The 57671-nt window shown below is 41.7% G+C and carries 52 protein-coding genes, 1 tRNA gene and 1 pseudogene (1 of these 54 running past the window's edge); 23 read left to right on the forward strand and 31 right to left on the reverse strand.

Translation table 11 applies throughout. From position 1 onward, the window contains the following. Positions 1-139 (forward strand): annotated as a pseudogene (locus RMY16_RS19310) (flagellar assembly protein H); the annotation flags it as partial. Positions 140-236: 97 nt separating this feature from the next. Here the strand turns inward: RMY16_RS19310 and RMY16_RS19315 are convergent. The 4 genes from RMY16_RS19315 to RMY16_RS19330 form a co-directional block, all read right to left on the reverse strand. Then, positions 237-605 (reverse strand): type II toxin-antitoxin system PemK/MazF family toxin, encoded by a 369-nt coding sequence (locus RMY16_RS19315; RefSeq protein ID WP_322737776.1) that lies wholly within the window; start codon positions 603-605, stop codon positions 237-239. Continuing rightward, entirely contained in the window at positions 599-829 is a 231-nt protein-coding gene (locus tag RMY16_RS19320; protein WP_322737777.1) for a DUF2281 domain-containing protein, read from the reverse strand. Before RMY16_RS19320 ends, RMY16_RS19315 begins: the two co-directional genes overlap by 7 nt. An 81-nt stretch (positions 830-910) precedes the next feature. After that, on the reverse strand, positions 911-2302 hold the full coding sequence (asnS, locus tag RMY16_RS19325) for an asparagine--tRNA ligase (protein WP_322737778.1): 1392 nt from the start codon (positions 2300-2302) through the stop codon (positions 911-913). 2 nt (positions 2303-2304) lie between these two features. Next, positions 2305-2667: a hypothetical protein gene (locus RMY16_RS19330; RefSeq protein ID WP_322737779.1), complete on the reverse strand. Its 363-nt coding sequence runs from the start codon at positions 2665-2667 to the stop codon at positions 2305-2307. Positions 2668-2779: 112 nt separating this feature from the next. On the opposite strand from RMY16_RS19330, the gene RMY16_RS19335 reads away from it, so the two are divergent. Beyond that, a complete protein-coding gene (locus tag RMY16_RS19335) occupies positions 2780-3058 on the forward strand; it encodes a DUF6439 family protein (RefSeq protein WP_292730277.1) in 279 nt (92 codons plus the stop codon). A gap of 53 nt (positions 3059-3111) precedes the next feature. Here the strand turns inward: RMY16_RS19335 and RMY16_RS19340 are convergent, their stop codons facing one another. Then, positions 3112-3561 (reverse strand): anti-sigma regulatory factor, encoded by a 450-nt coding sequence (locus RMY16_RS19340; protein ID WP_322660494.1) that lies wholly within the window; start codon positions 3559-3561, stop codon positions 3112-3114. Between the two features lie 389 nt (positions 3562-3950). Next, entirely contained in the window at positions 3951-5357 is a 1407-nt protein-coding gene (rlmD, locus tag RMY16_RS19345) for a 23S rRNA (uracil(1939)-C(5))-methyltransferase RlmD (RefSeq protein ID WP_322737780.1), read from the reverse strand. Positions 5358-5545: 188 nt separating this feature from the next. On the opposite strand from rlmD, the gene RMY16_RS19350 reads away from it, so the two are divergent. Next, a complete protein-coding gene (locus RMY16_RS19350; protein ID WP_109007747.1) occupies positions 5546-6031 on the forward strand; it encodes an allophycocyanin subunit alpha-B in 486 nt (161 codons plus the stop codon). A gap of 857 nt (positions 6032-6888) precedes the next feature. Here the strand turns inward: RMY16_RS19350 and RMY16_RS19355 are convergent. Further along, on the reverse strand, positions 6889-7173 hold the full coding sequence (locus tag RMY16_RS19355) for a hypothetical protein (protein ID WP_322737781.1): 285 nt from the start codon (positions 7171-7173) through the stop codon (positions 6889-6891). A gap of 225 nt (positions 7174-7398) precedes the next feature. Here RMY16_RS19355 and RMY16_RS19360 point away from each other — a divergent pair, with 225 nt between their 5' ends. From RMY16_RS19360 to purF, 4 genes are all read left to right on the forward strand, one after another. Next, entirely contained in the window at positions 7399-7713 is a 315-nt protein-coding gene (locus RMY16_RS19360) for a hypothetical protein (RefSeq protein ID WP_322737782.1), read from the forward strand. After that, on the forward strand, positions 7700-8092 hold the full coding sequence (locus RMY16_RS19365; protein WP_322737783.1) for a type II toxin-antitoxin system death-on-curing family toxin: 393 nt from the start codon (positions 7700-7702) through the stop codon (positions 8090-8092). Before RMY16_RS19360 ends, RMY16_RS19365 begins: the two co-directional genes overlap by 14 nt. Positions 8093-8134: 42 nt before the next feature. Then, positions 8135-10510 carry a phosphoribosylformylglycinamidine synthase subunit PurL gene (gene purL / locus RMY16_RS19370; RefSeq protein ID WP_322737784.1) on the forward strand — a complete coding sequence of 792 codons (2376 nt, stop codon included), beginning with the start codon at positions 8135-8137 and terminating at the stop codon, positions 10508-10510. Positions 10511-10933: 423 nt separating this feature from the next. Further along, positions 10934-12433: an amidophosphoribosyltransferase gene (purF, locus tag RMY16_RS19375; RefSeq protein WP_322687677.1), complete on the forward strand. Its 1500-nt coding sequence runs from the start codon at positions 10934-10936 to the stop codon at positions 12431-12433. 218 nt (positions 12434-12651) lie between these two features. On the opposite strand, the gene lysS is transcribed toward purF, so the two are convergent. Further along, on the reverse strand, positions 12652-14175 hold the full coding sequence (lysS, locus tag RMY16_RS19380) for a lysine--tRNA ligase (protein ID WP_322737785.1): 1524 nt from the start codon (positions 14173-14175) through the stop codon (positions 12652-12654). A gap of 122 nt (positions 14176-14297) precedes the next feature. Between lysS and RMY16_RS19385 the strand changes: the two genes are divergently transcribed. Beyond that, positions 14298-14855, forward strand: a complete 558-nt coding sequence (locus RMY16_RS19385) for a Uma2 family endonuclease (protein ID WP_322737786.1) — start codon at positions 14298-14300, stop codon at positions 14853-14855. An 18-nt stretch (positions 14856-14873) separates the two neighbouring features. Here RMY16_RS19385 and RMY16_RS19390 read toward each other — a convergent pair whose 3' ends face one another. From RMY16_RS19390 to RMY16_RS19410, 5 genes are all read right to left on the reverse strand, one after another. Further along, positions 14874-15299 carry a hypothetical protein gene (locus tag RMY16_RS19390; RefSeq protein WP_322737787.1) on the reverse strand — a complete coding sequence of 142 codons (426 nt, stop codon included), beginning with the start codon at positions 15297-15299 and terminating at the stop codon, positions 14874-14876. 76 nt (positions 15300-15375) lie between these two features. Beyond that, positions 15376-16497, reverse strand: coding sequence for a geranylgeranyl reductase family protein (locus RMY16_RS19395; RefSeq protein ID WP_322737788.1), 1122 nt, complete (start codon positions 16495-16497; stop codon positions 15376-15378). Between the two features lie 194 nt (positions 16498-16691). Next, positions 16692-17240, reverse strand: a complete 549-nt coding sequence (frr, locus tag RMY16_RS19400; RefSeq protein WP_322660513.1) for a ribosome recycling factor — start codon at positions 17238-17240, stop codon at positions 16692-16694. Further along, positions 17227-17955, reverse strand: a complete 729-nt coding sequence (pyrH, locus tag RMY16_RS19405; RefSeq protein WP_094348577.1) for a UMP kinase — start codon at positions 17953-17955, stop codon at positions 17227-17229. The genes frr and pyrH overlap by 14 nt, the downstream gene beginning before the upstream one ends. A gap of 71 nt (positions 17956-18026) precedes the next feature. Next, positions 18027-18581 (reverse strand): thioredoxin family protein, encoded by a 555-nt coding sequence (locus tag RMY16_RS19410; RefSeq protein ID WP_322737789.1) that lies wholly within the window; start codon positions 18579-18581, stop codon positions 18027-18029. A gap of 469 nt (positions 18582-19050) precedes the next feature. On the opposite strand from RMY16_RS19410, the gene RMY16_RS19415 reads away from it, so the two are divergent. Further along, positions 19051-19953, forward strand: coding sequence for an alpha/beta fold hydrolase (locus tag RMY16_RS19415; RefSeq protein ID WP_322737790.1), 903 nt, complete (start codon positions 19051-19053; stop codon positions 19951-19953). 300 nt (positions 19954-20253) lie between these two features. Here RMY16_RS19415 and RMY16_RS19420 read toward each other — a convergent pair whose 3' ends face one another. Next, entirely contained in the window at positions 20254-20442 is a 189-nt protein-coding gene (locus RMY16_RS19420) for a hypothetical protein (RefSeq protein ID WP_322660809.1), read from the reverse strand. A gap of 129 nt (positions 20443-20571) precedes the next feature. Here RMY16_RS19420 and RMY16_RS19425 point away from each other — a divergent pair, with 129 nt between their 5' ends. Beyond that, positions 20572-20949, forward strand: coding sequence for a hypothetical protein (locus RMY16_RS19425; RefSeq protein ID WP_322737791.1), 378 nt, complete (start codon positions 20572-20574; stop codon positions 20947-20949). Between the two features lie 180 nt (positions 20950-21129). Here RMY16_RS19425 and RMY16_RS19430 read toward each other — a convergent pair whose 3' ends face one another. Continuing rightward, on the reverse strand, positions 21130-21852 hold the full coding sequence (locus RMY16_RS19430) for an SEC59/DGK1/VTE5 family protein (RefSeq protein WP_322737792.1): 723 nt from the start codon (positions 21850-21852) through the stop codon (positions 21130-21132). Positions 21853-21913: 61 nt separating this feature from the next. Here RMY16_RS19430 and yidD point away from each other — a divergent pair, with 61 nt between their 5' ends. From yidD to ychF, 3 genes are all read left to right on the forward strand, one after another. Continuing rightward, the gene (gene yidD / locus RMY16_RS19435; RefSeq protein WP_012412579.1) at positions 21914-22150 is read left to right on the forward strand and encodes a membrane protein insertion efficiency factor YidD; all 237 of its coding nucleotides are present in this window, start codon (positions 21914-21916) and stop codon (positions 22148-22150) included. 199 nt (positions 22151-22349) lie between these two features. Then, a complete protein-coding gene (locus tag RMY16_RS19440; protein ID WP_322737793.1) occupies positions 22350-22607 on the forward strand; it encodes a hypothetical protein in 258 nt (85 codons plus the stop codon). Between the two features lie 45 nt (positions 22608-22652). Then, positions 22653-23744 carry a redox-regulated ATPase YchF gene (gene ychF / locus RMY16_RS19445; protein WP_322737794.1) on the forward strand — a complete coding sequence of 364 codons (1092 nt, stop codon included), beginning with the start codon at positions 22653-22655 and terminating at the stop codon, positions 23742-23744. Positions 23745-23887: 143 nt separating this feature from the next. Here the strand turns inward: ychF and RMY16_RS19450 are convergent, their stop codons facing one another. The 4 genes from RMY16_RS19450 to RMY16_RS19465 all read right to left on the reverse strand — a co-directional run bounded on the left by RMY16_RS19450 (position 23888) and on the right by RMY16_RS19465 (position 30260). Then, positions 23888-24802, reverse strand: coding sequence for a hypothetical protein (locus RMY16_RS19450; protein WP_322737795.1), 915 nt, complete (start codon positions 24800-24802; stop codon positions 23888-23890). 141 nt (positions 24803-24943) lie between these two features. Continuing rightward, complete coding sequence (locus tag RMY16_RS19455; RefSeq protein WP_322737811.1) at positions 24944-27247, reverse strand: response regulator; 2304 nt, start codon at positions 27245-27247, stop codon at positions 24944-24946. Between the two features lie 5 nt (positions 27248-27252). Further along, on the reverse strand, positions 27253-27702 hold the full coding sequence (locus RMY16_RS19460) for a response regulator (RefSeq protein ID WP_292814634.1): 450 nt from the start codon (positions 27700-27702) through the stop codon (positions 27253-27255). Further along, positions 27696-30260, reverse strand: coding sequence for a GAF domain-containing protein (locus RMY16_RS19465; protein ID WP_322737796.1), 2565 nt, complete (start codon positions 30258-30260; stop codon positions 27696-27698). The genes RMY16_RS19460 and RMY16_RS19465 overlap by 7 nt, the downstream gene beginning before the upstream one ends. Positions 30261-31338: 1078 nt before the next feature. On the opposite strand from RMY16_RS19465, the gene RMY16_RS19470 reads away from it, so the two are divergent. Further along, entirely contained in the window at positions 31339-34263 is a 2925-nt protein-coding gene (locus tag RMY16_RS19470) for a hypothetical protein (RefSeq protein WP_322737797.1), read from the forward strand. A 221-nt stretch (positions 34264-34484) separates the two neighbouring features. On the opposite strand, the gene RMY16_RS19475 is transcribed toward RMY16_RS19470, so the two are convergent. Then, positions 34485-34928: a hypothetical protein gene (locus RMY16_RS19475; protein ID WP_322737798.1), complete on the reverse strand. Its 444-nt coding sequence runs from the start codon at positions 34926-34928 to the stop codon at positions 34485-34487. A 644-nt stretch (positions 34929-35572) separates the two neighbouring features. Further along, positions 35573-35989 (reverse strand): hypothetical protein, encoded by a 417-nt coding sequence (locus RMY16_RS19480; protein ID WP_322737799.1) that lies wholly within the window; start codon positions 35987-35989, stop codon positions 35573-35575. A gap of 858 nt (positions 35990-36847) precedes the next feature. On the opposite strand from RMY16_RS19480, the gene ppk1 reads away from it, so the two are divergent. Beyond that, entirely contained in the window at positions 36848-39019 is a 2172-nt protein-coding gene (gene ppk1 / locus RMY16_RS19485; RefSeq protein ID WP_416211685.1) for a polyphosphate kinase 1, read from the forward strand. Between the two features lie 196 nt (positions 39020-39215). Further along, entirely contained in the window at positions 39216-39632 is a 417-nt protein-coding gene (locus RMY16_RS19490) for a response regulator transcription factor (protein WP_322737800.1), read from the forward strand. A gap of 129 nt (positions 39633-39761) precedes the next feature. On the opposite strand, the gene RMY16_RS19495 is transcribed toward RMY16_RS19490, so the two are convergent. After that, on the reverse strand, positions 39762-39935 hold the full coding sequence (locus RMY16_RS19495) for a hypothetical protein (protein ID WP_322660540.1): 174 nt from the start codon (positions 39933-39935) through the stop codon (positions 39762-39764). Positions 39936-40351: 416 nt separating this feature from the next. On the opposite strand from RMY16_RS19495, the gene RMY16_RS19500 reads away from it, so the two are divergent. Next, positions 40352-40921, forward strand: coding sequence for a DUF2854 domain-containing protein (locus tag RMY16_RS19500; protein WP_322660542.1), 570 nt, complete (start codon positions 40352-40354; stop codon positions 40919-40921). A gap of 327 nt (positions 40922-41248) precedes the next feature. Here the strand turns inward: RMY16_RS19500 and RMY16_RS19505 are convergent, their stop codons facing one another. Beyond that, positions 41249-41509, reverse strand: a complete 261-nt coding sequence (locus tag RMY16_RS19505) for a chlororespiratory reduction protein 7 (RefSeq protein ID WP_322737801.1) — start codon at positions 41507-41509, stop codon at positions 41249-41251. 646 nt (positions 41510-42155) lie between these two features. On the opposite strand from RMY16_RS19505, the gene RMY16_RS19510 reads away from it, so the two are divergent. Continuing rightward, a complete protein-coding gene (locus tag RMY16_RS19510; protein WP_322737812.1) occupies positions 42156-43181 on the forward strand; it encodes a PleD family two-component system response regulator in 1026 nt (341 codons plus the stop codon). 17 nt (positions 43182-43198) lie between these two features. On the opposite strand, the gene RMY16_RS19515 is transcribed toward RMY16_RS19510, so the two are convergent. Continuing rightward, complete coding sequence (locus RMY16_RS19515) at positions 43199-44404, reverse strand: histidine kinase (RefSeq protein WP_322737802.1); 1206 nt, start codon at positions 44402-44404, stop codon at positions 43199-43201. 592 nt (positions 44405-44996) lie between these two features. On the opposite strand from RMY16_RS19515, the gene RMY16_RS19520 reads away from it, so the two are divergent. From RMY16_RS19520 to RMY16_RS19530, 3 genes are all read left to right on the forward strand, one after another. Beyond that, positions 44997-45206, forward strand: a complete 210-nt coding sequence (locus tag RMY16_RS19520; RefSeq protein WP_322737803.1) for a hypothetical protein — start codon at positions 44997-44999, stop codon at positions 45204-45206. Between the two features lie 813 nt (positions 45207-46019). Next, on the forward strand, positions 46020-47414 hold the full coding sequence (locus tag RMY16_RS19525; RefSeq protein ID WP_322737804.1) for an S-layer homology domain-containing protein: 1395 nt from the start codon (positions 46020-46022) through the stop codon (positions 47412-47414). Between the two features lie 278 nt (positions 47415-47692). Continuing rightward, complete coding sequence (locus RMY16_RS19530) at positions 47693-48730, forward strand: SGNH/GDSL hydrolase family protein (RefSeq protein ID WP_322737805.1); 1038 nt, start codon at positions 47693-47695, stop codon at positions 48728-48730. Between the two features lie 137 nt (positions 48731-48867). Here the strand turns inward: RMY16_RS19530 and RMY16_RS19535 are convergent. Continuing rightward, positions 48868-48939: transfer RNA gene (locus RMY16_RS19535), tRNA-Thr, on the reverse strand. A gap of 33 nt (positions 48940-48972) precedes the next feature. On the opposite strand from RMY16_RS19535, the gene RMY16_RS19540 reads away from it, so the two are divergent. Further along, positions 48973-49266 (forward strand): DUF3493 domain-containing protein, encoded by a 294-nt coding sequence (locus tag RMY16_RS19540; protein WP_322737806.1) that lies wholly within the window; start codon positions 48973-48975, stop codon positions 49264-49266. A 352-nt stretch (positions 49267-49618) separates the two neighbouring features. Here RMY16_RS19540 and RMY16_RS19545 read toward each other — a convergent pair whose 3' ends face one another. Continuing rightward, complete coding sequence (locus tag RMY16_RS19545; RefSeq protein ID WP_322737807.1) at positions 49619-51313, reverse strand: DUF1565 domain-containing protein; 1695 nt, start codon at positions 51311-51313, stop codon at positions 49619-49621. 376 nt (positions 51314-51689) lie between these two features. On the opposite strand from RMY16_RS19545, the gene RMY16_RS19550 reads away from it, so the two are divergent. Further along, positions 51690-52226 (forward strand): alpha/beta hydrolase, encoded by a 537-nt coding sequence (locus tag RMY16_RS19550; protein WP_322737808.1) that lies wholly within the window; start codon positions 51690-51692, stop codon positions 52224-52226. On the opposite strand, the gene RMY16_RS19555 is transcribed toward RMY16_RS19550, so the two are convergent. The 5 genes from RMY16_RS19555 to nusA form a co-directional block, all read right to left on the reverse strand. Next, positions 52223-52420 (reverse strand): hypothetical protein, encoded by a 198-nt coding sequence (locus tag RMY16_RS19555; protein ID WP_322660560.1) that lies wholly within the window; start codon positions 52418-52420, stop codon positions 52223-52225. The two genes, RMY16_RS19550 and RMY16_RS19555, sit on opposite strands and share 4 nt — an antisense overlap. 233 nt (positions 52421-52653) lie before the next feature. After that, positions 52654-53274: a low-complexity tail membrane protein gene (locus RMY16_RS19560; protein ID WP_289796855.1), complete on the reverse strand. Its 621-nt coding sequence runs from the start codon at positions 53272-53274 to the stop codon at positions 52654-52656. A gap of 103 nt (positions 53275-53377) precedes the next feature. Continuing rightward, complete coding sequence (gene infB / locus RMY16_RS19565; RefSeq protein WP_322660561.1) at positions 53378-56542, reverse strand: translation initiation factor IF-2; 3165 nt, start codon at positions 56540-56542, stop codon at positions 53378-53380. Positions 56543-57023: 481 nt separating this feature from the next. Then, on the reverse strand, positions 57024-57293 hold the full coding sequence (locus RMY16_RS19570) for a YlxR family protein (protein WP_094348539.1): 270 nt from the start codon (positions 57291-57293) through the stop codon (positions 57024-57026). Between the two features lie 149 nt (positions 57294-57442). Next, positions 57443-57671, reverse strand: the end of a protein-coding gene (gene nusA / locus RMY16_RS19575; RefSeq protein WP_322660564.1) for a transcription termination factor NusA. 1055 nt of this gene lie beyond the right edge of the window; 229 of the gene's 1284 nt are visible here — the last part of the coding sequence; the start codon falls outside the window, past its right edge; it ends in the stop codon at positions 57443-57445.

The following is a 57671-nucleotide window of genomic DNA, read 5'->3' on the forward strand; positions in this document are numbered from 1 at the left end:
CAAAGGTAAAGCAGAAACAACAAGAAAGTTGGCTTTAAATTTGTTGCGAATTGGCATGAGTTTAGAACAAATTGCCGAAGTTACCGAATTATCTATTGAGCAAATTCAAGTTTTACAACAAGAAATTCAAAAATCTTAATTTTAACTAATCGTCATAGCATTTATTATTTTGCTGAGGTACAAGTTAGGCAAGACAAGATTACGTTGGTGTCAACTTAAGTACCATAACAGCACTATCAATCATCATCATTATTTGTAATCCTTAAGCCAAGGATAGTACACAAAGCTATTGCCAAGTTATCTAAATAATTCTCATCTAAATGACCAATCACTCTGATAATTCTTGATTTATCAACAACTCGAAGTTGCTCGCAAAGCACTACAGAATCTTGGCTTAAACCACCGATACCAGCTGGTATAAACACATGAGAGCCTAAAATAGCACGTCTAATTTTTGAGGTGAATGGTGCAATGATTGTATGAGGACTAACAGCATTTGCCCGATCGATTTGCACCACTACAACAGGTCTAATTCCGGCTTGTTCTGTACCAACAACGGGATTGAGATCGCACAAAACCACATCCCCTCGGGTGATATCTACCACTGAATTTCCCCACGAGCCAAGCGTTCTTCATAATCTTCTAAATTAGATAAATAGTCAGAAAAATCTGATTCTACTATTTCCATCGACTCGCTAAATTGAAGCCATAATTCCCAGTTATTACTACTATGCTTCATTAATAGGAAGTCTATAAAATCACTCACTTCTTGAACTAAATATTCTGGCATTTGCCGGATTTTACCAATGGTTTTATCTTGTATACTCATGATAAATTGTTCGCGGTAATTTCTCTCAATCCACAATAGTCAAAGACTTAGTTATTTCTATTGCCATGTGTCAAATCTTAACTAAAACTCAGCACTTTGCGGTGTACGTGGGAAGGGAATTACATCACGAATATTTGCCATACCAGTCATAAATTGCACGAGTCGTTCAAAACCCAAACCAAAACCAGCGTGAGGAACGGTACCATAACGACGCAAATCTAGATACCACCATAAATCTTCTGGCTTCATTCCTTGCGCTACTACGCGACGTTCTAGGACTTCTAGGCGTTCTTCCCGCTGGGAACCACCAATAATTTCGCCAATTTTCGGCGCAAGAATATCCATTGCGCGGACGGTTTTTTCATCGTCGTTCAAGCGCATATAAAAAGCTTTAATTTTCGCTGGATAATCTGTGACGATTACTGGCTTTTTAAATAATTGTTCAGCCAAATAACGTTCGTGTTCTGATTGCAAATCTAAGCCCCAGCTTACAGGATATTCAAATTTGACATCAGCTTTTTCTAAAAGTGCGATCGCTTCTGTGTAAGTTAAGCGTTCAAATTGATTGTTAATAATATTTTCAGCTGTTGCTAAAACAGAATTATCAATGCGCTGATTGAAAAATTCCATGTCTTCTGGGCAAGTTTCCAAAACATAGTTAAAGATATGTTTGAGAAACGCCTCAGCTAAATCCATATCGCCTTCTAAGTCACAAAAAGCCATTTCTGGCTCAACCATCCAAAATTCTGCTAGGTGGCGCGAGGTGTTGGAGTTTTCTGCACGGAAGGTAGGGCCAAAGGTGTAGACGTTGCTAAACGCCATCGCCATCACTTCCGCTTCCAACTGGCCGCTAACTGTTAAGTATGTGGGTTTAGCAAAAAAGTCTTGGCTGTAATCTACTGCTTGGTTTTCTGTGCGGGGAATATTCTTTAAATCTAAACTGGTAACGCTAAACAGTTCACCCGCGCCTTCGCAATCGCTAGCGGTGATAATGGGTGTGTGTACCCACAAAAAGCCTCTTTGTTGGAAAAATTGGTGAATTGCTGTCGAACAAGCATTTCTAACGCGGAAAACTGCACCAAAGGAATTAGTACGCGATCGCAAATGTCCAATGGTTCGCAGAAACTCAAAGGAATGGCGTTTCTTTTGCAGGGGATATGTATCGGGATCGGCTTCGCCGTAAACTTTCACTGTCTCGGCTTTCAACTCAATTCGCTGTCCTTTACCAAGAGAAGCTACTAGTACCCCTGTCGTTTCGACAGCAGCACCTGTATTCAATTTTTTTAATATAGCTTCGTAATCTGGCAAATCCTGATTAATGACGACTTGCAAATTAGCTAGCGATGAGCCGTCATTGACTTCGATAAAAGCAAATCCTTTTGACTCACGTTTTGTCCTCACCCAGCCTTGAACTTGGAGAGACTCATCAGGTTGGCCACTTCGCAATATTTCTGCAATCCGTCGATTTACCATATTTACCCAGCATAAGACTTTAATATCCAGCCTATGATAACGCCCATTCCACCAAAGCGGACGACTTGCCAGAAAGGTTTTTTCAGGCTACGCCAAGAAAATAACTGGCTTTCTAAGTTCACTTCTAGCCTTTCCAACTGCTGTTGAATGTGCCGTAACTCTGCTTTGATTTCTGGTGTCTGAGATTTATTGTGCTTTAGTTGATCCCGGCGCTGTTGCCATTGTGCCTGTTGTTGGCGATCGCGTTGCACTTGATCGTAACGTTCTTTTAAGGATAGGAGCGATCGCTCTACTTCCTCTAGTTCTTCTTCAAAATCTGGTTCGGGATTTTCTGCTGACGGCTGTAATTGTTTAGGCGGCTTCATTTACAAGTAGTAAACTAAGATTAAAGAGCAGTCTGCCAATAGTCAAAATTAAAACTATGAGTTTTTGACTCAGCACTCAGCACTCAGCACTCAGCACTCAGCACTCATAATTATGTCTCAATCTACTCAGCTGCCTAAAACCAGTCAACTGAATGAACTTAGTACTCTGGAACTAGCTCAAGCCCTCATGGAAAGGCTGACTATTTCCCCTAACGATTGGCATCGCCTCAAGTCTAACCGTAATTCCCGTGCTAATGAACAAGTGGCAGCAGCAATTGTGTATCTTTTAAAGAATCAGCCAGAAGAAGCTCAAGCAAGATTGCAACAGGCAGTTGGTTGGTTAGATCGCTCTATTTCTGCCCCTCCCTGTCCAACTCACGGGAAAAGTTAGGAGTTTGAATTATTATTCAACTCCTAACTCCTAACTCCTAACTCCTAACTACATCATCGCCGCAGAGATAATCCTCGGCGATTTTCCATTTGTTTACAAAGCCTCAATTCTGTGCCTTTGCGGTTCCACTCTACCTGATCAAAAATTTGATGCAGAAGACATAAACCACGACCATTTTCTGACTCATCTGGTGGAAGATAGTCTGTTGGTTCTTCATTAATAGTAGATGAAGGAGTAAAGCCACTACCCTGGTCTGATATTATCCACCAATATTGATTATCTATTACGGAAAAACGAACTACAACTGTTTTACTCGGATCTAGATTATTACCATGTTTAGCTGCATTTACTAGGGCTTCTTGAAGTCCTAGACGCAGTTCTGCTTGTAATTTTGCTGGAATTTCTGCCAACAATAAGTCTAAGATGGGACAAAGGTAGAGGGTTGAGGCAAAACTAATAGTGCCCCAATAACGTCCAACTGGACGAAGTGAAATAGTAATCACAAGAGAAACCCCATAGCTTTCAGTTAGCTAGACATCAGTTTGCTATTACAGTCACCCTGACAAAACTTGAGGTGGTCATGCTGCCTTCAAACTTGCGTCTTTAAAACTAAATTTTGAAAATGCTAGGGAGCATTGGCTCTATAACTATGAATTGGGATTGTTTAGATATATCGGCTGGAATAAATTTGATAATGAGGTCAGCAAATTAAGAATATGCTGTTAATTTTACAGAGTATTGGCATACTCTAGTTAGTTGCCGATTTATAATTTACGCAATCTTCTTCATCTTTTTAAGAACCCATGCAACTTGAATTTATTTAAACAAAATGAATTTTTATTTTTGGCTTAATTCAATTTTAGCATCTTTAGTATGCACTAGACTAAAATTTTCAAATTTCAGTTTTTTTGAAGGAATTACTACCCTTGTCAAAATGTGATAGCACAAGAAAGGCGGCAGTTTCAACATGAGCAGTTTGAGGAAAAAAATCAGCAGGTTGTACCCGTGTTATGGTATATTGCCCATCTTGACAAAGCAATTTCAGGTCACGGGCGAGGGTAGCTACTTTACAGCTGACGTAAACGATCCGAGATGGTTTCAATTGCCGTAAAGTGTCTATGACTGCGCGATCGCACCCCTTACGTGGCGGATCGAGTATTACTACTTCTGGTATTGTGCCCATTTGGGGAAGCAATTTCTCTACTGCCCCGGCTTGGAATGTTGCATTATCAATTCCGTTACGGTGGGCATTCAAAATTGCTTGTTCTACTGCTGCTGCTTGCACTTCTAATCCTGTAGCAATTCGTACTTTTTTGGCCAGGGGTAAAGTTAAAGTCCCAATACCACAGTAGGCATCAACTAGGAACTCATGCCCTTGAAGATTGAGTTCTGATTGAATTACCTGTAATAGTGCCTCTGCTGTTTCGGTATACACTTGGAAAAATGTATCTGGGCGTACTTGAAATTCCAGTCCAGCAAAATTTTCACGCAGGTGGGGTACTCCAGCGATGCAACGGGTTTCTGATCCAAAGATAGCATTTGTGCGATCGCTATTGCGATTGAGCGACACTCCCACTAACTGCGGATAGCGCTTTAACCATTCCTGGGCTTGGGTTTCAATTCCTGATAAATTCCAGTCCTTCACCACCAAAGTCAGCAACATTTCCCCAGTATGTCGGCCAATGCGTAAACCAAGATGGCGAATTTGTCCAAGATGGCGCTGTTCGTCATAGATTCGCCAACCTCGCTGTTGAATATCCTGCTTAACTTCGGCAAGTAAGGGATTTAATCGCGCATCTTGGACTGGACATTGATTTAAATTAATTAATTGGTGACTACCTTTTTGATAGTAACCAGCTTGTACTTGTCCCGTTGCGGATATACCTAAAGGATATGTAGATTTATTACGGTAGCCTAAAGCAGAAGGGGCGACGAGTACCGGATCTATCGGTGGTTGGACAAAACCGCCAATGCGCTCCATTGCTTGGATAACTTGATTTTGCTTGGCTAGTAGCTGGTAGTCATAATCAATATGCTGCCACTGGCAACCACCACACTTATCCGCCACAATGCAACTAGGTCGGATACGTTGGGGGGATGGTTCCAATAGCTCCTGGAGCTTGCCGTGGGCGTATTTAGGTTTAACGTGTACTAAGCGGACAATAGCGCGATCACCTGGGACAGTATCTGGGACAAACACTACACGTTCATCAGCGCGTCCTACACCATCGCCTGTATCACTCAGGTTAGCGATCGTCACTTCGATTAATTCACCCTGTTGCCAAATTATTTTAGTCATTTGTCATTGGTCATTGGTCATTGGTCATTTGTTATTGGGCATTGGGTATTAGTTATTTTTTCTTGCTCCCCCTGCTCCCTACTCTCCCCAAATAGATAAATTCAATACATAAGTAACTCCGATCCCTTCACTTGTGTACCTCCAACTCGCTAAACTAACAGATAATATTTCAGGTGATTTCAATCATCATGACTGTAATTAGCCAAGTTATTCTCAAAGCCGACGACGAACTGCGTTATCCCAGCAGTGGCGAACTTAAAAATATCAAAGACTTTTTGGAAACCGGCGTACAACGGACGCGGATTGCGGCTACCTTAGCCGAAAACGAAAAGAAGATCGTTCAAGAAGCAACTAAACAACTTTGGCAGAAGCGTCCTGACTTTATCTCCCCTGGAGGTAATGCTTACGGTGAACGCCAACGCTCTCTATGTATCCGTGATTTTGGCTGGTACTTACGCCTAATTACTTATGGTGTACTTGCCGGTGACAAAGAGCCAATCGAAAAAATCGGTTTGATTGGTGTGCGGGAAATGTACAATTCATTGGGCGTTCCCGTGCCTGGAATGGTAGAAGCGATCAATTCCCTCAAAACAGCCTCCCTGAGCTTGCTAAGTGCGGAAGACGCTGCCGAAGCAGCACCTTACTTTGATTACATCATTCAAGCGATGTCTTAATACAAAGTGTGTGCTGGTTCTAGGAATATACTTCCGGTCTACTAAAGTGAGTGCGAGGTATTAGCACTCGATAGGCATAAAATCCCCAATTTGATCATACCTTCCCCACATTTGGTAGTGGCTGTGGCAAAATCTCTGTCAAGTTACCAACCAGTTGTGGGGAAATTTATAGGTATGGGGCAAAACAGTTTCGTTAGAGGTAGCGGGGCGTTTAGCCCGTTCCGAGTTCCGAGTTTAAATTTTCCCTACTCAGCACTCAGCACTCATTACTCAGGACTCTTGAAGGGCATTGCTCAAAAGACAAAAACAATATAGATACAAAAAACCGACAGTCCTTGATTAAGGCTGTCGGCTATTAAGTGTGTTCCCTATTAATGACTCGGCTAGAGTTCAGTTGTCATTAATTATGCCTAGTTACCAATCGCTGGGAGACGATCCTAATCATCGATATGTGTGATTCTCGTCACTTGATTGTTACATCTAAACTGCATATACCCGAATAATCTCTGAGTGAGACTAGACTCACGTAAGTAAAGGAGCTAGAAATTTCACCAATATTAAAAAATAAAGTTATCTTTACAGACTAAAGCATTTTGTGTGCTAATGATCTTAATTTTGTCTATTTCATGATCGGAATAATCCTGTTGAGTGCATTTTGGGGTTGTACTACCCTTCCATCCAAGAAACAAGTTTGCTTGTAATAAAAGCTGTATAAGCATCTACTGCCAATATTTACCAAGATGGAAATACAAGTATTTAGTTAGAGTTTAAATTGAAGAGCGATCGCGCTTCAATCTACAGGAAGTAAAATTGCGTAGCTTGCCGCCGTAGGCATCGTGTTTTACAACATAAATTAATTAGCATCCCAAAATACTTTTAATGCTATTCACCAACACAGCTACTAATTCCAATGATGCGGTGGTTGCACCAATTGTACTAAGCATTGCTCCTACTGTTGCTGATATCGCCTCCATACTAGCTCCTGCTATAAGCATTGCTATTACTGTACTTGCAATAGAAACAATCCCAGTAGCAGCTATACCCGAACCAACTGAAATTGCGCCGACTATAGCAATAACAATAGTCCATTCCAATGGATTAGGACTGTGACAAGCCTGAATAAAGATTATAGGAAAATTCATTTTACTACTTCAATAATGTTGCATTTAGTTAAGCTTAATTTTACAAATAAGCCTTTCTGTATTAAAATAGTAAGATTACTCAAATAATTATCAACCTTAAGCTTTGGCTAGGAAATTACGTATTTTTGCAGTTGCTTTCTATTGAGAAAATCACGATAACGCAATAAGCTAGAGTTAGCAGCACAAGTGATTCACAACTGGCAAAAAACCTAGCTTGGGGTAACGATGGCAATAGAACAAAAGCACAGCAATTATTTATCAGAAGCCGAAAGCCGTTTGCGTCAACTTTCTATTGAAAAGTTGCGATTAGCAGTTGCGTTTCTGGCTTATTTGCAAGAAACAGAAGAAAACGAAGTTACTGAAAAAGTATTATTAAATATTCCTGATTTTGCCCAATCTTTCCGCGAGATTGAACAAAATGAAGACAAATTAGAAAATACTGCCTCAAATCAGATTGCCTCAGATGAAGAAGTATGGCAGGCTTACTTAGCAGTTGAAAAAAAATGGGAAGAGGTATTCCTTCAGCTTGCAGACTCCTAAATTTCTCACTATTTCTCAAGTCTTAAATATTCACCAACGCCAAATTCAAAGATTTGGTGGAACATCAGGTGTTAGAGACGAAGGTTTGCTAGATTCAGCACTGGCACAACCTCAAGCTACTTTTGGCGGTGAACTTCTCCATCCAACAATTCACGAGCAAGCAACAGCGTACCTATACCATTTAGCAATGAACCATCCGTTTATTGATGGCAATAAGCGTACCGCTTTCGCTGTTATGCTTACTTTTTTGAGCTTAAATGGCTACACTCTCAACCTATCTCAAGAGCAAGCTTACAACTTGGTGATTCAAGTAGTTCAGAAAGAAATATCCAAAGAAGAATTATCTACATTTCTGGAACTGCACTTACAGGGCAAGTAAATCGATAGAATAATGCTCTGTCCCCCAGAGTGCATTACTTCCATGACTGCAACCTCAAAACCAGCCTTTTCCCCCCAAGAAATTGCTGCTGAAGGTCTTAAACCAGAAGAATACGCAGAAATTGTCCGTCGGCTAGGCCGTCATCCCAACAAAGCTGAACTGGGAATGTTTGGCGTGATGTGGTCTGAGCATTGCTGTTATAAAAATTCTCGACCTTTACTCAAACAATTTCCCACTGATGGCCCCCGCATCCTCGTGGGGCCTGGTGAAAATGCTGGTGTTGTAGACTTGGGTGATGGACTCCAACTAGCTTTTAAAATTGAATCCCACAACCACCCCTCAGCGGTCGAACCCTTTCAAGGAGCCGCAACGGGAGTCGGAGGTATTCTCAGAGATATTTTTACAATGGGTGCGCGTCCCATTGCCCTATTAAACTCGTTACGCTTTGGTTCCTTAGAAGATCCCAAAACCCAACGACTGTTTAGCGGTGTGGTGGCAGGAATCTCTCATTATGGTAATTGTGTGGGAGTACCTACTGTTGGCGGCGAAGTTTACTTTGACTCTGCCTATTCTGGTAATCCTCTGGTGAACGTTATGGCATTGGGGTTGATGGAAACCTCAGAAATCGTCAAATCTGGAGCATCTGGCTTAGGCAACCCCGTATTGTATGTTGGTTCTACCACTGGGCGCGACGGTATGGGAGGCGCGAGTTTTGCTAGTGCAGAATTGAGCGATCAATCCATAGACGATCGCCCTGCTGTACAAGTGGGCGATCCCTTTTTGGAAAAGTCGTTGATTGAAGCTTGTCTGGAGGCGTTTAAAACGGGTGCAGTTGTCGCCGCTCAAGATATGGGAGCAGCGGGAATCACCTGTTCTACCTCAGAGATGGCAGCAAAAGGCGGTGTGGGAATTGAACTAGATTTAGATAAGATTCCCGTCAGAGAAATGGGGATGGTTCCTTATGAATATCTGCTTTCGGAATCTCAAGAGCGAATGCTGTTTGTTGCTCATAAAGGGCGCGAGCAAGAATTAATTGACATTTTCCATCGGTGGGGACTTCAAGCCGTTGTTGCTGGTACAGTCATCGCCGATCCGATTGTGCGAATTCTCTTTCAGGGTGAAGTAGCAGCAGAAATTCCCGCTGAAGCTTTGGCGGAGAATACCCCACTATATAACCGGGAGTTATTGGCAGAAGCACCAGAATATGCGCGTCAAGCTTGGGAATGGACTGCTGATTCTCTACCTCCTTCTACAACTGCTGGAATAGAACTTTCAGGAGGACTGCAAAGTTGGAATGATATTCTCTTAACTTTGCTCGATACACCGACGATCGCTTCTAAAAATTGGGTATATCGTCAGTATGACCATCAGGTACAAAATAATACAGTAATGCTTCCAGGTGGCGCAGATGCGGCTGTTATCCGTTTGCGCGCTCTTGAAGAAATCCCAAATCTCAAATCCCAAATCCCAAATCTCAAATCAGGAGTGGCGGCGACGGTAGATTGCAATCCTCGTTATGTATATCTTGACCCTTACGAAGGGGCTAAGGCAGTGGTGGCAGAAGCTGCACGCAATCTTAGCTGTGTGGGTGCAGAACCTCTAGCGGTGACGGATAATCTAAATTTTGGCTCTCCAGAAAAACCCATTGGTTACTGGCAATTGGCAGAAGCTTGTCGCGGTTTGGCGGAAGGTTGCCGAGAATTGGCGACACCAGTGACAGGTGGTAATGTCTCTTTATACAATGAAACTCTTGATTCTCAAGGCAACCCACAACCCATTTATCCCACTCCCGTGGTGGGTATGGTGGGTTTGATTCCTGATATAACCAAAATTTGTGGTCAAGGTTGGCAAGCATCCGGCGATGTGATTTATCTTCTCGGATTGCCTTTGGCATCCCAAATCAGTTTGGGGGGATCTGAATATTTAGCCACTATCCACAATACTGTTGCCGGAAAACCACCACGGGTAGATTTTGACTTGGAACGCCGTGTACAGAAAGTTTGCCGTGAAGGAATTCGTAATGGTTGGGTACGTTCAGCCCACGATTCTGCTGAAGGAGGAGTGGCGATCGCACTAGCCGAATCTTGCCTTGCTGGCAATCTTGGTGCGGAAATCAATTTAGAAATAGCACCAACACAGTTAAACCGCTTAGACGAGGTGTTGTTTGCCGAAGGTGGTGCCAGAATTTTAGTTTCTGTAGCATCAGCACAACAAGAAATTTGGGAATCATATTTACAGGAACATTTGAGTCAAGAATGGCAAAAACTGGGTGTAGTTAGTAATTTTGAGACTGGTTTGGGGGTTTTCACCACTGATAACCAAACCTTAATCAAAGTTAGTATCGAAGATATGAACGATCGCTACTTCCATGCGATCACCAAACGTCTCGCCATCCATACCACTATTTCTGAGCGCTGAATGCTGAGTATTTAAACTTCACTCACAACTATTAGCGTCTCTGAGCAAAATTAGGGTACTGTTTTAATGGATGGTTAAAGATTTGTTAAGAACTCCCCAGCCATTTATATAATCCCAGTGACTGACTACCAATTTTAGATTTTGGATTTTAGATTTTGGATTAGGGGCGTTGCTTCTAGTTCATATCTTGCTCTTACTGGGCAAAAAATCTAAAATAGCCATTTTAAAATCCCAAGCCGCATCTTTACCAGGGTGCGATCAATCCAAAAGACGCTCTCTACGAGACGCTGCGCGAACGCGGACTCGCTCTAAGCGAAGCCATGCCGAAGGCTTTACGCTCCGCTATCGTCAATAGTTCGACTGAGTGTAGCCGAAGTCTCAAATCCAAAATTGATTGACCCCCCCACCAGGAGCAAAGCTAGCATGATTTCTATTCATTCTGTCACTTCGGATGAATACCCCGACCAGACCAACAACCCAATCAATAGTCATGAAAATCAACCTGACAAGCCAGAAGAAGCTTGTGGTGTTTTTGGCATCTACGCCCCAGGAGAAAACGTTGCTAAACTGACCTACTTTGGATTGTATGCCCTCCAGCATCGGGGTCAAGAATCAGCTGGTATTGCCACCTTTGAGGGGACAAAGGTACATCTCCACAAAGACATGGGTTTGGTGTCTCAAGTCTTCAATGAATCTGTCTTGGATCAATTGCCTGGTAGTCTTGCTGTTGGTCACACTCGTTATTCCACCACAGGTTCTAGCCGCAAAGTTAATGCCCAACCCGCAGTACTAGAAACCCGTTTAGGTTCAATAGCTCTTGCACACAATGGTAATTTAGTCAATACTGTGCAACTACGTCAAGAGTTACTTGAGAATAAATGTAACTTAGTGACAACAACAGACTCAGAAATGATCGCTTTTGCGATCGCAGAAGCCATAGATACGGGCGCTGATTGGCTAGAAGGTGGAATTCAGGCATTTCAACGTTGTCAAGGAGCCTTTAGTTTAGTTATTGGCACTCCCGTCGGCGTTATGGGTGTCCGCGATCCTAATGGAATCCGCCCCTTAGTAATCGGCACTTTGGCTGGTAATCCAGTCCGTTACGTTTTGGCTTCGGAGACTTGTGGTTTAGACATCATTGGAGCCGAATACCTGCGAGACGTAGAACCAGGTGAATTAGTTTGGATTACTGAAGAAGGTTTAGCTTCTTATCATTGGAGTCAAAAATCTGAGCGGAAATTGTGTATCTTTGAAATGATTTACTTTGCCCGCCCTGATAGCGTCATGCACAACGAGAGTTTGTACAGCTATCGAATGCGATTAGGACACCAGCTAGCTAAAGAATCTTTTGTAGATGCCGATATTGTCTTTGGTGTTCCTGATTCTGGTATACCTGCTGCTATTGGATTTTCCCAAGCGTCTGGTGTCGCTTACGGCGAAGGACTGATTAAAAATCGCTATGTTGGGCGAACCTTCATTCAACCAACCCAAACCATGCGGGAATCGGGTCTGCGGATGAAACTCAACCCCCTTAAAGATGTGCTGGTAGGTAAACGAGTAATTATTGTAGATGATTCGATTGTACGGGGTACTACCAGCCGTAAACTAGTCAAAACTTTGCGTGAAGCAGGTGCAGTAGAGGTACACATGCGAATTTCGTCTCCGCCTGTAACTCATCCCTGCTTCTATGGCATCGATACCGATTCTCAAGATCAGCTAATTGCTGCTACCAAGTCAGTAGCAGAAATTGCCAAGCAACTGGAAGTAGACAGCCTTGCCTATCTGAGTTGGGAAGGAATGCTAGAAGCGACACGAGAAGACACCAATAGTTTCTGTTCTGCCTGCTTCACCGGAGATTATCCTGTGGTGATTCCTGAGCAAGTGAAACGTTCTAAGCTGATTTTAGAAAAGGTAGTGGTGTAAGGGCTTCAAACAGAAGAACCCCACCCCGCCAAAGCTACGGTGTACACACAAGTCCTTCTCACCCCCTCTAACTCCCCCTTGGTAAGGGGGAGAACCGATTTCCCCCCTTTGCAAGGGGGGATTAAGGGGGGTAAATCCAAGGTTTGGGCTTAATTGACAGGATGTGTGTACACTGTAGCCCCGCAAACAAGGAGGGGATTAAGGAATGGGGTGTAAGATTAGGATTCTTCTGGGGATGATTCTGATTTTTCTGGCTTGAGTAAGGGGAAAGCGATCGCATCCCGAATACTGGCACAATCGGTTAATAACATCACCAAGCGATCGATCCCAATCCCTAAACCACCTGTAGGCGGCATCCCATATTCCAAAGCGGTGAGAAAGTCTTCATCTACACCTTGGGCTTCTAAATCACCAGCAGCTTTCCGCGCCGCTTGTGCTTCTAAACGTTCTCTTTGGTCGATGGGATCGGTAAGTTCTGAGAAACTATTCCCAGTTTCTCGCCCGACTATAAATAACTCAAATCTTTCCACCAAACCAGGCACAGAACGGTGAGGTTTTGCTAAGGGCGAAATTTCTACAGGGTAATCAATTACAAAGGTAGGTTGAATTAAATTGGCTTCTACTTTCTCTTCAAAGGCTAAATTTAGTAACTTACCAATTGATTGAGCTTCATCTATACCAGGGATAGCAGCATTTTTACTTGCTGTTTTTGCTTCTTCCAAACTTTGGAACGAATTAAAATCCAAGCCTGTAAATTCTTTAACTAAATCGTGCATTGTTACTCGTCGCCAAGGTGGTGTTAAATCTATCGGTTCTCCTTGGTAGGTGATTTGCAATGTGCCGAGTACCTCTTGGGCGACAGTAGTAATAATCCCTTCAGTCAACGCCATCATATCGTTGTAGTCGGCATAGGCTTGGTAAATTTCAATCGTCGTAAATTCGGGATTGTGTCGAGTCGAAATTCCCTCATTGCGGAAAATTCGCCCCAATTCAAACACCTTTTCAAAACCACCCACAATCAACCGCTTGAGATGGAGTTCTGTGGCAATTCGCAAATACAACTCCATTTCTAAAGTGTTGTGGTAGGTGATAAATGGACGCGCATCTGCACCCCCAGTCTCACTTTGCAAAACTGGAGTTTCAATTTCCAAAAAATCCTGCTGTTCCAAATAGCGGCGAATACCAGCAGTAATTTGAGCGCGACGGCGGAAAGTTTGCCGCACTTCCGGGTTAACAATCAAGTCAACGTAGCGCTGACGATAGCGCTTGGCAACATCCGTTAATCCATGCCACTTGTCGGGTAGGGGCAACAGGGATTTAGTGAGGATAGTATATTGTTTAACGTAGACAGATAACTCGCCCTTTTCAGTCCGTTTAATAGTACCTTTAACTCCCAGGATATCGCCTGCATCTGTGAGTTGTTTTAAATGATTGAAGGCATCAGCATCAATATCTGCCATGCTTTCTTGGATGCGATTTTTATCCAGATAAAGCTGAATTGTACCGGTTTCATCTTGCAAGGTGAAAAAAGCCAATTTACCGAAAACGCGACGCGCCATAATGCGTCCGGCTATGGCAATTTCCAAATCGACTTCTTCACCATTGGATAAATCGGCAAACTTTTCTTGCAACTGCGCTGCATGATGGGTGGATTCCCAACGATAGGCATAAGGGTTAGTCCCTAGCTGCTTGAGTTGTTCTACTTTTTCCAGCCTTGCGGCTCGGATATCTTCTTCCGACATGATAACGAACTAAATAGGGCAAGATTAATTATAGATGCTGCCAAAGTTGAGAGTAAAAGATAATCGCCTAAAAGTGATGTGCGTAGGCGTAGCCCACTGTAGGTATCGCTAAAGGAAATCCAATGACACAAACTAGAGTGCGCCTGTGGACTGTAAACGAATATCACCGGATGTTTGAAACGGGTATTATTACAGAGGATGAACGGGTAGAACTGATTAACGGGCAAGTTATCCCGATGAGCGCCAAAAATCCTCCCCATGCAGCGACAAAGCTGTGTGCATCTGATTATCTCAAGCGGCTGCTAGCAGAAGTTGCCTTAGTTCGGGTACAAGATCCCATTCAGTTAAGCCAATATTCGGAACCTGAGCCAGATATCGCTGTTGTCCAGATTGATGCCCGAAAGTACATCGATCGTCATCCTGCACCGAATGAAATCTTTTTATTAATTGAGGTAGCGGATACAACACTAGAAACAGACCGTAAACACAAAGCGCCTCTTTATGCGAAAGCAGGAATTAATGACTACTGGATTTTGGATGTGAATCAGCGTCAGGTTTATATTTTCCGCGAACCGGGTTTAGAAGGTTACAATCTTGAATTTATTTTGCAGGAGGATGCAATATTATCCTTGATTGCATTTCCAGAACTTGAAGTCCAAATTAGTCAAATGTTTCCATAATTTTTACAAATCAAACCTTTATTTATCTGCTATTTTTAGCAGATGCCTGGATGAAATAGCTTTCATTTTCAAGTTAGTAAATTGCACGATCGCCTTTACAAAATCTTGCTGTTCTGGTTGTAAATTTAATTTTTCTAAAGCTTGCTTGATATTATTACCAGCCCGGAGATTGTGAGTAAGTTGGGCACGTTGGGCTGAGTTTAACACTGCCTCAATTTCCCTGTTTCTTCTCTGACGCACAGCTTGGAGTTCTTGGCGCTGTAAAGGAGTCAGGTTAATCTCCGACGAGGTGGAGTAGTTTGCAGTCTTGATAGTTTGGGCGAAAATAACGCTAGAAGTAGTATTGATTTGAACGGGTGCAGCTAAGGCAATTCCCGGCATGAAGAGGACAAGAGCAAGAATATTAGCGAACACAGATAGCCGTTTTGTCAAGTAAATTGCCATATTGAGAAATATCTAGTACACAGTGGTGGAAGTTTGCCCACCTTTAACAAGTTGCTCAAGCAACTTGTTTGGTTAATTAACCTCCAAAACCAGGAATTAAACGCTTGAGGGCACGACCGGCAACGTCGCCATAGCGCAGTTCTCCACACAGAATCTTACCCATGATTTTCGCACCGGAAGGACGCTTAACACCAACTTTGTAGCCAATGCCAGGAAAGCGATAAAATGCTCCACCTAATTTTTGTGCCCAAGCCATCTCAGTACCCCATTCTTCATTAATGGCTTCGCTATATTTTTCTAAAGCGTTGGTATCACCAGAAAGCGCCTCATTAATGGCTCCTGCTGCAATTAAACCGCTAAAAATTGACGGACGAATGCCTTCTGCTGTCATCGGATCGACAACACAAGCAGCTTCCCCAGCTAAAACTGCATTTTGAGTATGCAACTTTTGGTTGCCATCCCACAAGCAAAGAGGATAGCCATATTGCTTGCCAGTTTTGATATCTACATTAAACGATCGCGCGTACTCATCTAAAATTTTCTTAAAATCCTGGGGTTTGCCGCCGACAAATGTACCGACACCAATAGAATAACCGTCCGCCTTCGGGAAGTTCCAAATGTAGCCGTTTTTCACCAAGCCAAACTCGAAATGAATTGTAGATTTATCCTTGACATCTGCGGCCACTTCTGCTTCTAAAGCTCCTGCTAAACGGCGTTTACGATCTTTGAAGCCTAGCCATTTTGCCATTGGCCCTTTAACACCATCAGCCGCGATTAAGTAACGACCTGTAACTGAGCCATTAGCTGTGTTAACTTGCCAGTAGTCACTTTGAAACTCAATACTCGTTACTTCCGTATTATCTCGTAGTTCAGCTCCTTGCTTTTGCCCTTGCTGCACTAGGAAATGGTCAAAAATATCTCGTCGCACCATCCACACTGGTTCTTTGGTGGCGATTTTTGCTTCTACGGGGTCGCCCAAATTCCAGGTAAAGCGAAGGGAGTCGGCTTTTACAGAAATTACTGGGTTAAAATCAAAGTCGAACCATTGAGCGATCGCTGGAGATACACCACCACCACAAGGTTTATATCTTGGTAGAGATTCTTTTTCCAACACTAATACTGAGCGACCTTGTTTGGCTAAATGATATGCAGCAGTTCCACCAGCTGGCCCAGCGCCGACGATGATGCAGTCGTACATATTGAATTTTTGCTCCAGAATTAGTTTATTTTCTATCGAGTAGGGGCAATTGATGAATTGTTCCTACTTTAATTATTCATGTCTACTTACTTACTCGATCAATTTTTCTAGGATTTATGCAATAACTTAAGAAATGATAAAGGCTGAAGAATTTATCCATTATCCTTCAGCCTTTATACTTAAGACTTTAGACTTTAAACAGTCGTGATGTCTTTTTCTTTTTCTGCCAACAGTGCATCTATTTTGGCAGTATACTCATTTGTCAATTTTTGCAACTTGTCTTGTTGGTCTTTTGATTCGTCTTTGGAGATTTCAGAGGCTTTCTCCTGTTTGCGAATGGCGTCTATAGCATCACGGCGAATGTTACGAATAGCAACACGACCCTCTTCAGCATACTTGGATGCCATTTTGACAAATTCTTTACGGCGTTCGCTGGTTAAAGGCGGAATATTCAACCGGATTACAGAACCGTCGTTACTAGGTGTTAAACCCACATCTGAGAGGGAAATAGCCTTCTCAACGATGTTTAGGGTGTTGCGCTCGTAGGGTTGAATTAAGATTGTCGTAGCATCTGGCGTGCTAATATTTGCCAGTGATTTCAAGGAAGTAGGCGAACCGTAATAGTCCACCAATACCTTATCTAATAGACTCGCATTGGCGCGACCAGTGCGAATCGAGTTAAAAGCTCGTTGAGTTGCCTCAACGGTTTTTTGCATCGTACTTTCAGCTTCAGCTAATTTCACAAGAACCTCCCACAAGGGTGCCGATGGATTCTCCCAAGACTGCTCGGTGGATATTTCCTCGCACCGTTAGGTCAAATACCAGAATTGGGATATTATTTTCTTTACACAAGGCGATCGCAGTACTATCCATCACCCGCAAATCTTGGGCTAAAACGTGCGCGTAGGTTAAGCTATTGTAACGCTTGGCGTCAGGATAAATATGAGGATCGGCATCATATACTCCATCTACTTTGGTGGCTTTAAAAATCACCTCAGCATCGATTTCTGCTGCTCTTAATGCCGCAGTCGTATCTGTAGTAAAAAATGGATTTCCTGAACCAGCACCAAAAATTACCACCCGTCCTTTTTCAAGATGACGGATGGCACGACGACGAATATATGGTTCTGCTAATTCTTGCATAGCGATCGCGGTTTGCACCCGCGTCTGTACTCCTATGCGTTCTAGCGAATCTTGCAGCGTCATGGCATTCATTACCGTGGCAATCATCCCGATATAGTCAGCGGTTGCCCTGTCCATCCCCGCCGACGCTGCTTTGACGCCACGAAAAATATTGCCGCCGCCAACAACTATGGCGATTTGAGTACCAGTGGCTATCACCTCTGCTAATTCTTGTGCTATTCCTTTGACCACTTCTGGATCAATGCCATAGCCCATGTTTCCCATTAAGGCTTCACCGCTCAGTTTGAGTAAAACCCGTCGGTAATTCGTTCCCATGAAGTTACGCTTTATCAAAAAAGTTGCAATTGCCTCCAATTTAAGATAACAGTTACAGGGACTATCTATGTCTAGTTACGCCAAATCAATGTAGTACCTACTGGTTCTGTTTGTGCTATGGCTATTTCTTCACCTTTAAATAGAGAGGCGATCGCAGTTCTCAAATAATCCTCTCCCACTGGTAATGGTTCTTGGGGATGATTATCAATTTTACCTTTATAGCGGACTATACCGTTAGTATCTATGAGAAAGGCTGTTGGTGTTTTTGTTGCGCCGAAACTGCCGGTCACATCTTGCGTTGAGTCCCACAGGTAGGGGAAATTCAACTGGTGATGTCGGGCAAAAGCTTTCATATTTTCAAAGCTTGACCTAGTGTCGTAGTCAACATTACTACCATTGAGTCCAATTAGTGTGAAGCCTTTGGGGGCAAATTCGGCTTGAATGTTTTTTAGTCTGCCTAAATACCGATCGACATAAGGGCAGTGGTTACACATAGAAATAACGCCGACTGCTCGGAACTTCTCAAGATAACGCCTGAGATGGTGTACTTGACCATCAATTCCTGGCAATTCAAAATCTGGTGCGTAGCTCCCAACGGGAGTATCAATTGTTTCTAGTAGATTCATGATTTCTGGCCCGCAGAACTAGGAACAAGAAAAATATTGTTAAATTCAGCGTCAGTTTCCAGTTGCAAACCACCCCTTAGCCGATGCCTCATATTCGCCAATCTTATAGACCAAATTTGCGATCGTAAATTGTGAAACTACTGAATCTAGCACGGATGCTAATTCACTCACATCTAAAAAATAGCCCAAATATTACTCATATTAGAAACGTTATGATTTTTAATACTGACATAATCTCAGTTGTGAGGAAATTACCTCTATCAATAAGATGAAAACTCTCTATACTGGATAAAATTATCAGCTTGATGCTAGGATTATTCAGCCTATAAGCTTTTGTGGTATATGTATAGGCTATCACTAGAGCAAAGGATTAATTTTGAAAATCTGATAAATTTTCTGCAAATTCAAAACAATTTTACTTGTGCCTTGCTGCTAAAAAGCTTTTAGCATTCTTTACATCAAATTTCCCATGACAACCTCAAGTTCAAAAACAGCACTTAACTCTACAAAAACCTGGATTTGGCAAGATTTTCCGATCTGTTACCAAACCCAAGGAACTACTGGGCCAGCTGTTGTCCTGGTGCATGGATTTGGTGCTTCTTGGTGGCACTGGCGAAAAAATATTCCGGTATTAGCGGAAAATTGCCGTGTTTATGCGATCGATTTAATTGGTTTTGGCGCTTCCGCAAAACCTGAACCTGGTGAAAAAATTGCCTATACTCTAGAAACCTGGGGACAACAAGTAGCAGATTTTTGCCGTGAAGTAGTGGGTGAGCCAGCTTTTTTAGTCGGAAATTCCATTGGCTGTATTGTCGTCATGCAAGCAGCAGTCAGCAACCCAGATATTGCCTTGGGAGTTGCTTTACTCAACTGTTCTTTACGGCTGTTGCACGATCGCAAACGGGTAACTTTACCTTTATCTCGTCGTTACGGAGCGCCTCTACTGCAACGCCTGTTATCCATCAAACCAGTTGGTCATTTCTTTTTCAATCAACTCGCCAAACCAAAAACGGTGCGGAAAATTCTGCTGCAAGCTTATGCCAATGCTGAGATGGTGACAGATGAGTTGGTAGATATTTTGATGTCACCAGCAAGCGATGTGGGGGCTGGGGCTGTGTTTCTGGCTTTTACTTCTTATTCTACAGGCCCATTACCTGAAGACCTTTTGCCACTATTACAGTGTCCGGCGATTATTTTGTGGGGAACAGCCGATCCGTGGGAACCAATTAAATTAGGGAGAGAATTAGCTAACTTTGGGCAAGTAGAAAAGTTTATTCCTTTAGAGGGAGTGGGGCATTGTCCGCAGGATGAAGCGCCGGAGTTAGTCAATCCGATTTTACTCGATTGGATTTTGGAGCGATCGCAGTCATAAACTCGGCTCAATTTTCACGTAATGGATGGTGTTGAATATAATCAAAAAGATTTATTTTTTGTTAATTGAGCCGATACGAAAAATTGGCAATAGGACTATGGTCTTAATTAAATTAAGAGTTTGACTTAGCGATAAAGCCCTCTCTAATAGGAGGGCTTTATTATAGTTCTTGAAGTTTTAGTCCAAAAACTTTTAATACCAATTCAATTAATGATTGCAACACATCCTTGGGTAAAGACGCGATTCATCGCGTCTCTACAAAGAGTCTATTTGTCCCATTCTTTTTTCAAATTGGTATAACTACTTCTTCTTATCTTCATCTAGTGCTTTTTGGATAGCTTGGCGACAAAATTCAGGAGGATCGTCCTTAGCCTTTACCTCTTCCTTCATTTCCTTAGAAACTCTAAAACTCAATTGGTCAGTTAATGGCTTATCTCCCTTTGGTTGCGCTGGTTCAAAATTTTGAGGGTTCCCTTTAGGATTAGGCATTGTTGAGAGATGTAAATATAGCTTGAGACGAACGAAACCATTAGAATAGAGTTTTATATCGGTGGCGATACCCAGTCTACAAAACAAGTTCACCACCGATACCACTTTTACAAGAGGTAACTCTATTTTATGTTCACAAGGTCAGAACTCGAAATCAAAACTATTGCTGAATTGAGAGACTTGTGTAGGCGTTACGGATTGAAGCCTACTGGGAACGGAGGGTACAAGACCAGTTGGATTGTTACCTTAATGGCATTCCCACAGATAGCACTCGCTCAACTAAGGCAAGGAAGAGGGTTGAAGTTACCAGGTTTTAGCGTTATTCAATTTATTGAAGGTGTAGTAGATGAGATGAACTCACCCACAGATGAGCAAGCGGCGCTGATTAAGCTGACAATGGATGGAAAGGCTATGAGCTACCCTGACAGATACGACCAAGAAAGCTTGCTTAACTTGCACAAGGCTAAGATGTATCTTGAAATTGCGATCGGACTGCTAAACCAGTAAATCAGTTTTGAGGGTTTGTAGTAAGCACTTTAGTGCTTAGAAAATAAGGACTAAAGTCCTTACTACGAACTTTCTTACCTGTATTGGACTCAACCCAGAAGCGCTATATTTATTAACTAACAATAAATTTTTGCCACTGTCTTTTATTTGCTCAATTAGCAATAGCACTCAAGGCAATTACTAATTCAAAACTAACTGACTTAAAAAGTAGGCAAGTGCTGCACTGCCCAAAGGAACTGTCAAATTATCAATACCTAAAAATGAAACAGCTTCTAAAGCAGTAGCTATAACTGCCACCACAAGTGATACTGCCCAAGTTTGCCAACTGTTTCCTTGAGTTCCAACTAAAATCAAACTACTGACGACATAGCTAACCAGCATCATAGTTAGGGAGCCTTCCCAACTTTTTTCTGTCCCAAAAACTTTATATTTATGTTTACCAAAGCGTTGCCCAATTAAGGCTGCTAATCCATCTCCCCAAGTCATTACCAAAATTCCGAGTGCTGCGTATTGGGGTTGTTGTAAATACCAGAACCAGGCAACTAAAATGCCGAAACTGACAGAGTAAAAAAATGTCCCTAAGCTTTGCCGTCCAACACTATTAATACCAGGAAGAATTGGTAATCGGTAAGATAATAAGGTGATTGCACTCGCTAAAATAGAAGCTGTAATCCCTACACTGGCGGGAATATCTAGCCACCAGGCGATTAAAATCACGTTACCAGTGCCTATATGAACTATCTTCCGCACGATTTCTGGCTTGTCGGCAAAGCGGTTTACCACCCCTGCAATCAGGAGGATGAGTAACACCCAAATTGCAGCGATGCCTTCGGCGGGCACAGCCAACGCAATTTGCAGCCAGAAAACCGGAATTGAGGTGAAGTCAGAAAATGTAATTAACAAAGATACGACAAAATGAAAATTTTTACCCCTGTTACTAATTTATAAGATTTGGGTAGCTGCAATGAAATTATTATTTATTTGGCTGATTCGGGGCTACCGAATGTTTATCTCGCCGTTGTTTCTCCCGACTTGTCGCTTTCAACCAACTTGTTCGATGTATGCTATTGAAGCTATTGAACGATTTGGAGTGTTGCGTGGTAGCTGGATGGCAACTCGGCGGATTTTGCGCTGTCATCCGTTTCATCCAGGTGGTTACGATCCAGTGCCAGAGGTGGTGGAAAAGGTGAAGGAGGAGTAGTTTTGTGCAAATTGTGGGGAATTAAGGAGTGAAATTTAAACGGAGAGGGGCGCAAAGGGAAGCGCAGAGGGACGCGGAGAATGAGAAGAGGGGTAAATTATTAAAGGATGTGTTGGTGGGTATAGCTATTTGGGGAGATGTCAACAGATGAGGTTGTCATCTAGCGTGGGAAGGTTGAATAATTTAATTTAGATTTACGATGATTAATCCTACTGCGATTTCTATACCTGAACCACAAATTCCTACTCCTGGACCGAGTCCGCTACCTAGTCCCAATCCTGAGCCGAGTCCGCTACCTAGTCCCAATCCTGAGCCGAGTCCGCTACCTAGTCCCGAACCTGTACCGGGGCCAGCGATTCCTCAACCGTTACCGGGGCCTGTACCAGAACCAGTACCTGCTCCCATTCCTCAGACGGTTCCAGGGACAATTCCCCAAACTATACCGGAACCTGTTTAGATTAACTTGGTAATGTAATCCAAAATCTCAAATCTAAAATTCAAAATGCTAAGAGCCGGAATTGTCGGACTTCCCAACGTCGGAAAATCTACTTTATTTAATGCTGTAGTTGCTAATGCCAAAGCTGAAGCAGCTAACTTCCCTTTTTGCACGATTGAACCGAATGTCGGCGTTGTCGCAGTACCGGATGAACGGTTAAATGTTCTTGCTAAAATTGGCAGTTCGGCACAAATTATCCCAGCGCGGGTTGAATTTGTCGATATTGCCGGTTTAGTTAAAGGTGCTAGTCAGGGTGAGGGATTAGGGAATCAATTCCTGTCCCACATCCGGGAAGTTGATGCGATCGTCCATGTGGTACGTTGTTTTGAGAATGACGATATTATCCACGTTGCTGGTTCTGTTGACCCAGCGCGAGATATTGAAATCATTAATATAGAACTGGGTTTATCAGATTTAGCACAAATTGAACGGCGAATTGACCGCACTCGCAAACAAGCTCGTACCAACAAAGATGCACAGTTTGAAATCACAGTTTTAGAAAAATTAGCTGCGGCTTTAAATGAAGGTAAATCGGTGCGTCAAGTAAGCTTGAATGAAGAAGAAGCAGTAATTATTAAAGGATTAGAACTGCTCACTTATAAACCGATTATCTACGCCGCGAATGTATCTGAGGATGAGTTGGCAACGGGTAATCATTTTGTCGAAACAGTACGGCAAATTGCAGCTACAGAAAATGCCCAAGTTGTGATAGTTTCGGCTCAAGTTGAAGCTGAATTAGTGGAATTACCAGAGGAAGATAAAGCTGATTTCCTCGCGTCTTTAGGTGTGGAAGAAGGCGGTTTGAAATCATTGATTCGGGCAACTTACACGCTTTTAGGTTTGCGGACATATTTCACTAGTGGCCCCAAAGAAACCCGCGCTTGGACAATTAATGCCGGAATGTCTGCACCCCAAGCTGCTGGTGTAATCCACAGTGATTTTGAAAGGGGATTTATTCGCGCCGAAACTGTTGCTTATAAAGATTTGGTAACAACTGGTTCGATGAATGCTGCGAAGGAGAAAGGGTTGGTTCGCAGTGAAGGGAAAGAGTATGTTGTGCAGGAAGGAGATGTAATGTTGTTCCGATTTAATGTGTAGGGGTAATTAATGGGTGGCCGTTATCGATAAGATAATGGTCAACTTACACCTAATTCCGATCGCCATAAATAAATTGACAAATATTGTATAATGTGCATAAAAATATGCAAGGCGATCGCAAATAAACCAGCAATCCTCAAAATCTAGTAGCTACTTCCACCCACAATATATAGATAAGAACCCAAATTCTCGTCGTCTGTACCAACCACTACACCGCCTTTTGCACCGGGAACAAGTTCCATAGCTTCAATTTTGTGATAATTAGAGCGGTAGAGGGGAACAAATTGAGAATTTTGCCGCCATACAATTTTGTTTTCACGCAATCCCAAGTAACCAGCGACATACACAGCTGACTGAAATGGGCCATCATCCCCAGCATCACTTGCTGATGTGATGTACACAATTCCTACGGGGTCTACTTTAATATCTGAAATATGGCGAACATTGCCAGATGGAAACGGTACTTTCAGATTGGCAGAACCTGCAAGAGTAATTTGATATTTAGCTAAGTCGAATATTCCCCAAAAAATAGTTGCTGGTTGTTCTCTTTCACCTCGATGCCCCCAAATAGCAACTAATTTCCCATCTATATTTTGTAATCCAAATGCTTCAAGATTATTTCCTTGAATAATTTCTGGTAGACTGAATTCTTTTAGAACTGAGATGGTCTTGTTGGCAGAGTCTAACCTGATGTAATAAGCTTTTCCAGAACTGCTTAAAGCGATAAAAGAGGATTTTGTTTTCTCTGGAACAGATGTTAAAGCTTCTAAGTCGATGGGCAATTCTGTATTATTTGGCCAATTCAATGGGAAATATTTAGGTTGGCTTTTACCCTTAATCCTGACGATTGCTAAACGACCTTGGTTTTTTTGTTTGTTGTCATGAACAATCAGAAAATCGAGCGTATTGCTTTGTTGTTCTATCAAAGCTATACCACTGATACTGAAATGGATGCCATCGTGAACTGGACGCCAATCTTGCGCCCAAGCTTTCTGGGATATGAGTAACACTGCACCTAAGACTACTATATTGATAATTAACCTAAGAAACCGAGGCATATTGATTTAGGCAAGTTGTGAGTATCGGTAAAAGGATTGTGTTAACGGATGAATCATATCAAATCCAAGCAATTTGCACCCACATCAATAAAGCAGCTTTTTGAACTCACAACGACCAGTATACTTACGTAATTAGTTGACTTACGATAGTACTTTCTGTAAAGAAAGCAATAATTCATTGACAGTATAGGGCTTCGACAAAAATGTATTGACACCAATAGCTGCTACTGCACTGAGCTTATTGTCAGACATAAGTCCACTGCTGGCGATAATTCTGACTTGGGGGTTGATTTTTTGCAAGGTACGCATGGCAGTTAAACCATCCAGTGAGGGCAGCATAATATCCATGAGGACGGCACTAATTTTGTCTCTATTTTGAGCATATAGCGCGATCGCCTCAATGCCATCACTGGCAACTAAGATTTTGTAGTTGTGAGCTTCTAACGATGTTATCGTAATCTCTTGAATGGCGGCTTCATCATCCACAACCAAAATCAATTCTCCATGTCCTTTCTGTGGTGGCAAATTTTCGGGGCTAATTGTTTCCATTCCCTCTGCGGCTGGTAAGTAAACCTGAAAGCTAGTGTCACTCCCCGGTTCACTAAATACGTTCACAAAACCTCCGTGACTTTTAATAATCCCCAGCACTGTGGAAAGTCCTAAACCAGTGCCTTGTCCGACATCTTTTGTAGTAAAGAATGGCTCGAAAATTCTATCTAGCATTTCTTTAGGAATCCCAACTCCAGTATCGGAGACAGTAATCACTATGTAAGGCCCCTCTTTGGCTTCTAGATTCATGCGGGCATAATTTGCGTCAATCAACATATTTTCGGCAGAGATACTCAAAGTGCCGCCATCGGACATAGCATCGCGGGCGTTAACGCAGAGGTTCATCAGCACTTGATGCAGTTGCGTACTATCTCCAGAAACCATCCACAAATCTTGCGGTACATTAGTGCTGATTTCTATCGATTTGGGAAAAGTCTCTTTAAGAATCTTGGCAATTTCCACAATTATATGTTTGAGTTGCAAAGTGATGTGCTTTCCTTCTACACCCCGCGCAAAGGACAGCACCTGTTTGACTAAATCAGCACCGCGTCTAGCGTTAATTTCTAAAATTTCTAGTAGATGACGAGTCCGCTCATCTGCATTGGGAAATTTCAGTGGTAGTAGTTGCGCTCCTGCCAAAATCGGTGTCAGGATGTTGTTGAGGTCGTGAGCAATACCACTAGCTAAAGTGCCAATACTTTCCAGGCGTTGAGCGCGAAATAATTGGGCTTCTAGGTGCTTTTTTTCAGTAATATCTGTGTCAACGGTGAGAATTGATTTGGGTTTTCCTTGTTCATCGCATACCAGACTCCAGCGACTAGCTACAAGGACTTCTTTGTTCATTTTAGTAAGTTTTGTTAACTCACCCTGCCACTTACCTTTACTAATAGCTTGCAATAGAGCTGCTTCAATTTCCGGTGAAGGTTCGTCATACAAAAGTTCGCTAGCATTTTTACCCCATGCCTCTGTAGCTTGCCACCCGTAAAGTGTTTCTGCACCTTTGTTCCAGAAGATAATTTGATTGTTTAAATCTCGGACGCAAATGGCATCTGTGGTGACATCTAGTAATGCTGCTTGTTCGCGAATTTTTTCTTCTGCTAATTTGCGTTCGCATAGCGCGGCTTGCCGTTCGCGTAGCGCAGCCTGTCGTTCGCTAATATCTATACTGGCGCATGTCACCCCAACAATTTCTTGGGTTTCATTCCGCAGTGGCTCGACAGTTAAATCGTAATATCGCGTTATATCTTTGATGGTAATTGATACTTCCTCTCGCGTTCCTATGCCTGTAGTCAGGACTCCATGTTTAATTGCGATCAGACGTTGGGCATCTTGTACTGGGATGATATCTAAGTCTTGTTTGCCCAATATTTTCTCAACTATCAATCCAGATGGGGGATTGTAAACCCAAGTGTACCGTAAATCTTTATCCTGGTTATAGACAAAGATTGGAGAGTTTTTAAGAGCAACCCGAAATCGCTCCTCACTCTGCCGCAGTGCGTTATCTGCCCGTTGACGTTCGATGGCATAACGCATAGATCGCACCAGCAAGTCACCAGTTACTTGCCCCTTCACTAAATAATCTTGCGCTCCTTGTTGCATTGCGCTAGTTGCTAGGGTTTCATCATTTATACCCGTCAGCACAATGATTGGAGTTGCTTTTGCCTGATTGTGAGCAATGACAAAGGTTTGTAATCCCTGGCTATCTGGTAGGGAGAGGTCTAACAAAATTACATCAAAAATTTCGTTTGTCAGGTAGTTGACTGCTTCATCAAGCCGTTCAACAGGCATCAACTCAACTACAACTGTGGTAACTTCCTTAAATAACTCTTGTAACAATAAGACATCACCAGGGTTGTCTTCTACTAACAAAACTTTAATAATATTTTTACCTGCCATTTCCACTACTCCGGCGGCAGTTTTACGATCGCAAACCAAAAATTTTCTATTGATTGGACAATTTTAACGAATTGATCGAAATCTACTGGCTTAGTTATATAACAGTTGGCAAAAAGGTTATAGGCTTTGAGGATATCTTCTTCAGCCTGGGAAGTCGTCAAAACTACTACAGGAATTCGTTTGAGGTTTTCATCTCCTTTTATTTCTGCTAATACCTCTCGTCCATCTTTTTTCGGAAGGTTAAAATCGAGCAGCACAATATCTGGATGAGGTAATTTAGCATATTTTCCCTGTTTTCGCAAGAATGCCATTGCCTCTACACCATCCTCGACTACGTTCAAGTGAATTGAGATTTTACTATCTTCTAGGGCGATGCGTGTAAGTTGGACATCGCCAGGATTATCCTCTACTAACAAAACCTCAATAGGCATAATCGCTGTTATGGTGTTTACCATTGCTTACCTGCTCTATCTGGAATTGTGAAGTAGAAAGTCGAGCCTTGACCCGGTTTCGACTCAACCCAAATCCGGCCGCCGTGGCGTTCGATAATTTTTTTACAAATTGCCAGACCAATTCCAGTACCTGGATACTTGTCTCTAGCGTGCAAGCGCTGAAAAATTATAAAAATACGTTCAGTGTATTGGGATTCCAAACCAATTCCATTATCACGCACCGAGAACAACCATTCATCCTCCGAGGGTATAAAATTTAAATTTTTTCCATCTAATATATCTGCATTTCCCTTACTTACCCCAATGTAAATTAATGGCTGTTGACGATCGCAAAATTTGATCGCGTTGGCAATCAAGTTTTGAAATACTTGTGTCAATTGGGTAGCATCAGCCATCACTTGAGGTAGAGTATTGTAGGTGACAACTGCCTTTCGATCTGCGATCGCAACTTGAAGATTGCCAAGCACCTGTTCTAAGACAACACTACAATCAACTGGTACAAAAGGCTGTCCACGGGTACTGACGCGGGAATAGTTTAACAAATCGTTGATGAGGGTCTGCATCCGGCTGGCCCCATCTACTGCGTATGTAATAAACTGATCTGCATTGGCATCCAGTTTGTTTTTGTATCTCCGCTCCAGCAGTTGTAAATAACTAGTTACCATCCGCAACGGCTCTTGCAAATCATGGGAAGCTACGTAGGCAAACTGTTCTAATTCTGCATTAGAACGAGTAAGTTCCTGACTTTGCTGGGTTTCTTTTTCCAATAGTTGTGCCTGAGATAAAGCAATGCCAATTTGGTTCGCTAATTGCTGTAACAAATCCATCTCAAACTGATTCCACTGTCGAGGTGCGCTACACTGATGAGCTAGCAATAAGCCCCAAATATCGTCCCTGACAATAATCGGCACTACGAGGTTAGCCCTGACAGCAAACTGCTGAAGAAATTCTCGATGGCATTGTTGGATATGAGCAGATTCAATGTCTTCAAGGGCGCTTACTCTTCCCTGGCGATATCTTTCTATATAGTCTTCTTTAAAACAGGGATCAAAAAGATTTTTTCCTAAAATTACCGGCCAACCAGGCAGCACTGCCTCTTGTACCACTGTTCCCGAACCGTCAGGTTCCAGTCGAAAAATTAACACCCGGTCAGCTTGCAGTAATTTTTGTACCTCTGTGACAGTGGTTTGAAGAATTTCATCTATTTGTAAAGATTCTCGAATTTTTAGGGTGATTTCGGCAAACAGTTGCGATCGCAGATTTTGCCGCTTTAATTCTTCATCTGCCTGCTTGCGATCTGTGATATCAGTATAAGAACCAACCATCCGTACTATATCACCCAATGCGTCCCAAAGTGCCTGTCCTCGATCAAGAATCCATTTATAGCTGCCGTCTTGGCACTGGACTCGATATTCACAGACGTAAAACGGTGTCTTCTTGGCAAAGTGGTCTTGGAAAGCCTGAAGTACCCAATCTCGCTCATCAGGATGGATTCGTTTTGTCCATTCATCCCAATGGTTGGAAACTTCGTAGTCTTTATAGCCGAGCATTTCCTTCCATCGAGTTGAAAAGAACACTTCATTAGTCTTGAAGTTCCAATCCCAAATACCATCATTATTACCATGTAATGCTAATTGCCAACGTTCTTCACTTTCTCGTAGTGCTTCTGCTGTTTTCCGTCGTTCAGTAACATCTTGAAAATAAACAGACAAGCCGTCTTTTGCTGGATAGGCGTGAACTTTAAGCCACTGCTGCTGTGGCAGATACAATTCCTCAAATTCGACACTAACCTGTTCTAAGATTGCCCTGCGATATTCACAATCAAATGTTGTGCCGATAATTTCTGGAAACACCTCCCAGATGTTTTTACCTAAAAGCTGATTGTGAGTTTTTTGCAACAGCCGTTCTGCTTGACCATTAATATAGGTGAATTGCCACTTTTGATCCAAGGCAAAAAAACCATCAGTGATACTTTCGAGAAGATTGGTGATGCGGGTTTTGGCGGCTTCAGATTGGGCGCGGGCTGCTTGCTCGTGCGCCACTAGTTTCTCAGTAACTTTAGATACCTCACTTACATGACGCCTGAGTTCGAGTTGGTCGATTACCAGGCGGCTCAAACCCACAAATGCCTCCACTTGTTTTTGGCTTAGTTGTCTTGGAACTTGGTCGATTGCACACAGAGTTCCCAACATATCTCCCTTCGGAGTAATTAAGGGTACACCTGCATAAAATCGTATATATGGATAGCCAGTTACTACCGGATTACTTGCCAACTTCTCATCAGCTAGGGTATCAGGAACCACCACAACATTACGCTGCTCTTGGCAAAGATAAGATAATCCAACAGTCCGGGGCATTTCTGATACATCTAAACCTATTTTTGCCTTAAACCATTGACGGTTTTCATCAATAAAATTTACCAAGGATATGGGAGTGCCACAAATAAAGGCCGCTAACTGAGCAAGATTGTCATAAGCTTCTTCGGGTTCTGTGTCAAGAATTTGATACTGGCGGAGGGCTTCTAACCTCGCTATTTCTGTATCAATATGTCTAGGTTTCATTAACTTTTTTTAATAAATCTAAATGTGATATCCAGCCAGCAGCGTTATTATCTCAAGAATCGCTTAACTTTTGTTACTAATTCTTAATCCTTTCCTCACCTTTGGCTGTTCAGGAAAGTCTGTTAAAAGCGATTTTTAAAGGATGTTTGACAAGTATTTTCGTAACATCTAAGCCTTAGAAACCTAACTCTCCCAGCCCCCTTTACCTACAAGACAATGGGCGTTTCAAAGTCTTGCTCCGTTTCAGGGAGAAATTTGAAGAGGGGTTTTGAGTATACTTTACAACTTTTTCAACAAGCTCTTATCAGCCACTGCCTGTCTACGCCACAAATTTATTGCATAGGCATAGCCTGTCGTAGACATCGCACTAATTCTAGTGTAGACAAATTTAGGACTGATATTAGTTACTGTGCATGATTAGATTTATTTATTAGACAGAGAATATTTAATGAATTGACCAGAGTAATTTACCAGTCGGACTAAACCATTCTAGGTCGATGCGATCGTCTTCTACTGTGTCGAAATTTTGAGGAAAACTGGCTTTTACATTAATGCGAAATTTATCTGCATCAGCATCGATGCACAGGGGCTAATTGTGAGATATCGCTCTAGTATTTCCACTACATGGCTAAGGTAGTCTCTATTTGCTCAATCAGTGTACTACTGATGTATAAATAAATTCCATCAGAAAACAGCAAGTGTATTAAATTTGCAGAAGACAGCGAGTATCCTAAAGTATATTTTTTACTCTGTTTTTGAAGTTAATAACTTCAAGCTACGTATTTATGCGGGTAACCTATAGTTCAATTTTTGAGTTGTGGTGATTTTGCTGAGGTTGAATTTTTGCTCAAGAATTACACTCTTGTTGCAGTAAATCTGCTTAATCCTATTTTATTCTTTGCGCCAGGATCATAAATCAAACTTTTTTGACTATTTATATTTACTGAAACACTGTTGAACCCATCAAATGAAACAAATCAATAATAAATTCAAAGGCCAAGTATTAAAGAATGGTTAAGTTTCGACATTAGCCAATGCTCACATAGTTTGAATCGCCAAAAATTTTATTCTGAAAACATTGAAAAATCCAAAACGAAAAAGCTTCAATATCTCCCTAATGAGATTCAAAAAAAATGTAAAAATTCTTGGAATTTGTTTATTGTATTCAACAATTTTATACAAAACTGTATTTATTAAAATACCTGCGGTCGCTCTAAGCATAAACAGGCAAAATAATCTTGATTTAATCGCTAATTATAACAAGTCATTAATCAATTCCGATCAAAAAACAAATAACTTACCAAGCCAAGAATTGTTAAAACAGGCTTTAAGAAAGTCTAACTCTGACCTAGAGAAACCAAAACAGTTACGCAAGTTCACCATTGCTGACGTTATCCCAATTGAAGAATACAAAGATAAACCTCCCAAGCTACCTGAAGAAGATGAAGAAAAGCCTCAACCAAATACAATTCAACCATCAAAACCATACACACCCCAGCAACAGATACTAATAGAAAAACTACGCCGAACAAAAAAACAACAACAAGTAATCCAAAAGAAAATAATTATTGACGCTCTGACTGCAAGTTCCAATCGGTATTCTTGGATAGTTAATCCAACAGATAACCTGACTTTTAAGCCTCAATTATTTAAACCAAATGAAGACGAAAGTTATATAGATACAGATTTAAATATCAGATTTTCTGGAGACAACCAGTTTATTGATAAATTTACTTATGCTAAATTTCCCAAAGATGACCAGTTTTACTGGGTTCTCAATAACAATAGATTAGTAATTGAGACTAAAGGTAGACAAGCTGGTATTCTTGCTCAAGGTAGAGCTTCTGAAACTTACACTACCCAAAATATGACATCAACCCAAGGATTTTGGGGATTGCAAAATATTAATACTTTACCTGTAAATTTTGATGAATTAATCGGTGGAACTGCAATTCAAGATTTTTCTATACTTTCTATAGCGGGAGAACTAATTAATCCTGAAGGGATACCTGCTGGTAAAGTAATAATTAATAGTGGAATTAATCTTAACGATCCTAATGTCACAGTTTTGGCAAATACTACACCAATTATTGGAAGCGGTTCCACTTTTAGTAATGATGGTGGCGGCTCTTTATTTGATTTCTTAGATGCTACTAATACACCTAAAATTCTACAAGCTTTTCCTACTACTAATTTAAAGCCTTTACTAAATGGCGGAAGTGTTCAACTTAAACTAGGCGAAATTATTCCCGATCGTGTTTTAGAAGCGACTGGTATTTTATGGGGAAATATCTTGACGGGTGAAGGTTTTGGTTTTACTGCTCCTGTCTCTTCATTACCAGGTGTTAAAATTGCCCAGATAGGCGAATTTGATAATTTTGATTTATTAAATATAGCAGTTAATCCTTACTTGACGCCACTTGAGAGAGACTTGGCTTATTTAAATTCTTTATCTTGGGTATCTTTCGGCAAAAGAGATCCCATATTTAAAACTTTATCTGAGACACAAACAACTTCTAATTGGCACAGATTATATGTTAACTATCCTCATAACCGTACTATTGTTCAATATGATAAACAAAAAATTAGTGCTAGTTATTCTAATATTTTTTCTAGCCCAGGATTGTCTATTACAGCTAATTTAAGTGACTTTAGTATTGATAGTATCCAAACAGCTAACTCTACTTTAGGATTGGCATTAGGCGGAATCTTTGAATACATTAAAATAGATAATATTAATGAAAGTTTAGCAGAAGCACGAGAAAGCTTTAAAAACGGAGAAGGTTTTGTTGAATTAAATACAAAGTCTACACCAAATCAAAGAAGACAAATTAACAACAGACTAAATCGTACTTTAGCTTATTCTAATGCAACCAGCGATCTAGAACAAGTCTCTGGAAGTATGACACTTCAGAGTAAAATCACTCCCAATAATTCTAGTATTTTAGAACTGAGAACAGGAAATCATAAACGCACAGTCCAATTTTTACAAAGAGATGTTGAACTTTTAGATCCAGGGGATACATTCTTTTCAACCCTTAGACTTTCTAATGAAAGATTTGGCCCTCTGACTTTCATAGGAAATCAGATGCCTTTGACTAATACTGATATTAATCCTATTAACGAATCTAGCGGTGCTGAAGTTATTTTGACTAACTCCCAAGGACGACAATTTGTACAACGATTTAATTCCGAAGATAACACTATAGTACCAATTCCAGTCCGCACATTTGATTTAGCATTCGATTATTTTGAACTCACCAGAGTCGATCGCATAGGTGTGAGTTTTAAAAGCTTTGATGGTTATCTATCTTTACCTTCAGTCGAATTATTAGCTGCTGGTTCTTCTGGAGATTTAAACTATAGTGCTAGCTTAGGAACTTGGTTTAATATAAATGCCAACTCAGCGCCTGGAGTTTCTAATAATAATTTAGGATTAGCAGAACCATCTGTGGGTATATATGCCAGTGTTTTGGCTAACCATATTAAAACTCATGTCCAGTTAAACTCAAATAAAAAACCTGTAGCTGTCAACACTCACATCCCATCATTAAAAATTGACTGGAATAGTGCATCAAATAACAATAATCCTTTTTCCACTGTACTCAGCTATTATTTTAATCATCAAGAAAAAAATATAAGTTTTTCCTTAGCGCCTGCAATAGCTTTTATTCAAGATAATAGCAATGGTGAGTTTTTAACACTGTTTAGTGGTGAAGTTAGCACTAGCACAGGCTTAAATATTAATACTAACTTAGAGTTAGGTAAAAACCTTTTTTATGAGTTAGAAGGCTTGCAAAAAGTTGGTAGAAATTTTTCTGTTGGTGCTTATATTAAAAATTATTTTACTAAAAACGTGGGTTTAAATACCCGATTATCTGGTCTAAACTACGGAGCCATTTTTAGATATAATTTTATAGATAATAATATTTTTATACAATCTAAAATTGGTACGGGAGAGAATGGGCTTGATATGCAAATTCAAGGTGGTTATCGATTTTAAATACAAAAATAAATAGGGAAGCTAAAATTAGAAAAATTTATCCTGGATTATTTTATTAACTAATATAAATTTAATATGTAAAAACAATCAGTATAATCCAAAGAGACTTCTTTCCCTTTATATCTTGGCTTTTTCCTATTGCGTTCTGCCCTTTACCTCTTGCCTAAGAATTATCAAATATCGTAGATGCAGCAATAATAAATTTAGTATAGTTTTTGCAACTATTCTAAAGCCCCTAAGCCATTAGTAGTGTTGATTGTCTGAATTAAAGAGGCTGTATCGGGAATTAATGTTTGATTATTGACTGTTTCTAAAGTTTGGTTCAAAAACGAATTGTTATTATTTGTGATTATTTCATTGGCTGTGCCTACTGTCAGAGATAAAGAAGTTATTCTTTGATTAGTTGCTCCAATATTTGTCAGACTAGGCGTTATTGTTAAAGTCGTGTTTGTGCCAAGATTTAAAAAATTATTGCTAACAGGTAAAGAGAGTTCACCACTAACACTTTGATAAGCGCCGGAAGGCGAAACTATAGAAATAGCTCCACGTGCCACAGCTTCTTGTGCATATACTGGCACTGCAATAAAATTGCCTACGCTGATAAAACCCAGCAAGCAAATGGTTCTTTTGATAGTTCCAGGCAATTGACGAAACACGCTATACATAATTTATTGCTCATGCTTTCTTTGATTGGCATGAGCAATATAGCGGTAACTTTTCAGAAAAATTGATTGCTAGACTACTAAAATTTGGTATAAGAATTGACACTTAGTAAATAAAGGCAAAGTTCAATAGGCAAATAGCAAGAGTAATTATTGTGTGATTCTCTTGCGCCTATTGCCTTCTAGCTTCCGTCTTTTGCCTTTTGTATTTTACCTATTGGCTAATTTAAAAGATTTCGTAAAGTATCTATTTAAACAACATCAAAAGCCCGATTTCTTCAAGAAACCGGGTTTATATGGTAATATAGTGGATAAGTTTGGAAATACCGCCCCTCAACTACATTCAAGGGGCTGTATTTTTTTCTTCAATCTTTTACATCTCAGTCACTCTCTACTTTATCCCCTGTCAAAAGTATGGATACAAGTAAAGAAGAGTCAGTCAAAGAATTGATTCGCGTATTACCAAATACTTTGATGCAAATGCCCAGCATGGGGATAGTCGTAGACGTTTCGTCTCAACTGATGGCAAAATTTTTTCAAACAATACCCAAACAGAGATTGAAAATCAATGCAAGGTGTGAAAGCATATAGACTAAAAGCCAATAGCTTTTAACACTATAGTGATTTTCTGTCAGTTAACAATCAGTCTATTCTAGACCGCCATTAACACTAGCTGCTCTGATAAGGGCTGCTAGGTCTTCAACTGCTGTAACAGTACCGGCATCAATCTTAGCTGCAATAGCTGCTTCGATTGTAGAACTGGGTGGTGAGACCAGGTTTACAACTGCACCTGGATCTATTGTTAAAGTAACTACGCTTTCGTCATTGGCACCTGCTGTACCGCTATATGCAGGTGTAACAACTAACGTTGGTCCGGTGAAATATGCAGAAGTGGGTGCAGTTAACTCAGCACTGACGCTGACAGAAGCACCTGATGGTCTAACAATTGTAACCGCACCACGAGCAGCAGCATCTCCTGCATTTGCAGGTGCTGCAAAGAAATTACCAACACCAACCAAACCTAATACACAAACGCTGCCTTTGAGAATTGCAGAAATTTTCATGATTAACAAACTCCCCGTGTTGTTTCTCTTTACGTTCTCAATATAACCATTGCCTGCCAGAAACATCTCAGCAACAATACTGAAGTTTAAAAAAATTGCAGAGGTCGTAAATTAAAAAAACTAATAGATGGAAGTATTGGTGTGGCTCTGAATATAAGCTTCAAAAACCTCATAAAAATTGAGTTGCAGCAAAGCTTATGCCTACTCAGTGTCTGTATGAACTTTGTGGCAATGATTACCATTTTTTGGATTTAGGAAAACCAAATTCAGAAAGTATTAGAGGTAAGCCTTTAGACTGCTTCCAATGCCCCAATACCCTGTAAACACTGCTTAATAATTCGTTAAAACTTGTCAAATATGGCTATGTCATATCTTTGCTAAATCTTAAGTGCATCTTTATAGGTAATATGCTGTGGGCAACGATTTGAATCCCAGGCTTATCGCAGTTATTGTATGGATGCAATATTTTGAAAGGGCAGATAACTATACGCCAACACCATATTCCACAAAATTAAAAACGGCTATAAAATCTAGTTATAGGTTAGGTGGTTAGGGTGGTTATCTGGAAGATAGCCAAGGCGATGTCTACGACGGGCTATGCCTACGCGCAAAGCAGCCAAAAATTTCTTAGGAATGTTGGCTTTCGTGCCTACACAAGTTAATTTTTGAGTCTTTGACTAAAGTTATTTAAATACAAATAGATTTTGATTTAAGTATGATGTCTGTCCTTTACCAGTAACGAGGGAGAGAATCAGCACTACAAAAACTTGCCTCAGCGTTATGCTCAAGCACCATTTAACCTACTATATTTATTGTCCCCCATTTGAATGGGCTACATCCGCCTGCCTTTAGGTCATTATGGCAAAATCTAAGAAAAGCGCTACCCCCATCAATCTCAGCGATCCACAATATTATCTTAATCGAGAGTTAAGCTGGTTAGAATTTAATGCCAGGGTATTACATGAAGCCTGTGACGATCGCACCCCACTTCTGGAACGTCTTAAGTTTTTGGGAATATTTAACTCTAATTTAGATGAGTTTTTTATGGTGCGCGTTGCTGGCTTAAAGCAACAAGTAGAGGCAAAAGTTAGCCTGTTAACTCCCGATGGCCGGACACCACAACAACAGCTAGACGATATTAGGTCTACCCTTACTCCCCATGTCAACAAACAGCACCAACATTTTGAGGAAGTACTTCGTCCTTTACTAGTAAATCATGGCATTCATATTCTGAATTACATAGATTTAAATCAAAAGCAGCGGACTCATCTCAACAGCTATTTTGAGGAACAAATCTTTCCAGTTTTGACTCCTCTGGCTGTCGATCCTAGTCATCCCTTTCCGTTTATTTCTAATCTCAGTTTGAATCTGGCTGTTGTGGTCAAGAACCCAGACACCGAAGAAGAATTCTTTGCCAGAATTAAAGTCCCTAGCGTTCTACCACGATTTTTACCGATACCGCCTGAGTTGGGAGATCAGAATAGCGAAAAACCTGCCCACTGGACTGGGGTACCTTTAGAACAGGCGATCGCTCATAACTTGGAATCTCTATTTCCAGGGATGAACATTCAAGAATATCATCCGTTCCGCATTACCCGTGATGCCGATTTGGTCTTAGAAGAAGATGAAGCAGATGATTTGTTGTTAGCAATCGAACAGGAATTGCGAAAACGGCGGCTGGGTGGAAGTCCAGTCCGGCTAGAAATTCAATCCCAAACTCCGGAAATAGTGCGATCGCGATTATTACAAGATTTGGAATTAACAGAAAGTGATGTTTACGAGGTAAATGGTCTTTTGGGACTGCGGGATTTAATGTACTTTATGTCCTTGCCATTGCCGGAGCTCAAAGATCCACCACGCCAATCTGTTGTACCCTTACGCCTGCAAAGGCTGAGAGAACCGAGTTTAGACCCAGATGCGCTGGAGACGGAGGAAGGAAAAGACTTTTTTGCTGTAATTCGGGAAAAGGATTTGCTAGTACACCATCCTTATCAATCCTTTTCGGCTACAGTAGCGCGCTTTATTACCCATGCTGCCTACGATCCGAATGTATTAGCCATCAAGATGACCCTTTACCGGACTTCTGGTGACTCGCCCATCGTCAACGCCTTAATTGCCGCTGCCGAAAATGGCAAGCAAGTATCTGTGCTGGTGGAATTAAAGGCGCGATTTGATGAGGAGAATAATATTTACTGGGCAAAACGACTAGAAAGAGTTGGAGTTCATGTCGTCTATGGTTTAGTTGGGCTAAAAACCCACAGTAAAACCGTCATGGTGGTACGGCGCGAAAAAGACCGGATACGTCGCTACGTGCATATTGGCACTGGGAACTATAACCAGAAAACAGCACGACTGTATACAGATTTGGGATTGTTTAGTTGCCGTGAAGAATTGGGTGCTGACATCACAGATTTATTTAATTTCTTAACCGGATATTCCCTGCAAAAATCTTACCGAGAGTTGCTGGTTGCGCCTGTAAATATGCGCGATCGCTTTTTGGCACTAATTCACCGCGAAATCGAAAATGTTCAAAATGGATTTTCTGGACGGATTGTTGCCAAAATGAATTCCCTAGTAGATCCGCAAATTATCGCCACTTTATATGAAGCTTCCCGCGCTGGAGTGCAAATCGACTTAATTATCAGGGGTGTTTGTTGTTTACGCCCAGGAATTAAAGATATTAGTGAAAACATTCGCATCATCAGCATTGTCGGTCGCTTTTTAGAACACTCTCGGATTTATTATTTTCATAACAATACACAGGAGGAGATATATATCGGCAGTGCTGACTGGATGCGTCGCAACCTAGATCGCCGAGTCGAAGTAATTACCCCAGTAAAAGACCCAGATATTGCTAAAGATTTGCAAGAAATTATGGGAATTATGCTTGCAGATAATCGCCAAGCTTGGGAATTACAAGCTGATGGTACTTACATTCAACGGCGTCCTTATGATGATTCTCCAGAAGCTAATTCACAAAAAATTCTCATGAACATGGCATTACGCTCAACTGGTGTAGTCTCAACCTGATTGATTAAAAAATAAGTTACTTATACCTTGACAATTAGCTCAACTTAGTCTTTTTTTTAATTGAATTTTTTGAGCAGTTGTCTCAGTTGTTTATCATAGGTTCACGCAAGTTATTCAACCATAGGATAGAGTTAGTGCTGGCACTTGTTCTCATAAACTGGAAAGGTTATTCTGAATAAATTTGTCTTTCCCCTCAATGTTAATGTTATCCTGCGAGCTTTCTACCTTGCGTGTTTTAGTAGTTGATGACCACGAGCTGACTCGCTTAACCTTACAATTGGTTTTCTCTTGCCAGGAAAATATTCAAGTAGTAGGTTTAGCCAGTAATGGTGAAGAAGCTATAGAAATGGTTAAACGTTGCCATCCTGACGTAATTGTTCTAGATTTACAGATGCCAGTCATGGATGGGTGGAGTGCGTCTAGTCACATTAAAGCTATATCTCCGAACACCCAGATACTGGCTTACTCCTCAGTGGAAGACGTAAGTTTTCACGGGACAAAGGCAATGTCTAGCTTTGATAACGTTTGCAAGAAAGATGTACCTACAAGCGAACTTATTGCCTTAGTTAGGCAGCTAGGTCAGGGTGCAGGAGATGGTTCAGTGGCAGGATAAATGATGCAGTGATTATTGCTTCGCCAACTCAGGCTTAGTTGAATTCTGGGGATTTGAAGACATGATACTAGTGAATAACGTCGGTCTAGCCTGAAGTTGAGGTTAAACCGACGTAACTTTTGAGAACTTCTACTCTCCCGGAATGGTGCGTGTAAATTCATCAATTAGTTCATCCAGTTCTTCCAAAGCCTGATTTACGTCAATTCTCAAAGTTCCCAGGTTTGGTTGCTCCAGTAAGCTTAATAGGTAATCGCGTTTACTTTGAACTGCGACAATTCGTTCTTTTATAGTCTGTAGATCCATTATTTTTTTCCTATCTTTAACTACCTTTAAATTTAAAGTTAACTCAAAATCTAATATTCTGGGACACTATAGACCCTTAATGGTCAACTTAGAGTCACTTGCCTTCCCTACGGGATACTGCGCGAATGTGGATTAAAGAAAAATTGAGTCTTTGAAAACCACAAACACAAAGGTGGGTAAAGTCTAGTTTATACGAAGCCAGTGCTTTAGGCGGTAATGTAATGCCTGACTTGTTCCCTCTTGGTGTGTTCCCTTCCGTCTCTTTAGCAACTGGCGTGCGGTTTGTAACCGCCTTAATATGGCAATTTAGGATTAGTTGAATACTAGCGCCTGGGGACAATGTTCTTCCCTAATTTGTTACTCATAGCCGATGATAATAAAACTAAGGTATTCAGACTTTATACTAATTTAAGCTCATGCTACGCCAAATCTCTTTGGGAACACTCGGTCTAACTATCGGTGGCATATTAACCATCATTGGCTTTATTGCCTATGCTGATAATAATGCCACACTCAATCTTGTCGGATTTTTTTACGGGATTCCTCTATTATTGGGAGGACTGGCACTAAAAGCTAATGAACTTAAGCCAGTACCATTTACCCAAACTACGTCACCGTCAACATTGATACTGCGCCAGCAGCAAGCAACTGATACTCAAAATAAAATTCGCAAAGACATTACCCGATATTGCTATGGTCAAGATGCTCATCTAGATACAACACTTTCTTTTCTGGGTTTGAGTCCCAATGACCAAGAACGTCCAACAGTCACAGGGTTACGAGAAACAGAAGTTAATGGAAGCTATGCCCTAATTTTAGAATTTGATTCACCGCTAATACCAATTGATGTGTGGCAAAAAAAGCATGAAAAAATGACCAATTATTTTGGTCCTGGATTGGAAATTCAAATAACGCAGCCATCTGAAAATACAATTGAGCTAGCGCTAATCAATACTCAAAAAGAATCACTAGTCAGTAGTCAATAGTCAAAAGCAAAAATTATCGTTACCCAAACTTCATTCCTTTATGACTTGTTGTTGACCATATTTTTGCAACAGTCAAAGTAATTAATAATTCATAATTACAATTAGTGGTGGCTCTTATACTTCCATTCTCTTGTTGACCACTAAATTTTGATGAGTGTGTGGACTAGTGTACAGTGTCTTTAACTATGAATTGTGAATTAGTAATTATTCTTTTGGGAATTCCCTTAACCACGATTTAACTCCCCAACTTTTTGAAGAAGTCGGGGAGATGGGCAGCAATTTTTGCTTAAAATTTCTTTAGGATTCTTTCAAGCACTTACCAAAAATTTACTTTTCTAAACGAACTGCGTACCACTGTAAATATTTCCCAGGGCCAATATCTAATTCGCAGCTAGTGTCAATTAAATATTGGGCTTGAGTTTCCACAGTATCAAACTTTTGCAAGTCAGGCGGTAAATCTTGAGTTATGAGTTTTTGAAGAGTTATTTTGAGCTTTTCTAATAGCTCTGATGGTGTCATAAATTGTTCTGGTTGATTTGTTTCTAGAACAACAAAATTATCCTGCTGGTACATTAATGAGTCTGGCATTTTTAAGATTTAGCGAATGTCAATAGGTTTGGATGGTTTTTATAAGAGCTTTTGCTTGTTTGTTTAGCCAACGTTGAGTTCTGGGCGGTTTATGGCTAGAGCGGAATGGTTATGAAGTCACTTGAAAATAAAGTTTTGCACTAAGTTTTATCTCAATCTTATGTAATTATACTAAACCTCAGCAAGCCTTGTCAGATAGACTAAATAAATTTCAGTCAGGTGATATTAGTATTTAGTATTAACTATCTTCTGAGGGTATTTTGGCAATTGCCTTGCTCTGGATCGCTAGGTTTCTCAATTAACTACACAACTAAAGAATTAAGGTGTGTATTTGTAATTCTCAAAAAAATCGTAATTTGACTTTAACAATAGGGAAATATAAAAGTAACATTTCCTCCCATAACCATCGCTGAACAAAAAGGTAGCAATTGCCTTCGTGTTCCAATTACAGATTGTCTATGCAACTTATTTATCTACCGCTTGCTTGGGCCAACAACATTGGGCAGTCCATTGTCAAAAAACAGTTGATTGTCAAGCCAGACAAACCTTTGACGCAAATCCTGGCATTGATGAAAATAGCGATCGCTCCTATGCGATTGAGTTGCACGGCCTTTTTCAGGATAGTCCCGCAAGTGGAAGGCAACTCATGTCAGGCATAAGCCCATTTTCTGTTTCTAAGCAACCACCACTGATTCTAGTGGCTGATGATGACAAGACCATCCGGGTATTGTTGCGTAAAGCAATGGAACAAGAAGGTTATCGAGTGGTCGAGGTTAATGATGGTAAGCAATGTTTAGATGCTTACGAGACTATCAAACCGGATATAGTTTTGCTAGATGCTGTAATGCCTGTGATGGATGGCTTTACTTGCTGTAAGCACTTGCTCCAAATTGCCAGGAATAATTTAATCTCAGCCCTTGCCACCTTTGATACTGACTCGACTCTCAACAATACGGTTATCTCCAAAATATGGGAGCGCACTCCCATCTTGATGATCACATGCTTGGACGATGAGGAATCTGTAAACCGTGCTTTTGAAGCGGGAGCGACTGATTATGTTACTAAGCCAATTCACTGGCCTGTATTACGCCAGCGGTTGCGCCGACTGCTACAGCAAGCACAAGTGTACAAACAGTTAGAGGCGGCAAACGAAGCTTTGCATCACCTTGCAAATGTAGATGGCTTAACTGAGTTGGCTAATCGTCGCCGCTTTGACGATTATCTCAATACTCAATGGATTAATCTCGCACAAGAGGGATTTCCCTTGTCAATGATTTTGTGTGATATCGACTTTTTTAAATTTTATAATGATAAATATGGCCATCCGGCAGGGGATGTATGTTTACAAAAGGTGGGTGCTGTCTTAAGCCTTAAGGCACAAAAACATCAGGATTTAGTAGCGCGTTATGGTGGCGAAGAATTTGCTGTAATTATGCCATACACTCCTGCATCTGGCGCACTTCACGTTGCCGCCGCAATTCAAGCAGGAATCAAAGATTTGCAAATTGTTCATGACGGTTCTGCGGTGAGTCAGCACGTCACTCTCAGCATGGGTGTGGCAACTGTTGTCCCGACTTGGGAATCTTCACCTTCAGAGTTGATCGTGCTGGCAGATAAAGCACTCTACCAAGCAAAGGCCGGGGGACGCGATCGCTTTGTCTCAAGTTCTTAATTGTCATTTGTCAATACCTAAGAAGGATAAACTGGCAGTGTGAAGTGAAACCATGCTCCGTTATTGGGGGTAGAATCCACCCAAATTTGACCATAGTGTGCCAGAACGATGCGTTGGCATAGACAAAGGCCAATGCCGTAACCTTCTGTACCTTCATCCCGTTGTAAGCGGAAGTGGTTTTCAAAGATGCGATCGCGATTCTCTACAGGAATACCAGGCCCAGTATCGCCAATACTAAACTGAACTTTTTGGGTAGTGCGGTGCAATCCGGCGATGCTAATTTTGCCACCTTCTGGGGTGTATTTGATGGCATTATCTAATAAATTTACTAGGACTTGCCGGATGCGTTCTGGGTCAGCATATACATAAGGTAAGTCGTTGGGAATATCTGTTTCGACCTCTTGGGATTTGGCAGTGTAGCGATCGCACAATTCTTCTAGTACATTTAAGCACAGTTTACCTAGCTGTACTTTTTGTGGTAAGATAGGAAATTCTGTATCTTTGCCACGACCTACCTGCAAAAGGTCGGCAATCATGCGATCAATGATCTTCGTTTGATTACGGGCTTGTTTTAATAGATGCGCTGTCAAGGATGGTTTGAGGCGCTGAAATTGTCCTGTCTCTAAATTGTAGTTAGATTGGAGAGTTTCGATGGCGATCGCTGCGGCTGTTAGGGGATTGCGGAGATCGTGTGCCAGCATCCCAATCACCCGATCTTTAAACTGTAGCTGCTCTTGGAGGTTATCTTTTTCTTGTTTTAAGCGAAAAATTTCGTCTGAGAGTCGGATGAGTTCGGCAGAAACAGCAACTGAACGGATAGTAGATTTGGGTGATGTCACCCTAGCATTATCGTCTATCCGTTCTTGTAAGTCTTCCTGTAATTTCAAATAGGCGTCTACAGCGGCTTGCCAGCGAGGCCACCAGTTTTTCAATTGCGCTATGATATTACTCCCAGCCAAAACCTGTCGTGGTTCCGGGTGAATTTTGATTAAAGCTGGCGTTGCTACCAATTTAAAGTGTTCTGCTAAGTAAGGTTGTTGACCAACATCAATAGTTTGAAGTTCAAAACTATACTCAGCCTGCAATTCTTTTAAGTAAGCACGTATTCGCTGCACCTGTTGGCGGGACTTGGGGCGTCCATCGACAAACAGTAACAGCTGGAGTGGAGCTTCAGAATAAATAGGCTGATCCTGGGAAACTTGCATGTAATCGTGTTTCAGCACTGGTAACAACCCGGTGACGCTTTACAGAAAGTAAAAAGGACTGACGGTTGTCGATGGTCGTTGTTTTTTCTTCTTAATATCTATTTTAGATTTTCATTCTCCTATCCGATCTGCATTTTTGACATCAGACATATCTGATTCAGCCTTTTGCTCCCGTTTGGTTAACTTTATCTCCAAGAAACACCCAAGCCCCTTGAATATAAGTCTTAATTTGCCCTGAATCAAAAATTTTCGCCAGAGCCACCAGGTGAAAGGTTTAATGCTATGTCAAATCGGCTAGTGCAGCACCATGTCAATTTGAGTACTCGCTTTCAGCAAGCGATCGCCCAAGAAAACACAGATGCTAATTGTATCTAATCTATCAGGAAGCTGTTAACTGTTCAGACCAAGTTTGTAGAGGTTTTTTTCAACCGCCAGTGCATTTGATGAAGTGTCTTTTTCGCCTCAAGCCAATAATTAACTAGGATTGGAAAAACAGCCATAGATAACTATGTACTACTTCTATAACTTGCGAAGCGCACCTTCCAGCTTTCCTAGAAGAACTACAGCCCTATCCCAGAATAACAGGGGATGGGTCGATTGAGGGAAAGTTTTGGATAACATAGAGGCGATGCCTACGACGGTAAACTACGCACTTTTAGACGAAGCACTCACTGCTTTCGAGGCTGTCAAGAAACTCTTGACTACAGCACAAGTAGCACTTTCTCTAGAAAATCAATTTAGAAATACTAGGGAAACTGCTGCGACTCTTGACTGCTTTACCTATTTACCCCAGTCGCCAATAAGAACGAACTTACGCTAATTTCCTGGAATTGCTTCACATTGGCATTTTCCAGAGATTGCCTTACTTACCTTACCATCGTCAGATGAATAATTTCCAGAATCGCTTTTCAGCCAGTGTTAGTTAACTCGATTTATTCCCCTCTTTGGGTGAGGCTAAGGGGGACTTTATTCTTAGTCTATCACTTCAGTTGCTTAGCGTAGGCTTTGCCCACCGTAGGCATCGCATTACAACTAGTGCATCTGGTAAGTAGATTCAAGCTTTTGCTAGCTAAACTGTTTTTTGAGCAGTTATCAATTAGTTATCTGCTCTACAACTTGGATGTTTAGATAACTATCTGAAAAATTGGTTCACAATCTAGTATAGATCGGTTTGTAGTCGGAGGCTCTAGCCCTCATCTAAATACTAAAGTCCTTATTACGAACTTCCAAATCATAAAACTCCTATATATCAAGGATTTCAGGTTATTTATGTTTTTTCCCAAAAATGTTAGTTTTCCAGAATTTTAGGGAACTCTATAAATAAGCATAGGAATTATCAAAACCTAATGGCTGTAAAACGAAGACAATACGGTAGCTTTTGCTACCGTTTACTCATTTTTGAAGATATCATCAACATAGACATTTACGAAGAAGACGTAGTGAGTCGGTAGTGTCTTTTGGTGATATGGAGAATCAGAAGAGAACAGGGAGACGAGGGGATAAGGGAGAATTATTGAGCTGTCTACCCCCTCTTCCTTGTCTACCTTGTCTCTTCTCCATGCTCCATACCCGATTTCCATTTAATGGACAGTCTGCGCTAGGGTAGGAATTGAAACTCAATTTGTGATTTCCTGTGCTTCCCTGTAAACGTCCAGCTGTATTTCTAATTTGGGCTGCTATACTCACTTCGTTAACAGCCTGTGCTAATAGCCCAGTCGCCAAAAACCTTGAGCAATCTTTGGCGGCAGATCCGAAACTGCAAAGCGATCAAGTTGTCTTTGGAGAATCCCAAGATAATCAACCGCAAGCACAGCAAAATGAATCAGCAGTTCAGTTACCATCTGATTTTCCTAAAGATATCCCCTTATATTCCAATGCCAAACTACAGGAAGTTACACCTGCTAGCGGCTCAAAAAACAAAATCTCAACTCGTTGGTTAAGTTCTGACCCCAGTAATTTTATTGCTAGTTTTTATCGCAGCCAGTTTCAAACAAATAACTGGCAGATTTTGCAACAGCCAACAGATGATACAGGAGGAGCTTTTGAGGCACGTCGCAACGATTTGCTGTTGAAGGTTTCCATTCAGCCCAAATCAGTTACTAACGCCACACCTAATCAACCCCAAACAGCCACTGAATTACTGATTGATTACGTACCGGATAGTACAGCAACAGCACAATCTACTTCAACTACAAATCCTAACGAAACTGCTAACGCTGTTCCTCAACCGGGAAGTTCACAGTTCATTGGCCCAGTACCACCCACAAACTTGGCAGCACAGCCACCAAGCACAGCTAATAACCAAACAATCCCTACAGCCACCCCTAAATCTCAGGTATTCAACGATCTGAACAAGGCACCACAAGAATGGCGGCAACATATCCAAGACTTGGCTGCATTAGGTGTTTTATCTATAGAAGCAAAGACAACTAAGAGCAATTCTACTAGCACAACTAATCAGTTTGAACCCAGTAAAATCGTTACACATCGGGAATATGCTCGTTGGCTAATTGCTGCTAACAATGCTGTATATACCAACAATCCAGCTAAACAGATTCGCTTGGCATCAGAAAGTACTCAACCCGCTTTTAGTGATGTGTCAGCAAAAGACCCTGATTTCCCCGCAATTCAGGGATTAGCTGAAGCTGGGTTAATTCCCAGTCCATTGTCTGGAGATTCTACAGTAGTTTTATTTCGTCCTGATGCACCTCTAACGCGGGAACAGTTGCTGCTGTGGAAATTACCCTTAGATACTCGCCAAGCTTTACCCTCTGCTAACTTAGATGCGGTCAAACAAACCTGGGGTTTCCAAGACGCAGCGAAAATTGATTCTAAGGCTTTAAGAGCAGTGTTGGCTGATTATCAGAATGGCGAACAATCGAATATTCGGCGGGTGTTTGGTTATACGACTCTGTTTCAACCCAAAAAACCAGTAACTCGTGCTGAGGCTGCTACGGCTTTGTGGTATTTCGGTAGTCAGGGTGAGGGTGTTTCGGCTACTGAGGCTTTGAAATTAAAAGGCGGTTAGTCTATCGGTATCATAAAAGTGAGCAATTACCTTCTAAAAGGTGGTAAAATTTGCCATTTCTTTGTGAAATAACTATTTTTTATCAAGAAAATGTAAATCTAGGTATTTTCAGCGTTTTTACCCGTGTTTAATGAATTTTTGGTGCATAGTTAAGTAAAACAACGTAAGTTAACTCAATAGGCGTACTTAGTTTTAAAGTAAGTCAAAAGATAAGTCGTCAGACTATTGCCCTTTCATTACTTTTAAACAAATTAAAAAATATCACGGGTAAAAAAAATATGAAAAAACAAGCTGTAGCAGCAGGATTTGTTCTCTTATCTTTGATGTTGCCGACCAAAGCGAGTGCTGCGAGTTTTACCAAATTTTATGTATTTGGCGACAGTCTTTCTGATACTGGCAATGTTTTCGCTACTACTGGCGGTTTAGTTGCTCCGACAACAGCCATTCCCCAAGATCCACCCTACTTTCAAGGTCGTTTTTCCAATGATCAGGTGTGGGTAGACTACCTTGGAGATCAGCTAGGATTACAACCCTCTCCATACATTAGTTTAAATACTACTATTCCCAATCAAGGTATTAACTTTGCTGTGGGCGGTGCTAGTTCTGGTCAAGGTAATGCTGTTGTTCCTAATGCACCTTTACCGGGAATACTAGAGCAAGTCGGTTTGTTGACGCAACCTATTCTACAAGCTAATCAGAAGCTTGATCCAAATGCCCTCTATGCTGTTTGGGGAGGTGCAAATGATTATGTGTTTGGTCAAGCTACCAATGCGGCTCAAACAGTCCAGAATTTATCAGATGCAGTAGGGTTACTTGCTGCATCTGGCGCAAAAAATATTTTAGTCTTTAACTTGCCTGATTTGGGCAAGATTCCATTTGCATTTGCGACAGGTCTATCTAGCAATTTGACTAGTTTGACAAATGACCATAACACGAGATTAGCAGAAAAACTAAGCAAATTTAGCAATAACTCTAACCTGAATCTGATTTCTGTGGATGTGTTTTCCCTATTTAATCAAGTACAAGCAAATCCAGGGACATTTGGGTTTAAAGATGTGGCTAACCCTTGCGTAGTAGGGAATTTACAGACAATCACAAGCGTATGTTCTCAACCAAACAATTATTTGTTCTTTGACTCCGTGCATCCAACAACAGACGTTCATAAGTTAGTAGCAGATACTACACTAGCAGCGATTGAGGCTAAGTCTGCCCCTGAACCTGCGATCAACTTGGGCATTTTCGCTCTTGGTGCTTTTGGTGCACTAAGAGCGCTGAAACGCCAACAAAAAAGAGCAGCAGTTATGACAGAAGGTTAGATTGTTGATGCAACGATTTACGGCGCTGGATTGTAGAAGTATGGTGCGTAGTTGCCGCCGTAGACATTTTTTTGACACCCATTTGGCTAGATGCTTGATTTATGTCAAACTCTAATATTGAAGAATAGTTTAATTAAAGCCGATGATGGGATTTGAACCCACGGCCTGCTGATTACGAATCAGCTGCTCTACCACTGAGCCACATCGGCGTACACAATCTAAAAGTATAACATGATTTAATCATGGTAGATCAAAATCCTAAAAATCGGCTTAATCCTGAACAGTATGCCAGCCTCAAAGCAGAAATAGCCGCTCCTTATCGCGGGTTACGACAATTTTTCTACATTGCTTTCGGTGCTTCTGGCTCACTTGGTGCATTCGTCTTTTTCTTCCAAGTGCTTGCCGGACGCAATGTTGAGAGTGCAATGCCAAGTTTAGCTCTCCAATTAGGAATAGTTGCCTTAATGGTGTTCCTCTGGCGCTGGGAACAGCGTCGGCAACAACGCTCCCAATCGGGTAAAAATTCTAATTCCTGAAGGGAGAAATTTTAGCTAGTTAATTTTTGACTACTTTATTTTGATATATCTTTATATTCTTCAAATTTATTAATGCTTTTATGAAGATTAAAATATTAAGAAAGAAAAAATAAAAAAATTATTAGGAAATCCTAAAAAGCAAGAATTTCTGAGAAGATAGAAATCATTGAAACGGGGTCAGCCAATATAAAGACCCTGACCATAAACCCAATCACATTCAAATGGGGTCAGCCATGTTTAAAGACCCCAATTTTTATGTTTAAAAACCCTTAAATTTAAAAAATTCACATTAATTGGAAGCGCCAGACTAATAATTTGTTAGTCTGGCGCTTTCAATTTGCTAACTAGGTATTTACTGAACAGTTACCAAATAGGATGAAGGAATGGGTTGGGCACGTCCAGCATTGACAAGTGCCTGGTAAACAAAGGCAGCAACCTCGGCTCTAGTTGCCTGACGATTAGGATTGAGTTGCTTCACTGTGGGATAGTTGATTACTAGTTGCCGTGCAGTTGCCGCGGCAACAGGAGCGATCGCATAATTAGGAATCTGGGCTGCATCGGTGTAAAAGGAAAGAATATTCTGATTATTCGCAGTTAAGCCCAAACCATTAGCTAAAGCGACTAACGCTTGCACTCTGGGAATTTGCTGCTGTGGCTTAAAAGTGCCATCGGGATAACCAGAAACAAATTGACTCTGATAAGCAGATTGAATTGCAGCGTAAGCCCAGAAGTTGGTTGCTACATCCTTAAATTTAATTGCTGTGCGTTTACTTGGTGGTGTTAGGGCTTTAGTGACAATAGTGGCGAATTGAGCGCGGGTTACAGGTTCATTGGGTTTAAAGCTGCCATCAGGAAAACCAGCAATAATATTTTGGGAGGCTAAAGCTTCGATGTAGGTTTTTGCCCAGTAATTTGCTGGCACATCTTTAAAGGCGACAGGCCCTCCAGGCGGTACATCAACAGTTGCAGCAACGAAATTTACTGAGCCAAAAATCTTTTTCTGGTCGATATCGTTACCAACAGCGAGAATTTGACTGGTTTTAGTGGCATTGTTCACATCATAACGAGTGTTATTGCGAATAAGATTTCCACCAGGATTTTCGTTGGTTCCAAGGTCGGGTAAAGCATTAACAGTCGCGACAACTCCATCCCGCTTATTGTTTTGAATGACATTCTTACGCAATACGGGCTTCGCTGACTCTGAGATAAAAAGACCGTCTTGGTTTTCGATAATTTGGTTTTCTACAACTAGAGGTGTGGAAGTCCCACCGATCGCAAGACCAAAACCAGTATCCTGAAATAAGTTATTCCGGATTTCTCCTTGGGCAGCTCTAGCAATTGAAATCCCATTCCCTTTGTTTTGCACAAAGAGGTTACTTTCAATTTTAGGATTGCCTGTACCCGTGACAAAAACACCCTCTCTGACACTGTTAGTAAAAGTACTGTTTTTGATAATGGGATTAGTTGACTCCACCCATACAGCCGTACCCCGGCTATTCGGGTTGGTGACAGTGACACCAGTGATCGTGGTATCTTGGTCGGCCAGGATAGTAATGTCTTGTCTAGCAAAGGTGCGACTAGTGTAGAAACCTCCACCTGTAATTAATATCGCCTGACCTTTACTAGCTTCATCACCCCGCAGTGTCACCCCTGGTTTAAGTAACAGTGGGAAGGTTTCACCACTTTCCTGGTTATAGTTCCCAGGTGCTAATTGAATAACAGCACCTGGTTGGGCTTGACTGAGAGCGAAACTAATACTTTTGTAGGGTGCAGCTAAAGTGGCACCAGCACCAGCCCTATCTGCACCAGTTGCTGGATTAACGTAAATCGCTGCGGCAGTTGCAGGAGCTTGGGCTGTGCGAGTTGGGGCGATACTTTCTGGGTAAGTTGCACCAGCATTAACCTTGCCCTGTAGTAGTATTGACCCACTAGAAATAACAAGCATTGCCGTTAGTCCAGCTTTTACGCGCAAAGTAGATTTGAGATGACTGCTAGAGAGAAGGCGAAAATTTTTCGCTAGAGAAATGTGAGAACCCCGATATTTCATTTTTTCCGTCTGTGATGTGCTGAATTACGGTATGTCGAACAAGGTTAAAGGTAGCAGTTTTGTGGCTGCTGTAAAACCCATGCAAACTATACTGGATGATTAGCACTGATTCAGCTAAATTCCTTAGATAGATCATAGAACTTATACATTAGCGGGACTTACGCACAGGTCACGGAAAATAAAACCACAAAGGACATAGGGGAATAAGAGCTAGAGAGGTTTTTTGCGTAAGTCCTAATCTTGTGTGATTCAGAAAATTTTCTTATAGGCACTAAGGGGATGAGGCGATTTTTAGTATTCCCTAAAGCTAGATGCCACAACTAATTCTGCTGAAATACGATCGCAGGTAAAGCAAACCTATTGGAAATTGGGAGAAATGTGTTTTAATTTTTTGGGGATGCGTCACGCCTTAATTTTAGTAGGTAGTATCTGTCTTCTATTTTTGTCCACTCCTGCCTTTGCTGCGGAACGAGTAGTACTGAAGTATGGTATCTTCCGTGAATCACTTTCTGTAGAGGAACTATCCACCTTTGCCCAAACAGGTGAACTCTCACGTTCATTAAGAGTGAATTTAGCTTTGGCGCGACAAGACCCCAAAGCCATTCGTCAGTATTTAACAAAGCCAGTGAAGGTAAACCTTGTATTTTTAGATAGAGTGCTAAATAGCCAGATTGGTAATATTATTTTGGCTCAAATTAGTCAAGTTATTTCTACACCGTCTCAAAGAGCAAATCGGCAGGCTTTACGAGCCGCTTTGGTACTTTCTGCTAGTCAAGACAGGCAAGTATCGTTGATTGAAATTATTAAAAATTATCCTACCAATGAAGTGGAAGTTGATGGCGATCGCTTGGAGAGGGCATACCGTCAACTCCGCCGCTTGCAAACAAACCTACAAGATTTATTTGGTCTTTAGTAAGCTAAAGTTTCTAAAGTTTCTCTTAAATACCGTTGTACCTGATGTTCCAAGCGAATTCCCTCTAATTGAGCATCGCGTTCTAGTTGCCAACGTTGAAAACCTGAACTAGTGGAGATCGCACATTTGAGGCTATACCAAATTTCAGTATCGGCAGAAAATTGGCGATCACTAGAAGCTGGAATTTGAGCCATAGTTCCTTATTCCTTTATTTTAAACTTCAACGGTAACTGGGCATTGGGCATTAGGCATTGGTTATTTATTCTCCTCTGCTCCTTTACCCCCTGCCTCCCCTGCTTTTCTATCTAGTCCTTTAAAAGTCAAATACAGCAGAATTCAGGAGTAAAACACGCTTTATACATGGGTAACAGACTTAGCTGGTGTACCTTACCAACTTGAAATCCGCTGTAATACACTTTAGGGACTATTACGAATCTGTATTTATCCTAAATAAGGATTGCAATAATCGGGGCACGATTTGATTAACCCGCACTCCTAAAATGGTGAAATCTTGCTTAATCTTTTCTAAAGATAATGGCTCGATGCCAGCGAATTCTGTCTCATTAATCACCAAAACTCGCATTACACTCACAGGTATTTGTAAAAATAGATTGCTGCCCAAAAAGGCTAATCCCGCAAGCACTAGTGCAAGGCTACGCCATTGTGGGAGAAATTTAGCTGAATTTGCTACTAATGGGGCAATTTGGTAAAGATTCCACAGTACCCAAACTGATAATACTGCTGCAACTAATGCGAGTATCCGATTTAACTTTGTATTAATTAAACAAAGAATTTTTCGCTGCCGTTCAGTCAGATTTTCTGGCTTTAGGGCTATTCCTAAAAGAGCAAATATATAAAAAGGGCGACGCAACTGCATCCATAGCAGGGGGAGAACACCAATAGAGGCAACTAAGACTAGCTCCACCCAGACTGGCAAAAACGGTTCGCCTACAGACAGGAACAATAAGCAGAGTACTAAAAAAACAGGTAACGTTGCCAATCCAGCAACGTGAATCCACAAAATAGGTTCAGAGCGAAATGAATGCATAATAAAGAGTTATGAGTTAAGAGTTAGGAGTTAAGAATTAGCAGCCTTTAACTCCTAACTCCTAATTTATTACTCCTAACTTCTAACCATTTTACCCTTAACACTATCTCGTTAAGGTGAGAGTGCGGCGCTTCGTAACCATCTGATAGGATTCGATGATGTCACCTTCAACCCAATCATTGAATTTATCCATGCCGACACCGCATTCATAGCCGGCATTCACCTCACGAGCATCTTCTTTCATCCGTTTTAGGGAGTCAAGGACGCCTTCATAGATCACCTTACCGCCACGTCGCACCCTGACTTTGCAGTTGCGAACTAGCTTGCCAGATTGAACGTAGCAACCGGCAACCGCACCACGACCGACTGGGAAGACGGCACGGACTTCGGTTTGACCCAAGGGTTCTTCCACCAACTCTGGTTCCAAAAGACCTTCCAAGGCATCTTGGATATCTTCTAGGAGTTTGTAGATCACGTTATATTCCCGGACATCGACACCCGCTTCATCGGCGGCTTGTCTAGCACCACTGGCAAAGGTGGTATTGAAGCCGATAATTACAGCGTTACTGGCAGCTGCTAAGTCGATATCTGTCTCGGTGATTTCCCCAGCCGTAGCCAACAGCATCCGAATTTGGACTTCGTTTTGCGGGATTTGCTTGAGCGCTCCCACAATGGCTTCCACCGAACCTTGTACGTCTCCTTTCAAGATCAAGTTGAGTTCTTTCAACTCGCCTTCTTGTGCTTGAGCTGACAGGGTTGTAAGGGTAACACGTCCTTGTAGCAGACGGGATAGGCGTTGTCTGTCTGCGCGATCGCTAGCGAGTGCTCTGGCTTCTTTTTCGTTCTGGAAGACCTCGAACTCGTCGCCGGCTGCTGGCACATCACTTAAACCTAGTACCTCGACAGCAAAGGAAGGAGAAGCAATGTCTACTCTCTTACCTCTATCGTCCACCATCGCCCGGACTTTACCGAAGGCCGAGCCAGCTACTAAGATATCTCCCACATGCAGCGTGCCATTCTGAATTAGCAGGGTAGCAACTGCTCCCTTGGCTTTATCCAGATGTGCTTCAATGACAGTTCCTTTGGCGTTACGATCAGGGTTGGCAGATAGTTCTGCAACCTCTGCTACTAAGAGAATCATCTCTAAGAGCGTATCCAGATTTTCACCTCTGATGGCGCTCACAGGAACCATGATTGTCTCACCGCCCCAGTCTTCTGATGTCAGACCATACTGGGTCAGTTCTTGTTTAACCCGCTCTGGCTGTGCCCCTTCTTTGTCAATTTTGTTGATTGCAACAACAATTGGCACTCCCGCAGCTTGGGCATGACTAATGGCTTCAATGGTTTGGGGACGGACACCATCATCAGCAGCTACTACTAACACGGCAATGTCTGTTACCCGCGCTCCTCGTGCCCGCATAGCTGTAAAGGCTTCGTGACCAGGAGTATCCAGGAAGACTATCTGCTGAGGTTTGCCCTCATGTTCCAAATCTACATGGTATGCGCCAATGTGTTGAGTGATACCGCCAGCTTCGCCGGCAGCCACTTTGGTTTTGCGAATTGAGTCGAGCAGAGTTGTTTTCCCGTGGTCTACGTGACCCATAATTGTCACGACTGGCGGACGGCGGTGGAGATATTCTAGGTCTTCTGCACCGACCATTTCCGTGATTTTCCGAGCTTCTGCTTCTCGTTCGACGGTTTCAACTTCTATTTCTAGTTCTTTTCCTACCAGGGTAATTGTGGGAATATCTAGATTTTGAGTGATACTCACTGCCATCCCTTTCAGGAACAGGATTTTGACAATCTCTGTATCGGCAACGCCTAATACGTCAGACAGTTCTTGCACAGTCAACGGCCCTGTGATCGTCACTTTTTCGGGGCGATCGCGTTTTGTTTCGGCTTCTTGGCGACGGTTTTGCTGATGGTCGCGCCCAGAACCAGATTTGGAACCAGACCTGGAACCAGACTTTCTGGCTCTTGCAGTTGGGGCGCTAGCAAGGGTTGCACCTGGCATCTGTACAGGTCGAGTCGCTTTCGGTTTGGGAGGACGAGCAATAGAAAGGCTGACTTGGACTGTGGCTGGTGAATCTATATCGTCATCATCGAGCAAATCTTCTTCAAACTCATCATCAAGTATGGGTTTGATCCGCTTGCCTTTGACGCCAGCTTTTGCCTTCTCTTTAACTTCGTCAATTATTTCCTCTTCTACCCACTTTTTGCCACCTTTGGTTGGTCGAGGCGGACTTGGGCGTTTCAAATCGAGGAGATCTGGTGTGACTGGTTCATCACCCAATCCTTGAGATTTGCTCGCTATGCCTGACATCTGTCTGGGTGGAGTAGCGATCGGCATTGCGGCTGCTACTGCTTCACCTGGACGTGCCGGTCTGGGTCTTTGTCCCTCTCCCAGTTGTGATGGTGCAGATGGTCTGTTACCCCTCTGCTCTGGTCTGCTGGGTGCAGGAGTAGGACGACTTGTCCTTTGTGGCGCACCTGGTGGAGACTGGTCTGTTGGCAGTTTCGCGACTCTTGGCTTAATTTGCTCGCGATCGCCTTCTGCGGGCCGTAACCGTTGGTCGCGTTTGAGGATCGGTTTATCTGCCTGAGATACTGGCGGCTCATCTACCACCTGGGCTTCTTCCGCCGCAGGTCTGGCTGGAGGAGCAACTAGTTGCGGTTTGATCGGTTTTTCCGATTTTGGCCTCAGTGAAACTGTTTTTTCTGGTTTTTGGGATGCTATTTTTTCCGGTGCTGGATTTGGATTAGGCGTTTGTTCCAAGTCAGCGATCGGAGGTTGCTCTTGAGTCTCAGATTGAGTCCGGGGCACAGGTCGAGTTGGTGCTGCCGGTTTCTGGGGTGAGACTGGTGTAGCGAAAGGCCGTGGAGGAGAGGGAGGATTAGCTTCAGACAAGGCAGCTTGGGTATTGTTAGCAAGTGACGCCTCTGGGGCGTTGGGAGTAGTATTTCTCAATATTTTGGGTTTGCGTATTTCCAAAATTTGCTGTTTGTGGGGTGCAGCAGGTCGCGAAGGTCCGCCGTTGGGTGGTGAATTTGGCTTATGGCTGGTTGTACCTAGTTCTTTTTTGGCTGACACATTCGTAGTTGCAAGCTTTTCTGCTGCCGCCCGGATGTTTTCTGCCTCGGATTCTGAAATCGTGCTGCTATGGCTTTTGACCGCAATATCGAGCTGGTCGCAAATTGCTAGTAGCTCTTTGTTATCCAAATTCAATTCCTTTGATAATTCATAAATTCTAACTTTGCCGTTGTTCATCCACTCTTCCCCTTTAATTTACAGTTTTAGCGGATGGTTGCCTGGTTTGCGACATCTCCATCCTTGGATTACTGTTTTTAGACTGCCGTTCAGTTTTTGCCGGTGCCTCCAATCAGGAAAGAGAGATGTTTCGGTTTAATAGTGGCATCCCCACCAGGAATGATGGTTGAGGGATACCCATAAAAATTTCTTAAATAAAAGATTTTTATAGGAACCCTTGACGCCGAACTGCGCCTGAGCGCTACCAGGTTGCCATTTTGTAGTTTCTTGTTTTGTTGATTCTGAGTCTTCCACAACACAATCGATTACATCTTGATTCTGGGAATCTGGCCTCGTCCCTTTTGATTATTAGAGAACCGAATGCCTTTTCCACCCATTTACTATTTTGGCACTAACCTTAACGATCAACAGGGGGTGATGAAAGCGCGACTTCGGCTTTCGACACAATTCCTCTAATGATTACGCCACAAAGTTGTTCCAACTAAATTTGGTTTTGGGTATTACTGCGGGCTAGACGTTGCGACAAGCTTTGGTACAGTGCTTCTGGCACTGATGCATGTAGCGATCGCCCTAGTCGATTTTTTTTTTGAGCCGCTTGTAAGCAACTCGTTTCTGGACAAATATAGGCAGAACGCCCCATGCCCTGATCCAATTGTACCTTTCCCGATGGAAAGACGCGGACAATCCGCCAAAACTGATCTTTTGAGCCTACTTTACGGCAGCTAATACAGCGCCGATAATTTGGTTTCATCGGTTCTTTGCGATCTCAGCCCAGGATTATTGGATGTAAAAAGAAGTTTATTATTACTATTTTTTACTTATACCAATTAGCTTTTGAGAAAATTGTCCTTGAAACTGAGATTACAATCTACAGTACCAAAACTTTACAAAATTAATCAATTATTCATCATCGTTATTATCAAAACTATCTTCTTCTAGTTCGTTCTGATTTTCATCCTCAAATTCTTCTTCATATTCAAGATCGTCTTCGTCTGATTCCTCTGATTGATATTTTGTTCTGACGGCTGCAAACTTGGTATCCTCTGCTGCATAGTCATACTTAGCTTTGTCTTTAATGTCTATTTTCCAACCAGTCAGACGGGCTGCCAAACGGACGTTTTGCCCTTCT

It is taken from the genome of Nostoc sp. DedQUE12b, assembly GCF_034530835.1.
Taxonomy (GTDB): domain Bacteria; phylum Cyanobacteriota; class Cyanobacteriia; order Cyanobacteriales; family Nostocaceae; genus Nostoc.

Coding starts and splice junctions, on each gene's coding strand:
- RMY16_RS19320 (WP_322737777.1), bottom strand. CDS start 829: ATGAGTATACAAGATAAAACCATTGGTAAAATCCGGCAAATGCCAGAA.
- asnS (WP_322737778.1), bottom strand. CDS start 2,302: ATGGTAAATCGACGGATTGCAGAAATATTGCGAAGTGGCCAACCTGAT.
- RMY16_RS19330 (WP_322737779.1), bottom strand. CDS start 2,667: ATGAAGCCGCCTAAACAATTACAGCCGTCAGCAGAAAATCCCGAACCA.
- RMY16_RS19335 (WP_292730277.1), top strand. CDS start 2,780: ATGTCTCAATCTACTCAGCTGCCTAAAACCAGTCAACTGAATGAACTT.
- rlmD (WP_322737780.1), bottom strand. CDS start 5,357: ATGACTAAAATAATTTGGCAACAGGGTGAATTAATCGAAGTGACGATC.
- RMY16_RS19350 (WP_109007747.1), top strand. CDS start 5,546: ATGACTGTAATTAGCCAAGTTATTCTCAAAGCCGACGACGAACTGCGT.
- RMY16_RS19355 (WP_322737781.1), bottom strand. CDS start 7,173: ATGAATTTTCCTATAATCTTTATTCAGGCTTGTCACAGTCCTAATCCA.
- RMY16_RS19360 (WP_322737782.1), top strand. CDS start 7,399: ATGGCAATAGAACAAAAGCACAGCAATTATTTATCAGAAGCCGAAAGC.
- purL (WP_322737784.1), top strand. CDS start 8,135: ATGACTGCAACCTCAAAACCAGCCTTTTCCCCCCAAGAAATTGCTGCT.
- purF (WP_322687677.1), top strand. CDS start 10,934: ATGATTTCTATTCATTCTGTCACTTCGGATGAATACCCCGACCAGACC.
- lysS (WP_322737785.1), bottom strand. CDS start 14,175: ATGTCGGAAGAAGATATCCGAGCCGCAAGGCTGGAAAAAGTAGAACAA.
- RMY16_RS19385 (WP_322737786.1), top strand. CDS start 14,298: ATGACACAAACTAGAGTGCGCCTGTGGACTGTAAACGAATATCACCGG.
- RMY16_RS19390 (WP_322737787.1), bottom strand. CDS start 15,299: ATGGCAATTTACTTGACAAAACGGCTATCTGTGTTCGCTAATATTCTT.
- RMY16_RS19395 (WP_322737788.1), bottom strand. CDS start 16,497: ATGTACGACTGCATCATCGTCGGCGCTGGGCCAGCTGGTGGAACTGCT.
- pyrH (WP_094348577.1), bottom strand. CDS start 17,955: ATGGGAACGAATTACCGACGGGTTTTACTCAAACTGAGCGGTGAAGCC.
- RMY16_RS19410 (WP_322737789.1), bottom strand. CDS start 18,581: ATGAATCTACTAGAAACAATTGATACTCCCGTTGGGAGCTACGCACCA.
- RMY16_RS19415 (WP_322737790.1), top strand. CDS start 19,051: ATGACAACCTCAAGTTCAAAAACAGCACTTAACTCTACAAAAACCTGG.
- RMY16_RS19420 (WP_322660809.1), bottom strand. CDS start 20,442: ATGCCTAATCCTAAAGGGAACCCTCAAAATTTTGAACCAGCGCAACCA.
- RMY16_RS19425 (WP_322737791.1), top strand. CDS start 20,572: ATGTTCACAAGGTCAGAACTCGAAATCAAAACTATTGCTGAATTGAGA.
- yidD (WP_012412579.1), top strand. CDS start 21,914: ATGAAATTATTATTTATTTGGCTGATTCGGGGCTACCGAATGTTTATC.
- RMY16_RS19440 (WP_322737793.1), top strand. CDS start 22,350: ATGATTAATCCTACTGCGATTTCTATACCTGAACCACAAATTCCTACT.
- ychF (WP_322737794.1), top strand. CDS start 22,653: ATGCTAAGAGCCGGAATTGTCGGACTTCCCAACGTCGGAAAATCTACT.
- RMY16_RS19450 (WP_322737795.1), bottom strand. CDS start 24,802: ATGCCTCGGTTTCTTAGGTTAATTATCAATATAGTAGTCTTAGGTGCA.
- RMY16_RS19455 (WP_322737811.1), bottom strand. CDS start 27,247: ATGGCAGGTAAAAATATTATTAAAGTTTTGTTAGTAGAAGACAACCCT.
- RMY16_RS19460 (WP_292814634.1), bottom strand. CDS start 27,702: ATGGTAAACACCATAACAGCGATTATGCCTATTGAGGTTTTGTTAGTA.
- RMY16_RS19465 (WP_322737796.1), bottom strand. CDS start 30,260: ATGAAACCTAGACATATTGATACAGAAATAGCGAGGTTAGAAGCCCTC.
- RMY16_RS19475 (WP_322737798.1), bottom strand. CDS start 34,928: ATGTATAGCGTGTTTCGTCAATTGCCTGGAACTATCAAAAGAACCATT.
- RMY16_RS19480 (WP_322737799.1), bottom strand. CDS start 35,989: ATGAAAATTTCTGCAATTCTCAAAGGCAGCGTTTGTGTATTAGGTTTG.
- ppk1 (WP_416211685.1), top strand. CDS start 36,848: ATGGCAAAATCTAAGAAAAGCGCTACCCCCATCAATCTCAGCGATCCA.
- RMY16_RS19490 (WP_322737800.1), top strand. CDS start 39,216: ATGTTAATGTTATCCTGCGAGCTTTCTACCTTGCGTGTTTTAGTAGTT.
- RMY16_RS19495 (WP_322660540.1), bottom strand. CDS start 39,935: ATGGATCTACAGACTATAAAAGAACGAATTGTCGCAGTTCAAAGTAAA.
- RMY16_RS19500 (WP_322660542.1), top strand. CDS start 40,352: ATGCTACGCCAAATCTCTTTGGGAACACTCGGTCTAACTATCGGTGGC.
- RMY16_RS19505 (WP_322737801.1), bottom strand. CDS start 41,509: ATGCCAGACTCATTAATGTACCAGCAGGATAATTTTGTTGTTCTAGAA.
- RMY16_RS19510 (WP_322737812.1), top strand. CDS start 42,156: ATGTCAGGCATAAGCCCATTTTCTGTTTCTAAGCAACCACCACTGATT.
- RMY16_RS19530 (WP_322737805.1), top strand. CDS start 47,693: ATGAAAAAACAAGCTGTAGCAGCAGGATTTGTTCTCTTATCTTTGATG.
- RMY16_RS19540 (WP_322737806.1), top strand. CDS start 48,973: ATGGTAGATCAAAATCCTAAAAATCGGCTTAATCCTGAACAGTATGCC.
- RMY16_RS19545 (WP_322737807.1), bottom strand. CDS start 51,313: ATGAAATATCGGGGTTCTCACATTTCTCTAGCGAAAAATTTTCGCCTT.
- RMY16_RS19550 (WP_322737808.1), top strand. CDS start 51,690: ATGTGTTTTAATTTTTTGGGGATGCGTCACGCCTTAATTTTAGTAGGT.
- RMY16_RS19555 (WP_322660560.1), bottom strand. CDS start 52,420: ATGGCTCAAATTCCAGCTTCTAGTGATCGCCAATTTTCTGCCGATACT.
- RMY16_RS19560 (WP_289796855.1), bottom strand. CDS start 53,274: ATGCATTCATTTCGCTCTGAACCTATTTTGTGGATTCACGTTGCTGGA.
- infB (WP_322660561.1), bottom strand. CDS start 56,542: ATGAACAACGGCAAAGTTAGAATTTATGAATTATCAAAGGAATTGAAT.
- RMY16_RS19570 (WP_094348539.1), bottom strand. CDS start 57,293: ATGAAACCAAATTATCGGCGCTGTATTAGCTGCCGTAAAGTAGGCTCA.